At 63.2% G+C, this 54,241-nt stretch carries 58 protein-coding genes (1 of these 58 cut by a window edge); 25 read left to right on the top strand and 33 right to left on the bottom strand.

Going from position 1 to position 54,241, the window contains the following annotated elements; all coding sequences use genetic code 11:
• The 4 genes in view from ureE to ureG are tightly spaced (at most 18 nt apart) and all read left to right on the top strand, a layout consistent with a single transcriptional unit that may run on beyond the window.
• Positions 1–427: the 3' portion of an urease accessory protein UreE gene (gene ureE / locus A0O30_RS20210; RefSeq protein ID WP_016714153.1), read on the top strand. 71 nt of this gene lie to the left of the window's left edge; the window shows 427 of its 498 coding nt (coding positions 72–498); its start codon lies beyond the left edge, outside the window; it ends in the stop codon at positions 425–427.
• A gap of 18 nt (positions 428–445) precedes the next feature.
• A complete protein-coding gene (locus A0O30_RS20205; RefSeq protein ID WP_105947716.1) occupies positions 446–991 on the top strand; it encodes a HupE/UreJ family protein in 546 nt (181 codons plus the stop codon).
• The gene (locus A0O30_RS20200) at positions 991–1,665 is read left to right on the top strand and encodes an urease accessory protein UreF (RefSeq protein ID WP_105947715.1); all 675 of its coding nucleotides are present in this window, start codon (positions 991–993) and stop codon (positions 1,663–1,665) included. Before A0O30_RS20205 ends, A0O30_RS20200 begins: the two co-directional genes overlap by 1 nt.
• A gap of 11 nt (positions 1,666–1,676) precedes the next feature.
• Positions 1,677–2,321: an urease accessory protein UreG gene (ureG, locus tag A0O30_RS20195; protein WP_105947714.1), complete on the top strand. Its 645-nt coding sequence runs from the start codon at positions 1,677–1,679 to the stop codon at positions 2,319–2,321.
• A gap of 148 nt (positions 2,322–2,469) precedes the next feature.
• Here the strand turns inward: ureG and A0O30_RS20190 are convergent, their stop codons facing one another.
• From A0O30_RS20190 to mcpP, 11 genes are all read right to left on the bottom strand, one after another.
• On the bottom strand, positions 2,470–3,198 hold the full coding sequence (locus tag A0O30_RS20190) for a thioredoxin family protein (RefSeq protein ID WP_105947713.1): 729 nt from the start codon (positions 3,196–3,198) through the stop codon (positions 2,470–2,472).
• A 94-nt stretch (positions 3,199–3,292) separates the two neighbouring features.
• On the bottom strand, positions 3,293–5,494 hold the full coding sequence (locus A0O30_RS20185) for an LTA synthase family protein (RefSeq protein WP_105947712.1): 2,202 nt from the start codon (positions 5,492–5,494) through the stop codon (positions 3,293–3,295).
• A 136-nt stretch (positions 5,495–5,630) separates the two neighbouring features.
• The gene (locus A0O30_RS20180; protein WP_105947711.1) at positions 5,631–6,911 is read right to left on the bottom strand and encodes a transporter; all 1,281 of its coding nucleotides are present in this window, start codon (positions 6,909–6,911) and stop codon (positions 5,631–5,633) included.
• Positions 6,912–6,957: 46 nt separating this feature from the next.
• Positions 6,958–7,710 (bottom strand): hypothetical protein, encoded by a 753-nt coding sequence (locus A0O30_RS20175; protein WP_105947710.1) that lies wholly within the window; start codon positions 7,708–7,710, stop codon positions 6,958–6,960.
• A gap of 45 nt (positions 7,711–7,755) precedes the next feature.
• Positions 7,756–8,436: a C39 family peptidase gene (locus A0O30_RS20170; RefSeq protein ID WP_016714146.1), complete on the bottom strand. Its 681-nt coding sequence runs from the start codon at positions 8,434–8,436 to the stop codon at positions 7,756–7,758.
• Between the two features lie 63 nt (positions 8,437–8,499).
• Positions 8,500–9,807 carry a heme utilization protein gene (locus tag A0O30_RS20165; RefSeq protein ID WP_105947709.1) on the bottom strand — a complete coding sequence of 436 codons (1,308 nt, stop codon included), beginning with the start codon at positions 9,805–9,807 and terminating at the stop codon, positions 8,500–8,502.
• 51 nt (positions 9,808–9,858) lie between these two features.
• On the bottom strand, positions 9,859–10,437 hold the full coding sequence (locus A0O30_RS20160) for an adhesin (RefSeq protein ID WP_105947708.1): 579 nt from the start codon (positions 10,435–10,437) through the stop codon (positions 9,859–9,861).
• 1 nt (position 10,438) lies between these two features.
• Positions 10,439–10,879, bottom strand: coding sequence for a hypothetical protein (locus A0O30_RS20155; RefSeq protein ID WP_016714143.1), 441 nt, complete (start codon positions 10,877–10,879; stop codon positions 10,439–10,441).
• Between the two features lie 297 nt (positions 10,880–11,176).
• The gene (locus A0O30_RS20150) at positions 11,177–11,746 is read right to left on the bottom strand and encodes an AAA family ATPase (protein WP_105947707.1); all 570 of its coding nucleotides are present in this window, start codon (positions 11,744–11,746) and stop codon (positions 11,177–11,179) included.
• On the bottom strand, positions 11,743–12,309 hold the full coding sequence (pnuC, locus tag A0O30_RS20145) for a nicotinamide riboside transporter PnuC (RefSeq protein WP_105947706.1): 567 nt from the start codon (positions 12,307–12,309) through the stop codon (positions 11,743–11,745). Before pnuC ends, A0O30_RS20150 begins: the two co-directional genes overlap by 4 nt.
• A 111-nt stretch (positions 12,310–12,420) precedes the next feature.
• Positions 12,421–14,055, bottom strand: a complete 1,635-nt coding sequence (gene mcpP, locus A0O30_RS20140; protein ID WP_105947705.1) for a methyl-accepting chemotaxis protein McpP — start codon at positions 14,053–14,055, stop codon at positions 12,421–12,423.
• Positions 14,056–14,355: 300 nt separating this feature from the next.
• Between mcpP and A0O30_RS20135 the strand changes: the two genes are divergently transcribed.
• Positions 14,356–15,186 (top strand): undecaprenyl-diphosphate phosphatase, encoded by an 831-nt coding sequence (locus A0O30_RS20135; protein WP_105947876.1) that lies wholly within the window; start codon positions 14,356–14,358, stop codon positions 15,184–15,186.
• Complete coding sequence (locus A0O30_RS20130; RefSeq protein WP_105947704.1) at positions 15,179–15,592, top strand: DUF1294 domain-containing protein; 414 nt, start codon at positions 15,179–15,181, stop codon at positions 15,590–15,592. The genes A0O30_RS20135 and A0O30_RS20130 overlap by 8 nt, the downstream gene beginning before the upstream one ends.
• A gap of 58 nt (positions 15,593–15,650) precedes the next feature.
• Here A0O30_RS20130 and A0O30_RS20125 read toward each other — a convergent pair whose 3' ends face one another.
• Positions 15,651–16,010 carry an MmcQ/YjbR family DNA-binding protein gene (locus A0O30_RS20125; protein ID WP_105947703.1) on the bottom strand — a complete coding sequence of 120 codons (360 nt, stop codon included), beginning with the start codon at positions 16,008–16,010 and terminating at the stop codon, positions 15,651–15,653.
• Positions 16,003–16,905, bottom strand: a complete 903-nt coding sequence (locus tag A0O30_RS20120; protein WP_060498983.1) for a LysR substrate-binding domain-containing protein — start codon at positions 16,903–16,905, stop codon at positions 16,003–16,005. The genes A0O30_RS20125 and A0O30_RS20120 overlap by 8 nt, the downstream gene beginning before the upstream one ends.
• A 132-nt stretch (positions 16,906–17,037) precedes the next feature.
• Between A0O30_RS20120 and A0O30_RS20115 the strand changes: the two genes are divergently transcribed.
• A complete protein-coding gene (locus A0O30_RS20115) occupies positions 17,038–17,649 on the top strand; it encodes an FMN-dependent NADH-azoreductase (RefSeq protein WP_060498984.1) in 612 nt (203 codons plus the stop codon).
• Between the two features lie 46 nt (positions 17,650–17,695).
• Here the strand turns inward: A0O30_RS20115 and A0O30_RS20110 are convergent, their stop codons facing one another.
• The 3 genes from A0O30_RS20110 to A0O30_RS20100 all read right to left on the bottom strand — a co-directional run bounded on the left by A0O30_RS20110 (position 17,696) and on the right by A0O30_RS20100 (position 21,571).
• Positions 17,696–18,898: an NAD(P)/FAD-dependent oxidoreductase gene (locus A0O30_RS20110; RefSeq protein ID WP_105947702.1), complete on the bottom strand. Its 1,203-nt coding sequence runs from the start codon at positions 18,896–18,898 to the stop codon at positions 17,696–17,698.
• Between the two features lie 81 nt (positions 18,899–18,979).
• Positions 18,980–19,579, bottom strand: coding sequence for a helix-turn-helix domain-containing protein (locus A0O30_RS20105; RefSeq protein ID WP_105947701.1), 600 nt, complete (start codon positions 19,577–19,579; stop codon positions 18,980–18,982).
• A gap of 39 nt (positions 19,580–19,618) precedes the next feature.
• Entirely contained in the window at positions 19,619–21,571 is a 1,953-nt protein-coding gene (locus A0O30_RS20100; RefSeq protein WP_105947700.1) for an FAD-dependent oxidoreductase, read from the bottom strand.
• Positions 21,572–21,748: 177 nt separating this feature from the next.
• Here A0O30_RS20100 and A0O30_RS20095 point away from each other — a divergent pair, with 177 nt between their 5' ends.
• From A0O30_RS20095 to A0O30_RS20070, 6 genes are all read left to right on the top strand, one after another.
• Positions 21,749–22,792 carry an ABC transporter substrate-binding protein gene (locus tag A0O30_RS20095; protein WP_105947699.1) on the top strand — a complete coding sequence of 348 codons (1,044 nt, stop codon included), beginning with the start codon at positions 21,749–21,751 and terminating at the stop codon, positions 22,790–22,792.
• Positions 22,773–23,582 (top strand): class II aldolase/adducin family protein, encoded by an 810-nt coding sequence (locus tag A0O30_RS20090; protein WP_256589729.1) that lies wholly within the window; start codon positions 22,773–22,775, stop codon positions 23,580–23,582. The genes A0O30_RS20095 and A0O30_RS20090 overlap by 20 nt, the downstream gene beginning before the upstream one ends.
• Before the next feature lie 121 nt (positions 23,583–23,703).
• Positions 23,704–24,588: an O-acetylserine/cysteine exporter gene (locus A0O30_RS20085; protein ID WP_019099052.1), complete on the top strand. Its 885-nt coding sequence runs from the start codon at positions 23,704–23,706 to the stop codon at positions 24,586–24,588.
• A 69-nt stretch (positions 24,589–24,657) separates the two neighbouring features.
• Positions 24,658–24,978: a YbjQ family protein gene (locus A0O30_RS20080; RefSeq protein WP_060498989.1), complete on the top strand. Its 321-nt coding sequence runs from the start codon at positions 24,658–24,660 to the stop codon at positions 24,976–24,978.
• A gap of 138 nt (positions 24,979–25,116) precedes the next feature.
• The gene (locus A0O30_RS20075) at positions 25,117–25,305 is read left to right on the top strand and encodes a hypothetical protein (RefSeq protein WP_003253897.1); all 189 of its coding nucleotides are present in this window, start codon (positions 25,117–25,119) and stop codon (positions 25,303–25,305) included.
• 142 nt (positions 25,306–25,447) lie between these two features.
• Positions 25,448–25,759, top strand: coding sequence for a hypothetical protein (locus A0O30_RS20070; protein WP_060498990.1), 312 nt, complete (start codon positions 25,448–25,450; stop codon positions 25,757–25,759).
• A 46-nt stretch (positions 25,760–25,805) separates the two neighbouring features.
• Here the strand turns inward: A0O30_RS20070 and A0O30_RS20065 are convergent, their stop codons facing one another.
• Both A0O30_RS20065 and ampC read right to left on the bottom strand, forming a co-directional pair.
• On the bottom strand, positions 25,806–26,138 hold the full coding sequence (locus A0O30_RS20065; RefSeq protein ID WP_003253895.1) for a hypothetical protein: 333 nt from the start codon (positions 26,136–26,138) through the stop codon (positions 25,806–25,808).
• Between the two features lie 301 nt (positions 26,139–26,439).
• Positions 26,440–27,582 carry a class C beta-lactamase gene (gene ampC, locus A0O30_RS20060; RefSeq protein WP_105947697.1) on the bottom strand — a complete coding sequence of 381 codons (1,143 nt, stop codon included), beginning with the start codon at positions 27,580–27,582 and terminating at the stop codon, positions 26,440–26,442.
• A gap of 119 nt (positions 27,583–27,701) precedes the next feature.
• Here ampC and A0O30_RS20055 point away from each other — a divergent pair, with 119 nt between their 5' ends.
• Positions 27,702–28,694, top strand: a complete 993-nt coding sequence (locus A0O30_RS20055) for a bile acid:sodium symporter family protein (RefSeq protein WP_371920911.1) — start codon at positions 27,702–27,704, stop codon at positions 28,692–28,694.
• 47 nt (positions 28,695–28,741) lie between these two features.
• Here the strand turns inward: A0O30_RS20055 and A0O30_RS20050 are convergent, their stop codons facing one another.
• Entirely contained in the window at positions 28,742–29,335 is a 594-nt protein-coding gene (locus A0O30_RS20050; protein WP_105947695.1) for a DUF4157 domain-containing protein, read from the bottom strand.
• The gene (locus A0O30_RS20045) at positions 29,322–29,885 is read right to left on the bottom strand and encodes a TetR/AcrR family transcriptional regulator (protein WP_105947694.1); all 564 of its coding nucleotides are present in this window, start codon (positions 29,883–29,885) and stop codon (positions 29,322–29,324) included. The genes A0O30_RS20050 and A0O30_RS20045 overlap by 14 nt, the downstream gene beginning before the upstream one ends.
• 89 nt (positions 29,886–29,974) lie before the next feature.
• On the opposite strand from A0O30_RS20045, the gene A0O30_RS20040 reads away from it, so the two are divergent.
• The gene (locus tag A0O30_RS20040; protein WP_105947693.1) at positions 29,975–30,706 is read left to right on the top strand and encodes an SDR family oxidoreductase; all 732 of its coding nucleotides are present in this window, start codon (positions 29,975–29,977) and stop codon (positions 30,704–30,706) included.
• A gap of 30 nt (positions 30,707–30,736) precedes the next feature.
• The gene (locus A0O30_RS20035; RefSeq protein WP_105947692.1) at positions 30,737–31,351 is read left to right on the top strand and encodes a 2-hydroxychromene-2-carboxylate isomerase; all 615 of its coding nucleotides are present in this window, start codon (positions 30,737–30,739) and stop codon (positions 31,349–31,351) included.
• Here A0O30_RS20035 and A0O30_RS20030 read toward each other — a convergent pair.
• The 5 genes from A0O30_RS20030 to A0O30_RS20010 all read right to left on the bottom strand — a co-directional run bounded on the left by A0O30_RS20030 (position 31,324) and on the right by A0O30_RS20010 (position 35,123).
• On the bottom strand, positions 31,324–31,623 hold the full coding sequence (locus A0O30_RS20030; RefSeq protein WP_177410299.1) for a hypothetical protein: 300 nt from the start codon (positions 31,621–31,623) through the stop codon (positions 31,324–31,326). The two genes, A0O30_RS20035 and A0O30_RS20030, sit on opposite strands and share 28 nt — an antisense overlap.
• A gap of 2 nt (positions 31,624–31,625) precedes the next feature.
• Positions 31,626–32,171, bottom strand: coding sequence for a cupin domain-containing protein (locus A0O30_RS20025; protein WP_003248033.1), 546 nt, complete (start codon positions 32,169–32,171; stop codon positions 31,626–31,628).
• Positions 32,172–32,252: 81 nt separating this feature from the next.
• Positions 32,253–33,458, bottom strand: a complete 1,206-nt coding sequence (locus A0O30_RS20020; protein WP_105947691.1) for an MFS transporter — start codon at positions 33,456–33,458, stop codon at positions 32,253–32,255.
• An 82-nt stretch (positions 33,459–33,540) separates the two neighbouring features.
• Positions 33,541–34,074 carry a cytochrome b gene (locus tag A0O30_RS20015; RefSeq protein WP_105947690.1) on the bottom strand — a complete coding sequence of 178 codons (534 nt, stop codon included), beginning with the start codon at positions 34,072–34,074 and terminating at the stop codon, positions 33,541–33,543.
• The gene (locus A0O30_RS20010; RefSeq protein ID WP_105947689.1) at positions 34,071–35,123 is read right to left on the bottom strand and encodes a catalase family peroxidase; all 1,053 of its coding nucleotides are present in this window, start codon (positions 35,121–35,123) and stop codon (positions 34,071–34,073) included. Before A0O30_RS20010 ends, A0O30_RS20015 begins: the two co-directional genes overlap by 4 nt.
• Before the next feature lie 124 nt (positions 35,124–35,247).
• Between A0O30_RS20010 and A0O30_RS20005 the strand changes: the two genes are divergently transcribed.
• A complete protein-coding gene (locus tag A0O30_RS20005) occupies positions 35,248–35,769 on the top strand; it encodes a sigma-70 family RNA polymerase sigma factor (RefSeq protein WP_105947688.1) in 522 nt (173 codons plus the stop codon).
• Entirely contained in the window at positions 35,766–36,518 is a 753-nt protein-coding gene (locus A0O30_RS20000) for an anti-sigma factor (protein WP_105947687.1), read from the top strand. The genes A0O30_RS20005 and A0O30_RS20000 overlap by 4 nt, the downstream gene beginning before the upstream one ends.
• 160 nt (positions 36,519–36,678) lie before the next feature.
• On the opposite strand, the gene xthA is transcribed toward A0O30_RS20000, so the two are convergent.
• A complete protein-coding gene (gene xthA / locus A0O30_RS19995) occupies positions 36,679–37,491 on the bottom strand; it encodes an exodeoxyribonuclease III (protein WP_105947686.1) in 813 nt (270 codons plus the stop codon).
• Between the two features lie 162 nt (positions 37,492–37,653).
• Between xthA and A0O30_RS19990 the strand changes: the two genes are divergently transcribed.
• From A0O30_RS19990 to A0O30_RS19980, 3 genes are read left to right on the top strand one after another with little or no spacing between them, the layout of a single operon-like run.
• The gene (locus A0O30_RS19990; RefSeq protein WP_019097051.1) at positions 37,654–38,304 is read left to right on the top strand and encodes an N-acetyltransferase; all 651 of its coding nucleotides are present in this window, start codon (positions 37,654–37,656) and stop codon (positions 38,302–38,304) included.
• A gap of 52 nt (positions 38,305–38,356) precedes the next feature.
• Positions 38,357–40,099 (top strand): autotransporter assembly complex family protein, encoded by a 1,743-nt coding sequence (locus tag A0O30_RS19985; protein ID WP_105947685.1) that lies wholly within the window; start codon positions 38,357–38,359, stop codon positions 40,097–40,099.
• A complete protein-coding gene (locus A0O30_RS19980; protein ID WP_105947684.1) occupies positions 40,096–43,770 on the top strand; it encodes a translocation/assembly module TamB domain-containing protein in 3,675 nt (1,224 codons plus the stop codon). Before A0O30_RS19985 ends, A0O30_RS19980 begins: the two co-directional genes overlap by 4 nt.
• Positions 43,771–43,788: 18 nt before the next feature.
• Here the strand turns inward: A0O30_RS19980 and A0O30_RS19975 are convergent, their stop codons facing one another.
• The 4 genes from A0O30_RS19975 to A0O30_RS19960 all read right to left on the bottom strand — a co-directional run bounded on the left by A0O30_RS19975 (position 43,789) and on the right by A0O30_RS19960 (position 46,213).
• Positions 43,789–44,343, bottom strand: a complete 555-nt coding sequence (locus A0O30_RS19975) for a DUF2589 domain-containing protein (protein ID WP_105947683.1) — start codon at positions 44,341–44,343, stop codon at positions 43,789–43,791.
• Positions 44,344–44,417: 74 nt separating this feature from the next.
• Positions 44,418–45,062, bottom strand: a complete 645-nt coding sequence (locus tag A0O30_RS19970) for a DUF2589 domain-containing protein (RefSeq protein ID WP_105947682.1) — start codon at positions 45,060–45,062, stop codon at positions 44,418–44,420.
• Between the two features lie 61 nt (positions 45,063–45,123).
• Entirely contained in the window at positions 45,124–45,504 is a 381-nt protein-coding gene (locus A0O30_RS19965; RefSeq protein WP_019097046.1) for a Mor transcription activator family protein, read from the bottom strand.
• Positions 45,505–45,754: 250 nt separating this feature from the next.
• Positions 45,755–46,213 (bottom strand): hypothetical protein, encoded by a 459-nt coding sequence (locus A0O30_RS19960; protein ID WP_105947681.1) that lies wholly within the window; start codon positions 46,211–46,213, stop codon positions 45,755–45,757.
• 151 nt (positions 46,214–46,364) lie between these two features.
• Here A0O30_RS19960 and A0O30_RS19955 point away from each other — a divergent pair, with 151 nt between their 5' ends.
• Positions 46,365–46,553: a hypothetical protein gene (locus A0O30_RS19955; protein ID WP_003248064.1), complete on the top strand. Its 189-nt coding sequence runs from the start codon at positions 46,365–46,367 to the stop codon at positions 46,551–46,553.
• Between the two features lie 36 nt (positions 46,554–46,589).
• Here A0O30_RS19955 and A0O30_RS19950 read toward each other — a convergent pair whose 3' ends face one another.
• Positions 46,590–46,964: a fe2+ zn2+ uptake regulation protein gene (locus A0O30_RS19950; RefSeq protein WP_016714110.1), complete on the bottom strand. Its 375-nt coding sequence runs from the start codon at positions 46,962–46,964 to the stop codon at positions 46,590–46,592.
• A 196-nt stretch (positions 46,965–47,160) separates the two neighbouring features.
• Between A0O30_RS19950 and A0O30_RS19945 the strand changes: the two genes are divergently transcribed.
• Entirely contained in the window at positions 47,161–49,467 is a 2,307-nt protein-coding gene (locus tag A0O30_RS19945; protein WP_105947680.1) for an acylase, read from the top strand.
• Positions 49,468–49,590: 123 nt separating this feature from the next.
• Here A0O30_RS19945 and A0O30_RS19940 read toward each other — a convergent pair whose 3' ends face one another.
• Both A0O30_RS19940 and A0O30_RS19935 read right to left on the bottom strand, forming a co-directional pair.
• A complete protein-coding gene (locus A0O30_RS19940) occupies positions 49,591–50,313 on the bottom strand; it encodes a UDP-2,3-diacylglucosamine diphosphatase (RefSeq protein ID WP_105947679.1) in 723 nt (240 codons plus the stop codon).
• A complete protein-coding gene (locus A0O30_RS19935) occupies positions 50,310–50,810 on the bottom strand; it encodes a peptidylprolyl isomerase (RefSeq protein WP_060499011.1) in 501 nt (166 codons plus the stop codon). Before A0O30_RS19935 ends, A0O30_RS19940 begins: the two co-directional genes overlap by 4 nt.
• Positions 50,811–51,058: 248 nt before the next feature.
• Here A0O30_RS19935 and A0O30_RS19930 point away from each other — a divergent pair, with 248 nt between their 5' ends.
• The gene (locus tag A0O30_RS19930) at positions 51,059–52,762 is read left to right on the top strand and encodes a glutamine--tRNA ligase/YqeY domain fusion protein (RefSeq protein WP_105947678.1); all 1,704 of its coding nucleotides are present in this window, start codon (positions 51,059–51,061) and stop codon (positions 52,760–52,762) included.
• A 9-nt stretch (positions 52,763–52,771) separates the two neighbouring features.
• Complete coding sequence (cysS, locus tag A0O30_RS19925; protein WP_060499013.1) at positions 52,772–54,154, top strand: cysteine--tRNA ligase; 1,383 nt, start codon at positions 52,772–52,774, stop codon at positions 54,152–54,154.
• The last annotated feature ends 87 nt before the right edge of the window (positions 54,155–54,241 follow it).

Here is a 54,241-nt window from a genome sequence, read left to right as displayed (position 1 = left end):
GGACAGCCGTATCAAGAGCCGCCTGCGCGTGACCCTGGACGATGGCCGCGAGGCCGGCCTGATGCTCGAACGCGGCCACCTGCTACGCGGGGGAGAGTTGCTTGCCGATGCCGATGGCAGCCAGCTGATTCGCGTGCTGGCGGCACCCGAAACGGTGTCGACGGTGCGCTGTGCCGACCCGCACCTGTTGGCCCGTGCGGCCTATCACCTGGGGAACCGCCACGTGCCCCTGCAGATCGAGCCTGGCCTGCTGCGTTTCCAGCACGACCATGTGCTGGACGACATGCTGCGTGGTCTGGGCCTGACGGTGGAGGCCGAACAGGCTCCGTTCGAGCCCGAAGCGGGCGCCTACCAGAGCGCGCCGCATGGCCACAGCCATGCCCACGGCAACGATCACCCGTTCGTTCGCCTGCCTGCCCATTCCTGAACTGCCCTGGAGCAACCCATGAAAAAGACGTTCGCCCTGTTTCTACTGATGCTGGCGCTGCCGGCTTTCGCTCACCCTGGGCATGACAGCAATCCGTTGCACGATGGCCTGCTGCACCCGCTGACGGGCCTTGACCACCTGCTGATGCTGTTGGGCACTGGCGTACTCGCTGCACTGACCCGGCGTAGCCTGACGCTGCCCTTGGCAACCCTGGCGGCGATGTTTGCTGGGGCCGTATGTGGCCACTTGTTCGGTGACGTGCTGGGCATGGAAACCCTGATTGCCGTGTCGCTGCTGGTGGCCGCCGGGGCGGTGCTGCTGCCGAGCCGGCAGTTGCTGCTGGCCATGGCCATGCCGGTGTTTGCCCTGTTCCACGGCTGGGCCCATGGCGTGGAAGCCACGCCAAGCGCGTTCTGGCAGTTCAGCGCCGGCTTTGTCACGGTCAGCGGCTTGCTGTTGGCGGCGGGCTTTGCCGTCGGGTGCCTGCTGCGCCGGCACAGTGGCCTGCAGAAAGCCTTCGGTGGTGGCCTGTTGGCCGGTGCCGCGCTGGTGCTGGCCGGTTGATGGACAGCGACCTGGCGTTGCTGCGCCTGTTGCAGCTGGCCAGCCCCGGCCTGCCGGTGGGCGGCTTCACGTATTCGCAAGGCCTGGAGTGGGCGGTCGAGGCGGGCTGGGTGAAGGGCGTGGACGGCTTCGCTGCCTGGCAGCGCGAGCAGGTCGAAGACACCTTGGCGCGCCTGGACTGGCCGGTGCTGGCGCGCCTGTATCACGCGTGTCAGGCCGAGGACGCCGAGGCCTTCGGCCATTGGAGCCGCTTCTTGCTGGCCAACCGCGAAACCGCCGAGCTGCGCCTGGAAGAGCAGCAGCGTGGTGCGGCGTTGGCGCGTCTGCTCGACGGCTGGCAACTGGGCCAGGCGCCGGTGTGGCGCGCCAGCCTTGAATTGACCCAGTTGGGCGGTATGGCCTGGTTGGCTGCGCACTGGGGCATTCCACTGCGTCAGCTGGCCCTGGGCCATGGCTTTGCCTGGCTCGAAGGCGCGGTCATGGCCGGGGTCAAGCTGGTGCCGTTCGGCCAGCAGGCGGCCCAGACCTTGCTGCGCGACCTGGGCACCGAATTGCCCGCTGCACTTGACCAGGCCCTGGCGCTGGCTGATGACCAGCTCGGTGGCGGCCTGCCATTGCTGGCCATTGCCTCATCGCGTCACGAAACCCAATACACCCGTTTGTTCCGTTCCTGAGGACTGCCTTCATGCAAAGCTATCAACAACCCCTGCGCGTCGGTGTCGGCGGCCCGGTCGGCTCTGGCAAGACCGCACTGCTGGAAGCGCTGTGCAAGGCCATGCGCGATCACTACCAGATCGCTGTGGTTACCAATGACATCTACACCAAGGAAGACCAGCGCATCCTCACCGAAGCCGGCGCCCTGGAGCCGGAGCGCATCGTGGGCGTGGAAACCGGCGGTTGCCCGCACACGGCCATTCGCGAAGACGCCTCGATGAACCTGGCCGCCGTTGAGGCGCTGGCGCGCAAGTTCGGTAACCTTGAGGTCATTTTCGTGGAAAGCGGCGGTGACAACCTCAGCGCCACGTTCAGCCCGGAGCTGGCCGACCTGACGATCTATGTGATCGACGTGGCTGAGGGCGAGAAGATTCCGCGCAAGGGCGGCCCGGGTATTACCAAGTCGGACTTTCTGGTGATCAACAAGACTGATCTGGCGCCCTATGTGGGGGCTTCGCTGGAAGTGATGGAGCGCGACACCCAGCGCATGCGCCCGCAGCGGCCGTGGACGTTCAGCAACCTGAAGAAGGGCGAGGGGTTGCAGGCGGTGATCGACTTTATCGTCGAGCGCGGGATGCTAGGCGTACGCGGGCCTGCCCTAACGCCAGTCAGTTAAGCAGTTGGGGCCGCTTTGCGGCCCATCGCCGGCAAGCCAGCTCCCACAGCTACTGCGCAGATCTTCAAAATTACGCGGTCCCTGTGGGAGCTGGCTTGCCGGCGATGGGCTGCGCAGCAGCCCCAAAGTTCCGTGCGTGGTGCCTGGGTCATTTGTGGCAGCAGTGAGGTTTATCTGGCTGCCCTTCATACCGATCATGATGCCGCACCCAGTCCATGGTCCCGCCTTCGTTGCGCCCCAGTGGCGCAATGTCCAGGAAGTTGTAGGTGTTGACCAGAATGTCCAGCCCACGGGCATAGGTCGAGTAGGTGTGGTAAACGCTGCCGTCCGCTTCACGGTAGAACGCACTCAGGCCAGGCAACTCGCTTTCACTGCCGTCATACGGCTCATAGTTGTACTGCCGTTCTCCCTCGGTGCCCACACTGACGCCAAAGTCCTCGTTGAAACCACTGCCCTGTGACGAGTACCACGGGAACTGCCAGCCCATGCGGCGGCGAAACGCCTGAAATTCGGCATAGGGGGCTCGCGACACCGCCACCAGCGACACGTCGTGGTGCGCCAGGTGCAGGTTGGCGCCGTCAAAGTGGTCGGCCAGGAACGAACAGCCGGGGCAGCCTTCGCTCCAGCCTTCGGCGAACATGAAGTGATAAAGCAGTAGCTGGCTGCGGCCTGCGAACAGGTCAGCCAGGCTCAGTTCGCCGTCCGGTCCCTGGAAGCGATAGCTTTGCTCGACCTTGACCCAGGGTAGGGCGCGGCGCGCTGCGGACAGCGCGTCGCGGTGGTGGGTAAAGGCCTTTTCGTGGAGCCACAGTTGCCGGCGTGCTGCCAGCCACTGGCTACGGGAAACCACCGGGTGCCTGCTTTCGCTTGTGCTCATGGTGCTGTCTCCACACTGGGGATTCACACACTAGTCGAGCACGCGTTTGCCGATTCGACAGGCACCGGTAGCCGGGCGATGAGTGGTTATCCGCTTAGCCCGAATGGGCAATGTGGCCCTCGGTCAGTTCATCTGCGGCGTCATCCTCTCCGGGCAGCGCGGTGATCACGCTGAAGTCGCTGACTTCCACCTTACCGCCGCCATACCCCAGCAAATGGAAGGAAAACGCTTTGCGTTCGGTCGGGTTGTCGAAGCTGAACTCCATCTCCAGCGGTTCGTCGGCGGTGACCTTCACCTCGGCAGGCAGGCCCAGTGGCACATCCTGCTCCAGTTGCTTGGCCTTGAGCTGGATGTAGGCGACACGTTTGGGGTCCAGCGAGCGCACCTTCACCCGCACGCGGGTGTGCGAGCCTTCCGGCATTTCAAGGTACTGGGCGCCGATCAGGTTATCGGCCCAGTCATCGTGAATGCGCTTGCGCAGCTTGATCGGCGAAGGACCGCCGAACTGGTAACGCAGGTTAAGCGGGGTTTGCAGCAGGGACTGGTCGAGCACCCCGGCCAAAGCGCCGATCTGCTGGCCGAGCAGGCTGTCGCCCGGGCCCAGATAGCGGGCCTGGTCGGCAATGAAGCCCTCGCTGGCGTAACGCCGGCAGCGCTGCTGGAAGTCACATTCGGTGAAGACGCCCTGGCCGTTGTGATAGCGCAGCATGCCATTGGTGTAGGAAATCATTTCGCGGCCGGTATCGTAGTCGCGGTACAGCGAGCGACCACCAAGCGCTATTGGAATGGGCAGTGCAAAGTAGTCGAGCACGGAGGTGGCCAGGTCGATATGGCCGTACGTGCCGCGCTTGATGTGGGGCAGTTGCGCCTGCTCCGGCGCCAGGGTGAGGTTGAAGCCCCAGGATGAGGCCAGGCGCACACCGTCGATGCCGTGGGACTCGTCGGAGGTCACCACCACCAACGTGTCCTTCAGCACGCCCTGGCGTTCCAGGTTATCGAGAAACGCCCCCAGCGCATCGTCCAGGTAAGCCACGGCAGCCTGTTTGGGCGTGTCATAGCGTTCCAGGTACTCGGCGGGTGCCGAATATGGCTGGTGCGTGCCCACGGTAAGCAGGGTCAGCATCCAGGGTTTGTCCTGCTTTTGCAGCTGGCCGACGTAGTCCAGGGCACCTTCGAAGAAGGCCCGGTCATCCTTGCCCCAAGGGAAGTCCAGGTAGTTCTTGTTGCGGAACCACTCCAGGCCGTGCACCGAGTCGAAGCCGATGTGCGGCATGATGCGGTCCTTGGCCATGAAGCGCAGGCCGGCCCCTTGCAGGTAATGGGTGGTAAAGCCGGCCTGACGCAGTTGCGCCGGCAGGCAGGCCTGGTTGCGTTCGTTCTGGGTTAGCAGCTCTACGCCCTTGGGGGTGCCATTGGCCAGTTTGTCGTAGTCACCACACAGCATCGCGTACAGGCCGCGGATGGTCTGGTGGGTGTGCAGCACGTAGTCCGGGGTGTTCATGCCGCGCTCGGCCCACTGGCTGACCTTGGGCATCAGGTCTTCGTCGAAGCGGCTGTGCAGGGCCTGGCGATTGGGCCGCAGGTAGGCCCCGGGGATACCTTCCACCGTGATGACCAGCAGGTTGCGAGCACTGCCTGGCCCGGCCAGCAGGCGCTGGCCATGCAGGTCGGATTGCGTCAGGCCGCTGCTGGCCAGCGGCGTGAACGTTTGCGTGCGGCCCATCCAGCCCTCGACCTTGCGCTCCAGGGTGCCGACCCCGGCAGACATCAGTTGGTGGGTGAGGTTGTATTGCCGCCATTGGTCGGCGTCGCTGGGGACCAGCTGCTGGCTGCCCCAGTGGGTAGCGAACAACAGCGCGGGAATGGCCCAGGCCTTGCGCGGCAGCGGCTGGCTGCGCCGGGTGCGGCTACGCCACGCGGTGGCCAGCCAGGCCAGCAGGCCTGCGCCCATTACCCAGGGCAGCCAGGCATGGGCCAGGCCGCCGCCGGTAGAGTTCTCCATGAATTGCGGGTCGACGAGGTACGTCAGGTCGGCGCTGGTAGGCAACCGGCCCACCGCGCTCACGAGTTCGGCCGAGGCCACCCACAGGGCAGCCCAGGCCAGCAGCACGGGTAGGGCCAGCCACCATGGCCGACGGTGCAGCAGCAAGACCAGCAGGCTGCCGAGGGCGAGGTCGGACAGGTAACCGAGTGGGTTGGACCAACCCAGCATGGCGCGCGTACCCAGTGGGATCACCAGCACCAGGGCTGCCAAGGCGGCAAGCCGGGTACGTGGGTGGTCGGACAGGTTCTTCACAAAAACTTCCCTTTTGCCATTAAATCGTCATGCATCTGTGCTGGATGATAACAGGCCGGGAAGGGGAAAGCGGTTGGCTACAAGGCTGGTAACCAAAAGCCAGGCCCGCTTGCACGGGCCTGGCTGAGGGCAAGTATCAGAAGTAGTAGGGGAATTTCAGGCTGAAGGAGAAGTCAGGGGCATCTTCGGTCAGACCAATGGACAGGTTGGGGACGATGGTCAGGTTGTTGGTGGCGGCGAAGGTCATGCCGATGTTGAAGTTGGCGGCGTTGTAATCGCTATTGGTGATTGATTGCCAGTCCCCACCATCCTGTTTGATCTTGCTCTTGCCGGCGAACTGGTCGGACACTGAGAACGACATGCTCATCTTCTCGTTCAGGGCGAAGGCGATCCCGCCGCCGATTTGCCACGAGTCACCGAGCTTCACATCACCCGGTACTTTTTGGTTAATCGCAGGGCTGACATCGCTGAAGGAGTCCTTCATGTTGTAGGTGTACGACAGGCTGGCGAACAGCACGGCTGGATCGTACGTCTTCACCAGCGAGATGCCCGGCGTGATCGACCACACACCATTGCCGGTTGGTAGGCTTTCTGGTACCGCGAGGTTGTCGTTACCTTCGTCTATGCGCAGCTTGATGCCATATGGGTCCTTGCCGGTAGGTGCCTTGATCCGCAGAGTGGCGACGGCGTCGGGCCAGGTCTCGTCCTCGTCGAGGAACTTATAGGCTACCCCAACGTTGATATCACCGATTTCCGGGTCTCGGGTTACCGTTGCGTCAGAGGGGGCATTTCCTGCGTTGTTTACCCCGCCGGACGAGTAGGTAGACTCGCGGTACACCACGGGCACGTTGATGTCGAATTGCCAACGCTGCGCCAGGTTGTAGCGCGCGGTCATGTCCAGGGTCCAGTTGTCGGCCTTGATGCGGTCCAGGTTGATGCTGCCGAGGAAAATCGAGTCCAGTGCTAGGAAACCGTTGAGCGTGAGCGCACGGGTATCGTAATGGGTGTAGGTCAGGCCGGTTTCGAAGCTGAACTTGCCGCCACCGAAAAAGCCGCTGGCTTCGTCATACAGGTTGGACACACTTTGCGCCGGCTCCGAGTCGGCGGTGAGCGCCTGGCCGTAGGAGCTGCCGGTGGTGCCCGGCGCGCCGGATGCGACAGTCTGTGCCCCCTTGACCCCTTCGGCAGGGGATTTGACCAGGCGTTTGGGTTGCGCTGCCGCCGGGGCCTCCTCGACCTGCCGCACGCGCTGCTCCAGTACCATCAGCGCTTGCTGCTGGGCTTCGTAACGGCGTTTAAGCTCGATCAGTTCCTGCTTGAGGGCCTCGACCTGTGGGTCGGCAGCTGCGTAGAGCATTGTGGCCGGGGCCAGGGTAGTCAAACACACAAAAGCTTTGAGCGTTAAAGATCGGTGCATGGATTTGCCGTCCCTTCCGACTACTTTTGATGAGACTGAGCGTAGATCAGTATCCGAAGGTGCGAAGACCTTTGAGCTGGTCGAGGCTACCGTTCAGCGAGGCGGCCGTTGGCACGCTTTCACGCATGACCACATTCAGGGAAGTGACGTTGTTGACCAGGTTGCCGTTGCCGAGCAGCGTCGAATTCTGCATCAGGCCGCCCTGGGCCAGGCGCTGCACGCTGCTGCCCTGGTTATTGCTGGCATTGATGTTGAGCTGCACGCCCACGCCGGTCGAGGACACGCTGAGCGAGCCGGCGCCGTTTTCACCGACCAGGGTCTGGCCAGCGGCCAGTACCTGGCCTTGTTGCTGCACGGCGGGGGCCTGGTTGGCTTTGGTGACGTTGATATCAACGTTGTTGTAGGCCGTATTATTGTCGCCGGCTGCACGCACCACCTGGGTGACACCCTCGGTGGTGGTCAGGCCGTTGCCACCTGTGACCACGCCCGTGCCCGCAGAAGAGGCACCGCTCGACGCGGCACCGGTGCCTTTTTCGTCGATCATCGAGACATAGAACTGGGGCTTGATGGTCGACTGCTGGACTTGCAGCGTGGATGTCGCCCCGATCACGTCCCCTTTGGCATTTTGCCAGGTGCTGGACATGACAATCCCGAAACTCACGATGCGCCCCGGCATCACATAGCGGCCACGCAGGTTGGCCAGCTCCTGGTCCTTGAGTTCGATGGGTTTCAACGCCTCGGCGTGGCTTGGCAGGCTGGCGGCCAGGCAGGCCATGGCCAGCCACAATGAAGTCTTCATGAAATGCTCCCTGGAGCCTCATGCTCCTTGTCATTAGAACAGTCGTTAGAAGAAGTCGCTTTTGATGAAGCCGAAGTCCAGCAGCTCGGTGTCCTTCACTGGGGTGAAGTTGTTCACCCGGCCCTTGGCAGTCAGTGGCAGGGGCGGGTCGAGCAGGACATTGTTCTTGTCGTACCCTTGGCCGATCACAGCGAAGATGATGCCGTTCCAGCCCTTCAGGAAATCGTCGATCTTGTAACGCTTGTGGCCCAGCACCGGGTCACCGATGTACACCCAGCCTTTGTCGACCTTTTGCATGACCACGAAGTGCTTGTAGCCACGCACGTCCATCAGCACCACGACCGGGATGCGCACACTGTGCAGGGTGTCGGGTGCTACCCGGTAGCCGCGGGCACGCATCCCCAGGCTTTCGACGTAGCGTTTCATGTCGAGCATGGAGAAGCCTTGCGTGCGCACCAGGTTCTGGTCGGCGTGGGCCAGCATGCCTTCGATGATCTGATGTTCGTCCACATCCAGCCAGTAGGCCTGGCGCAGGATGGTCGCCAGTGCGGCGGCGCCGCAACTGAAGTCGGTTTTTTGTTGCACCAGGTCGGCGAACTTGCGTTCACGCACGCTCTGGATGGGCTTGAATACCACGGCACCGCCCGGCAGGACGGACAGCGGCATTTGTGCAGCTTCGCTCACGCTGGCCAGGCACAGCAAAAACGCCAAGGCGATAATGCGCATGATCGGATGCCTTCCGGTGGGTGTTGAAGAAAGGCCCCCCGAAGGGGGCCTCAAGCGCAGCGTTTAGAACGAGGTGTTGGAAATGGCCAGCGAGTTGCTCTGCTGGTTGCCCACACCGGCTGCCACGTTCACGCCCAGGTTGCCACTGCCACCGTTCACCGAACCGCTCAGGGTTGCAGTGTTGGTCACAGGGTTGGCCCAGCCGGTCGGGGTCAGTACCTGGAAGGACACAGTGTTGCTCAGGTCGTACGAGCTGCTTTCGCTGTAGCTCTTCACGATGTCCTTGGACGATTCCTTCGACTTGCTGCCCGATTTTTCGAACGAGGAGTTGTAGGCTTCTTCGAACGAAGAGTCATACGACTTCTGGAACGAAGAGCTGGACGACTTGTCTTTCGACTTGTCGATGGTCACGTCGAGCGATGCATTGAGCGAGGCGTCGGCCGATTCGCTGCGCGTGCGGTCATGGCGGCCATGATCGACGGTGACACTGTGCGAGGCTTCTGCCGCTGCATCCAGGGTTGCGTGAAGCTGAGCGTTGTAGCTGGAGCTGGACTCTTTGCTACGCGACCCGCTGACATCCTTCGACTTCGAACCGCTGGCATCCCAGCTGTTGGAGCCGCTGGCGTTCCAGCTCGAAGACGAGCTCTTGTCCACGCTGAGGTTGAAGTCGCCGTCGCGCGACGAGCTGCCGCTGGCCGAGGTGGTGATGGTGATCGTGTCGACGCGGTAAGTGCGGTCAGCACTGTTGTTCACGACCAGGCCTGGCCCGTCCTGTTCGGCAGAAGCCGTGGCAGTGGCATTACCCAGAGGCGCACCGGTGTTGGCGATGGCCATGGTGTTTTTCTGTTGGTTGAGGTCGCCACCGGCGATGTTGATGCCAATGTTGCCCTCAGCCCCGCTGGCCGAGCCGCTCATCACAGCAGACGACTGGGTCGAATAGTTGTCGACCCGGTTGTTGTCGCTGGATTGCACGACATCGGCAGTGGCACTGGCCATGCCGAACACGAAGCTGTTGTCCAGGCTCGACTCGGAGCCGGCGTTGGCAATGGCTGCGGCGTTATCCTGCTGGTTGCCGTTACCGGCCGCCACGTTGATACCGACGTTGCCACTGGAGCCTTCGCCCGACTGGTTCATCTCGGCTTCGTTGATGGTGCCTTCATTGCTGATACGGTTATCGGTGCTGGTTTGGGTATCCCAGGCATTGGCCGTTGCATACACAGGGATTTTGGTTGGAGGAGGCGTGTGATGACCATTGTTATGGTGGCCGTTGTGGTGGTCATTGCGCCGATCGTTTTGCCCAGCTTGTACAGCAACAGCCATGACCGCAGCAATTGCGAACACCAGAGGCTTGATTGCCATCGAGGGTTTCATGGTGATTCTCCGTACTCTATGTTGGTTAAGTGTCGTTCTTAACTGAAAGGGTCAATCCGCGACCCGGATGCTCAAGGTGTTGGCCATTCGGTTTCCCACCCCGGCACTCTGGTTCAACTGGATCACCCCGCGGCTACCGGTGAAGGCCTGGTCACTGGTGGTGACCTGGCGATGGCCTGTTGGGGTGTCAGTTGGACCGGAGTTGTTGAGCAGCGCCACGTTCTGTTGCATGAGGACGCTGTCGTCGATGCTTTGCGGTTGAGCACTGAGGGTTATGCTCAGGGCATTGGCTTGCTGGGTATTGGCGCCGGCGCTCTGGTTGACGCCCAGCGCACCACTGCCGTTGCTGAACGCGCTACCTTGAATGGTCGAGCGGGCATCCATCGTCGGGTCGGCGGGGGTGTTCAGCCGTTGCCGGATCTGCGTGCTGGCATTCGCTTCGGGCCCGACGGCGATGGCCCGCGCATTGGCCTGTTGCTGTTTGTCGCCGGCAGCCTGGTTGACGGAGAGGTTGCCCTGATAGCGGCTGCCGGAGCTGTCGATGTTGGCATTATTGATGACGGGAACCAGGGAATCGGCGAGGCCTGGCGTACTGCACAGGGTGGCCAGAATCAGCAGCATGTGCTTCATGTCACTTGCCCCCGCCGGTCAGAATCTGCAATGGCGCGAGGCCGCGTTGCACACTTGAGTTGACCATGTTGGAGATGCCGTTACCCGCGCCCCCCGTGCCACGGCCGCCTGACAGGTTGGGCAATTGGTTCTGGTTGCCGAGGTTACCCCCCAGGTTGTTGGTCTGCTGGGTAATCATGTTGCTGATGCCGGCGCCACTGCTGATGCTGGCGAAATCGCCATCGCTCAGCTCGTTGGTTTGCTTGAGCACGTGGGCAGAAGGGTTGGCGTTGACCGTGGTCGGGCTCGGGTCAGGGATCAAGGGTGGGATCGTCGCGTTGCGCACCTGCACGTCGCGCTTGATGATGATGATGCCTTTGTCTGCGTGGGCCGTGAGGCTCAATGCCCCCAGTACACAACCCGCCAACAACAAGTGATAGAGGCGTTTGTCACTCTTCCTCACGACGGCAACTCCTTCTTTGAGCGCTGGCCTTGTTCAGCGATGCAAAGGACAGAGCAGATGGTGTGCCGCTTTTGAGAATCGTTTTCAGATCAGACAGTTAGGGCAAGAGGCTGACAAACTGCGGCGCATTTTGTCTCAGCGGTGAAACAGCCAGCCGTGGGCGTTGCTGGCCAAGCCAGCTGTGGCCTTGATTGGAAGGGTTTTTGCAGGGGTGTTTCACGGGTTTGACACTGCCCCCGAAAAGGGGGGAAGCCCCGCAATTTCGGGGGCCTTGCCCCACTGGAGTGTGTCAGTAGGTTAACACTCGGTCGGGCAGGATGGCGCATCGCTATCAAGCAGCGTAGCAACGGCTTGCAAGGCCAGCAACTGGCGCTGCGGCCAATTGCCCTCAAGTATCTGGTGCGCCTGATTATGCTGTTGCAGCCAGGCAAGGCTGTCGTCGAAAAAGCGCTGGCGGTCGTTGATGTCGGGTTGGCTGCGCTGGCCATCGGCAACCCAGTCCACCCCCTGCGGGCTCAGCAGCAGGTGCAGGTCGTAGTGCCGTTCAAGCAAGGCTTGTTCCAGCCAGGCCGGGCAGTCATCGAACAAGGCGCGGCTCCAGAGCATGTTGCTGAGCAGGTGGGTGTCGAGGATCAGCAGCGGTGGCGCCTGTTCGCGCGCCCGGTCCTCCCAGGCCAGCTGGCCGTGGGCGATGGCAGGGATATCGGCATAGCAGGTATCGCGGCACTCCTGGTCGATGAAGTGGCGCACGTACTCGGCCACCACCACACCGCCGAAATGCGCCTGGATCACACCGCTGAGCCAGCTCTTGCCGCTGGATTCGGGGCCGCACAGCACCAGGACCTTCATGGCGTGTTGCGTGCTCATGGTTGCGCCAACGCCGGGTCGCGGCGCCATTCCAGCCAGCCGCGCACGGCAATCAGGGTGAGCACGGCAAAGAAGCCCGCCGTGAAGTACAGCTGCTGGTGCAGGTATAAGCCTACATAGACGATGTCTACTGCCACCCACAGCGGCCAGCATTGCAGGCGCTTCTGGGCCATCCACAGTTGCGCCACCAGGCTGAAACCGGTCAGGGTGGCGTCGAGCCAGGGCAGGGCGGCATCGGTCCAGTTGGCCATGGCCGAGCCCAGTGCTGCGCTCAGGAGTACCCCGGCAGCCAGGCCGGCACATAACGCAGGGCCTTGCAGGCGCGATACCTGGCGGGCGTCTTCGGTGCGGCCGGGGCGTTTCCATTGCCACCAGCCGTACAGTTGCAGGATCGCGTAGGCCAGTTGCAGCAGCATGCCCGAGTACAGCTTTACCTCGTAGAACAGCCAGCCATAGATCAGCACCATGACCAGGCCGATCGGCCAGCACCAGGCGTTTTGTTTGACCGTGAGCCAGACAGCGGTGACGCCGAGGACGGCGGCGATGAGTTCAAGGCCGGACATCGGCGATCCTTGGAGACTTTAGTGAGGGCCGCGATTGTAGCGGGTCGGCCAGGGAAGGTGTAGGGCGTGAGGGCGTCTGGGGCTGCATTGCAGCCCCCTGCATTTTGGCAGTTATACCCGGAACTGGCGCAGCAACTGTTCTAACTCCTCACTCAACTGCCCCAGTGCCACCCCGGCATCGCTGGACTGGCGCGCCGCATCGGCCGTCTGCTGCGACAGCCCGGCGGTATCCAGCACATTGCGGTTGATTTCCTCGACCACATGCGACTGCTGCAAGGTGGCGCTGGCGATGGAGGCATTCAGCGCGGTCAGGTTGGTCAGTGCCTGGTTGATGGCGTCCAGGCTGGCGCCGGCTTCGCGGGCCTGCTCGACGGTTTGGCGCGAGGCTTCGCTGCTGGTGTCGATGGCTTTGACCGCTGCGTCCGACTGGCTTTGCAGGTGCTCGATCATGGTATGGATCTCTGCCGTCGACTGCGCGGTGCGCTGGGCCAGCAGGCGAACCTCGTCAGCGACCACGGCAAAGCCACGGCCCTGTTCCCCGGCCCGCGCCGCTTCGATGGCCGCATTCAACGCCAGCAGGTTGGTCTGCTCGGCGATGGAGCGGATGACATCGAGCACACCGCCGATGCGTGTGCTGTGGCCTGCCAGGTCGCGAATCACCTGCACGGCCTGGTCGATGGTCAGCGACAACCGGTCGATCTGCGCCAGGCTGCCATGAATCGCTTGCTGGCCATGGGTTACCTGCTGCTGCGCGGTGCGCATTTCCCCGGCGGCCTGTTCGGCAGTCTTGGCCACGTCCTGCACGGCATAGGTCACCTCGTTCACGGCGGTGGCTACCTGGTCCATCTGTAGCGATTGTTGGGCGCTGTGCTGCTGTGCGGCGCCTGCATTGTCGCCGACGTGCCCGGCGGACTGGGCCAGCGCGTGGGCCGCCCCTTGCAGTTGGCCGACCACACCCTGCAGCTTGCCGTTGAAACGGTTGAAGTGCTCGCCCAGGTGGGTGATTTCGTCACGGCCGTGGGTGTCCAGGCGCCGGGTCAGGTCGCTTTCGCCGCTGGCGATGTTGCCCATGGCCTGCACGGCCTCCTGCAAGGGGCGGGCAATGCTGCGCGCAATCAGCAGGACCACCAGTGCCATCAGCAGGGCAATGCCCACGCCCACCAGCGAGGCATCGCGCAACTGGCGGGCGAATTCGGCCTGCACGTCATCGACGTACACGCCTGAACCGATAATCCAGCCCCAGGGTTTGAACAGCTGTATATAGGAAGTCTTGGCGACCGGCTCGCTGGCACCGGGTTTGGGCCAGCGGTAGTTGACCGGCCCTGCATCCTGCTGGCGGGCCAGGGCGACCATTTCGTTGAACACGGCAAAGCCGTCGGGGTCGCGAATGGCAGAAAGGTCCTGGCCATCGAGCTTGGGGTTGGCCGGATGCATGATCATCTTTGGCCCCAGGTCGTTGATCCAGAAGTAGTCATCGTGGTCGTAGCGCAACGCACGTACCACCTGCAGTGCCTGTTGCTGGGCGGCTTCGCGGCTGAGCGTACCGGCCGCTTCCAGCCCTTGGTAATAGGCCAGCACGCCAGCGGCGGTCTGCACCACATGGCGGGTTTTTTCCGCTTTGGCCTGGTAAAGGTCACCGTGGATCTGGCGCAGCATGAGCAGGCCAAGCACCACAAGCATGGCCACCGCCACCACAAGGATCAGCCACAGGCGCCGGCTGATCGACATCGATCTCAACGTGTTCATCCAGGAGCTCCCGCATTGTTCTTTTTATTGAGGTGCATCCAAGCATGCTTTGCGACAGGTCCCCACCCTACTAATGGCTAAGTGCTATCTTTGAAATAGTCTGCAGCAGGTCGCGTAAAGCGATTGCAAAGGCGCTCTGCTAGGATTTCGGCCGCGCAAGATGAAACCTTTAGCGGGTGTGAACTTTTCTACTGGCGTTGCGCCCAACAGTCGCTGTAAAACAGCCGGGCCGCGTGCGGCAAATTCAAGCAAATCAAGAACAAGGGGCCCGCAGCAAGCGGCGCTCCATCCGGGGGAATGATGGATTTTTGGACTGCCTTTCAGGCAATCATCTTAGGCGTGGTCGAAGGGCTGACGGAGTTTCTGCCGATCTCCAGTACCGGGCACCAGATCATCGTCGCCGACCTGATAGGTTTTGGCGGTGAGCGGGCCATGGCATTCAACATCATCATTCAGCTGGCAGCGATCCTGGCGGTGGTGTGGGAGTTTCGTGGCAAAATTTTCGAAGTGGTGTTTGGCCTGGCCAGCCAGCCCAAGGCGCGGCGTTTCACCGGCAACCTGCTGTTGGCGTTCATGCCGGCGGTGGTGCTGGGCGTGCTGTTCGCCGACCTGATTCACGAGTACCTGTTCAACCCGATCACCGTGGCGGCGGCATTGGTGGTGGGTGGCGTCATCATGCTCTGGGCCGAGCGCCGCGAACACCGCGTGCAGGTGGACCATGTGGACGACATGCGCTGGAGCCATGCGCTGAAGATCGGCCTCATCCAGTGCCTGGCAATGATTCCGGGCACTTCCCGCTCGGGCTCGACCATCATTGGCGGCCTGCTGTTCGGCTTGTCGCGCAAGGCCGCGACCGAATTTTCGTTCTTTCTGGCAATGCCGACCATGGTCGGCGCGGCGGTGTATTCGGGTTACAAGTACCGTGACCTGTTCCAGCCCGGTGACTTGCCGGTATTTGCCGTTGGTTTCGTGACGTCGTTCATCTTCGCCATGATCGCCGTGCGCGCGTTGCTCAAGTTCATTGCCAACCACAGCTACGCGGCGTTTGCCTGGTATCGCATTGTGTTCGGCCTGCTGATTCTGGCGACCTGGCAGTTCGGCTGGGTTGACTGGTCGACAGCGCATGGCTGAGGTGCTGCGCGGGCAACGGGCGGAGGGCGTGCGCAATGTGCGCCTGAAACTGCTGCTGTTGGGGGTGTTGTGCCTGTTGCCCGGGCTGGGCGCTGCGCGCATGGCCTGGAACGACCAGGCCTGGTGGCCGCTGGCGCTGTACCCGGCCATGAGCCTGATCAGCCTGTTGCTGTATTGGCAGGATAAGCAGCAGGCGCGTACCCAGGCCTGGCGTACGCCCGAGAAAGTGCTGCATGCCAGTGAGCTGTTGGGTGGCTGGCCGGGGGCACTGGTGGCGCAGCAGGTGTTTCGGCACAAGACTCGCAAGCTGTCTTACCAGCTGGTGTTCTGGGGGATTGTGCTGGTGCACCAGGTGTTCTGGGCGGACTGGCTGTTTTTTGAGGGGCGTTATCTGCCCTTCAATTGATTATTGCCTGTACCGGCCTCTTCGCGGGTAAACCCGCGAAGAGGCCGGTACAGGTAGTTCACATCATCAGCCCTACCTGCAAGCGCTTCGGCAGCCGGCGCACCACCAGTTGGTGCGAGCGCTGCAACACATCACACAGCTCATCACGCCCCATGGGGTAGGGCTGCGCCATGCTGATCCATTTTGCCCGCGCCAGATACGGCGCAGGCCGCACCCCTGGGCGGTCGCAGTAGCCGAGAAACAGTTCATCGGCCACTTTGAATGACAAACCCGCACCGGCCAGGTCGAGCACGGCGAACATCTTGTTGCCTGCCACTGAAAACACCCGAATGCCACCCCATTTGTAGTCTTCCCGCGCACCCGGCAGGCTCAGGCAAAACGCTGCCACTTCGGCTTCGCTCATTTTCCTTTCAGACATACCGTTCTCCACAGGCCTCGAATGATGCCGCCAGGTGATCGATCCATACCCGCACTGCAGGCAGTACACCCCGCCGGTGGGGGTATACCGCTTGCAGGTAGCCACCCGGTAGCGACCAGTCTGGCAGCAGGCGCACCAGTTCGCCGCGCTCCAGTTCTTCCTCGCAAAACATGCTGGGCAGGGCAGTGAAGCCGAGGCCGGCCCGTACAGCAGCATTACGTACTACGAAATCATCAATGGCCAGGCGCGGTTCCAGGGCGATTTCCTGCTGCTTGCCATGAGGGCCGAACAAGCGGAAGTGTACCAACCGGTCTGCTTCAGCGGCGCCCAGCACGGGCAGTGACGCCAGCTCTGCAGGTTCACGAATGTGATCGGCGAACCCGGGCGCAGCCACCAGTTGCATTTGCGCCTGGCGAAGGCGGCGGGTGACCAGCGCCGGGTCTTCATCGCCCAGGTCACGCACGCGCAGTGCCACGTCGATGCCTTCGGAAATCAGGTCGACCCGGCGGTTGAGCAGCACCATGTCCAGTTGCACCAGCGGGTACTGCTCAAGAAAACGGCTGATCACATCTGGCAGGAATGCATGTGCCAGCGCCACCGGGCAAGACACCCGCAAGCGCCCGCGCGGTTCACTGCTCATGCTGGCTACGGCTTCATCGGCCGCTTCGGCTTCCAGCAGCATGGCCTGGCAATGATGCAGGTAGCGTTCACCTACTGCGGTGAGCTTGAGCTGCCGCGTGGTGCGTTGCAGCAGGCGCGTGCCAAGGCGCTCTTCCAGCTCGGCGATACGCCGCGACAGGCGCGACTTGGGGATACCCAGCTGGCGCCCGGCTGCGGCGAATCCACCGGCTTCGACGACGCGCGCGAAGTAAAAGAGGTCGTTAAGATCTTGCATGGGCATGTCTCACTGTTCTATCTGTGGGACAAACTAACGCATTTTTGCCTCCTTATCAGCCATTGCGCACCCCGGTAGGATTCTCCACAAGTGATCGCCCACTGGCGCGGTCTTCAATCACTGGAGAGTCCCATGAAACTGTTGCACATCGATTCGAGCATCCTGGGCGACAATTCCGCCTCCCGCCAGCTAAGCCGTGAAGTGGTCGAAGCCTGGAAAGCCGCCGATCCAAGCGTGGAAGTGGTTTACCGTGACCTGGCCGCTGACGCCATCGCCCACTTTTCTGCCGCCACCCTGGTAGCTGCTGGCACCCCTGAAGACATGCGTGATGCTGCCCAGGCTTTTGAAGCCAGGCTCAGTGCTGAAACCCTGGAAGAATTCCTGGCTGCTGATGCTGTAGTCATTGGCGCGCCGATGTACAACTTCACGGTACCGACCCAACTCAAGGCCTGGATCGACCGCGTGGCCGTTGCCGGCAAAACGTTCCGCTACACTGAAGCTGGCCCGGAAGGCCTGTGCGGCAACAAGAAAGTGGTGCTGGTTTCCACCGCCGGTGGCCTGCACGCTGGCCAGCCGACCGGTGCCGGGCATGAGGACTTCCTGAAAGTGTTCCTGGGCTTCATCGGTGTCACCGACCTGGAAATCGTCCGCGCCCATGGCCTGGCCTATGGCCCGGAACACCGTAGCCAGGCGATTGACGCTGCCCAGGCTCAGATTGCCAACGAGCTGTTTGCAGCTGCCTGATTGGCAGGCATGGGGCCCGTCACGGCCCCATTGCCGGCAAGCCGTGTCAGGCCACCGGAATACTCGGATCAGCCGCCGCCAAAGCGGCTGTACGGTCTGCCGCTGGCGGGTAGATCCACACGGTGTTGATCTGCGATTTCAACACCTTGGCCTTGGCCTTGTCCTCCGGCGGCGCCACCGCGCGCGCCCACCCTTCGGTATACACCGCGCCCCAGGCGCCCAGGTCCAGGCAGGTTACGTACTTGGGTTGGCTGTACGTCATCGGCGCCACGCCAATCAGCTCGGCCGCCGCATTGTTGCCCGCATAGCGCCCCAGTGGAATCGCGTGCTGGCAGGACATCACCGCGTAGTTGCCACGCTCGTCGCAGGCGGCATACGCCACATCGCCGGCTGCATACACCGCATCATTGCCCTTGACCTTGAGGTTGCCATCCACATGCAAGCGGCCCTGGCGGTCGCGCTCGCCGGTGATCTGTTCGGTGAGCGGGTTGGCCTTGAAACCTACTGTCCAGACCACCGTACTGGCATCGATGCGCTGGCCGTTGTCCAGCAGCACGCCGGCAGGGTCTACCGAGGCCACCGTGGCACCGCAGATCCATTCCACGCCCAACGCCTCACAGGCCTGTTCAATGGCCGGGCGAATGCCGTCGCCCAAGGCGGCACCGATTTTTGCGCCGCGGTCGACCACTACCACGCGTAACGCGGCGTCTTCACCCAGGATTTTGCGCAGCCGTGCTGGCAGTTCGGTTGCCGTCTCGATGCCGGTAAAGCCGCCACCGGCCACTACCACGGTGTTGCGTGCCGGTGTGTCGGGCAAGCTGGCCAGGGACTTGAGGTGGGCTTCCAGGCGTGCGGCGCTGTCGATCTTGTCGACATCGAAGACGTGCTCGATGCCGGCCATGTCAGGCCGGTTGAGCACACTGCCGCAGGCCATGATCAGGCGGTCGTAGGGCAGGGCACACTGGGTGCCACTGCGGGTGCGGTAGCTGACCCGGCGGGCCTGTTCATCAATATGAAAGGCCGTACCTTGCACGAAGCGGACGTTGACGGCATCGAACAGCGCCTGCAGTGGCGCGGCCATGGTGTGCACATCGGGCTCGTAGAAGCGCGGGCGTATATGCAGTTCGGCCTGGGGCGCGAGCAAGGTGACTTCGACGCCTTTGTTGCCGTTGAGGGCAAGCTGGCGGACAGCGCTGAGGGCACTCCACAGGCCGGCAAAGCCGGCGCCGATGATCAGGATCTGCTTCATGTTGTTGGCTCCTCGTGAGTTCGGTTGACAAGGTAGACCCTATCGAGGGTCAGCAGCGTTACCAAGGCCTGCGGGAGTGCTTCAAAATGTTGGCGGCGTGATCACCCAGATCACCACGGCATCCACTTCGCCGGGGTTGCCATAGCGATGGGGTTCCTGGCTGGAAAAGCTGAAACTGTCGCCTTCACCCAGCTGGAAATGCCGCTCGCCCACCCAAAGCTCGAAGCTGCCGCTGAGGAGGTAGCCGGCTTCTTCGCCCTCATGGCTGTAGCTTTGCTGGCTGTAGGTGCCCGGGGGGAAGCGTGAGTGCAGGATTTCCAGCTGGCGGTTGGGTTGGGGGGTGAGCAACTGATCGACAATCCCATCTTCGTAATGCACGCTCAGGCGGCTGTTGCGTCGCACCACGTAACCTTGGTCTTCGGGGGCGGTGTTGGCTTCGCTGGCAAAGAACCACTGGATGGTCACGCCCAGGCTGCGGGCGATGTTGAACAACGCGGGGATCGACGGATAGGAAAGGTTGCGCTCCAGCTGGCTGATGTAACCGGCAGTCAGTTCACTGTGTGCAGCCAACTCCGCCAGGGTCATGCCACGGCGCTTGCGCAGGCCGCGGATGCGGGTGCCCAGGAACTGCGGCGCGGCGCCCCCGGCTTCACTGGCGGGGGGCTGGGGAAGTTGGCTCATGCACGTCGGTCCATCGTAAAAGCCGCAGTATGTACAGCCTCAGAGCGACCAGGCAACCGTCAGGCCGTCGTGAATCGCTTCTTCGGCGGTGCGCGGCGCCAGGCAGTCGCCAACACGCCGCACTTCCACCAGGCCGGCCAGCTCGCTGGCCAGCCTGTCTTCAGGCTGATGACCCAGGCACAGCACCAGGGTGTCGATACCCTCGAAGATCATCGGCTCGCCACTGGCGGTGTGCTGCAAGTACACCGTGTTGTCGTCGCTGCCATACAGGCGCGCGTACGGGGTGATGGGGATGCCCAGGCGATGCAACTCGCCGGCCAGTTGATCGCGCACGTACAGCGGCAGGCTTTCGCCGCAATGGGTACCGTTAACCGCCAGCTGTACGTGATGCCCCTCGCGCACCAGGCGTTCGGCGATGCCCGGGCCGATCCAGTCGCAGCGCCAGTCGATGACCAGCACCGAGCGCCCCGGCTTCACTTCATTGCGCAGCACCTGCCAGGCGTCCACCACCTGCAAGTCGCCGGTGCGTTCGAACGCTGGCCAGTAAGGAGTGGCACCGGTGGCGGCAATGACCAGGTCGGGGCGCTCGCGCTCGACCAAGGCGCGGTCGACCCGGGTGTTGCGCACAACTTCCACGCCGGCCAGGGCCATTTCCCGCTGCAGGTTGGTGCTGGCCCCGCCGAACTCGGCGCGGCGCGGTAGCAACTGGGCCAGCAGCACCTGGCCGCCGAGCTGGGGGCCAGCCTCGTACAGTGTCACCTGATGCCCTCGGGCAGCGGCCACGGCGGCGGCCTTCATGCCAGCTGGCCCGCCGCCGGCCACAAGGATGCGCTTGGGTGTGGCCGTGGCCGTCAGTTGCCCGTACTGCAGTTCTCGACCGGTTTCGGGGCGCTGGATGCAGGAGATGGCCAGGCCACGGTGGAAGTGGCCGATGCACGCCTGGTTGCAGGCGATGCAGGCGCGTACATCTTCGATCTGGCCGCGTTCGGTCTTGTTCGGCATCAACGGGTCGCAGATCAAGGCTCGGGTCATGCCGCAGACATCGGCCTGGCCGCGGGCCAGAATCAGTTCGGCTTCCTGGGGCTGGTTGATGCGCCCGGTCACGAACAGCGGGATAGCCAGCTGTTGCTTGAAGGCGGCGGCCTCGCGGGCCAGGTAGGCGGGCTCGATGGCCATGGGCGGCACGATATGCACGGCGCCACCCAGTGACGCTGAGGTGCCGGCGACGATGTGCAGGTAGTCGAGTTGGCCCTGCAAGGCAACTGCGGCGGCCAGTGACTCATCCTCGCTCAGGCCCTGGCTGTCACGTTCGTCGGCGCTGATGCGCAGGCCGATGATGAACTGCTCATCGGTGGCGGCGCGCACGGCGGCCAGCACTTCACGCAGGAACCTCAGGCGTTGTTCCAGTTCGCCGTTGTAGCCGTCGCTGCGCAGGTTCACCCGCGGGTTGAGGAACTGCGCGGGCAGATAGCCATGGCTGGCCACCACCTCGACACCATCCAGCCCGGCCTGGTGCAGGCGGCGGGCGGCGCTGGCGTAGCCCTTGACGATTTCATCGATCATCGCCTGGTCCAGCGCGCGCGGCATGACGCGGAAGCGTTCGTTGGGCACCGAAGACGCCGAGTACGCCACCGCCAACAGGCCGTCTGCCGACTCCATGATCTCCCGCCCGGGGTGAAACAGCTGCGAGAGCACCACGGTACCGTGCGCATGGCAGGCCTCGGCAAGCTGGCGGTAGCCGTCGATGCAGGCATCGTCGGTGGCCATCAGCACATGCGAGGTGTAGCGGGCGCTGTCATGCACCCCGGCAACTTGCAGCACGATCAGGCCGACGCCCCCGGCGGCGCGGTCGCGCTGGTAGGCGATCAGTTTGTCATTCACCAGATTGTCGGTAGGCAGGCAGGTGTCGTGGCCGGTGGACATGATGCGGTTCTTCAGGCGTTTGCCGCGGATCTGCAAGGGTTCGAACAGGTGAGGGAAGGCGGTCTGCATACAGGCGGCTCCGGTGCGGTGTTGTTCTTGTTTTGTTTATGAAAGTGTAGCGCTAGTAAAAAATCAACTTGTTTTTTTACTGATGCGCGACTAGGTTTTGTTCACCCTCACGGCGAGGGCGTGACCTCACAACAACAAGAAAACGGGCCCTTTGGGCACCGGAAGGAGGAAACTACGATGCAGGTATTCCCACGTGTGAGCGGCCTTTGTGCGGCGCTGCTGGCCCTTGGCCTGGGCAGTGCGCAGGCCGCGCCAGAGATGGTTGTGGTCGCTTATGGCGGTGCTGGCCAGAAGGCCCAGGACGAGGCGATCTTCAAGCCGTTCAGCGCGCAGGACGGCAGCAAGTTGATCCAGAGCGAATACAACGGCGAGATGGCGCGGATCCAGGTGATGGCCGACACCGGTAACGTCGACTGGGACGTGGTGCAGATCGAAGGGCCGGACTTGATGCGCGGCTGTGACGAGGGCGTGTACGAGCACCTTGACTGGAAACGCCTGGGCCATGCCGCCGAACTGATCCCCGATGCAGCGCAGGACTGCGGCTCGGCTGCGCTGGTGTGGAGCGTGGCGATCGCTTACGACCGCAACAAGCTGGCCCAGGCACCGACATCGTGGGCCGACTTCTGGGACGTGAACAAGTACCCGGGCAAGCGCGGCCTGCGCAAGCGTGCGGTGTACAACCTGGAGTTCGCCCTGCTGGCCGATGGGGTCAAGGTTGAAGATGTCTACCAGGTACTGTCGACGCCGGCCGGGGTTGAACGTGCCTTCGCCAAACTGAGTGAACTCAAGCCCTACATCCAGTGGTGGGACGCGGGCGCCCAGCCAGCGCAGTGGTTGACTGCAGGCGATGTGGTGATGACCTCCACCTACAGCGGGCGCATCGCCGTGGCAGCACAACAGGGCAGCCCGCTGGCCGTCGTGTGGCCCGGTAGCCTGTATGGCATGGATTACTGGGCGATCATAAAAGGCTCGCGGCATGTGGACCAGGCCAATCGGCTGATTGCCTATGCCAATCAACCGGATACCCAGGTGCGTTATGTGCAGCAGATTCCGTATGGGCCTACCAATACCCAGGCTGCTGCCAGGCTTGACCCGGCCTTGGCCGACTGGGTGCCCACTTCGCCACAGAACCTGCAAGGGGCGCTGGCGATGAATGTGGAATTCTGGGTTGACCATGGCGAAGAGCTGGAACAGCGCTTCAATGCCTGGGCGACCAAGTAGTTTCGTGCCACCTCATCAATCAAGGGCAATGACCATGACCGCAACGGAACAGCACTTGCGCCAGGAGTTGGCGGCTTGTTATCGGCTGATCGCGCACTTTCGCATGAGTGACTTGATCTTCACCCATATTTCCCTGCGCCTGCCGGGGCCGGAGCATCACTTTCTCATCAACCCGTACGGCCTGCTGTTCGATGAAATCACGGCCTCCAGCCTGGTGAAGATCGACTTGCAGGGCAGGCCGGTGGAACCCACGCCGCACCCGGTCAACCCGGCCGGCTTCGTCATTCATAGCGCCATTCATGCCGCCCGCGAGGATGCCCAGTGCGTGCTGCACACTCATACCCGGGCCGGGTGTGCAGTGGCGGCGCTGGAATGTGGGCTGCTGCCGGTGAACCAGATGTCCATGGAGTTTTACGGCAAGGTGGCTTACCACGCTTACGAGGGTATTGCGCTGGACATGGATGAGCAGCAACGGCTGGTGGCCGATCTGGGTGACAAGCCTGTGATGATCCTGCGCAACCATGGCCTGCTGACAACCGGGCGCAGCGTGGCCGAAGCTTTTCTGCGCATGTATTACCTGGAGAAAGCCTGCGAGATCCAGTTGGCGGCGCAGAGTGCCGGGCAACTGGTTTTGCCGCCCCCGGCGGTGTGCGCGCATACCGAGCGGCAGTTCAATGACCCGGGCAGGGGGTTGAAGCAGGGGGAGCTGGCGGACCCGGATGCACTGCAATTGGCATGGGCGGCGCTGTTGCGGATGCTGGAAAAGACCGCGCCTGGCTTTCGGGATTGAACGGATGCAGTAACAGTCACTGTTGCGCAACCCTTGGCCACAACTGTGCTGGTCGCAGCCGAAGGAATAGCCTTATGCTGTAACGAAATATGTCTAGAAAAGCCTGAAGAAGGAACCCGCAATGCCGCTCAAGGACCTGCTCATCGCCCTGGTGGTGATTGTCGCCTGGGGAGTCAACTTCGTGGTCATCAAGGTTGGCCTCGATGGCTTGCCGCCGATGTTGCTGGGGGCATTGCGCTTCTTGTTGGTGGCGTTTCCGGCCATCTTGCTGGTCAGGCGGCCCAAACTGCCGTGGCGCTGGCTGATCGCCTACGGGGCCACCATTTCGCTGGGCCAGTTCGCCTTTCTGTTCCAGGCCATGTACAGCGGCATGCCGCCAGGGCTGGCCTCGTTGATTTTGCAGTCGCAAGCGTTCTTCACCCTCGGCTTCGCTGCGTTGTTCCTGGGTGAGCGGCTGCGCCTGGCCAGCGTGCTGGGGCTGCTGGTGGCGGCCAGCGGCCTGGCATTGATCGGCAGCGAAGACGGCGGCCATGTGCCCATGCTGGCGTTGGTGCTGACCCTGTGCGGCGGCGCCATGTGGGGCCTGGGTAACATCATCACCCGGCGGTTTGGTTCGGTTGACCTGGTGGCACTGGTGATCTGGGGCGGCCTGATCCCGCCGTTGCCGTTCCTGGCGTTGTCCTGGTGGCTGGAAGGGCCTGAGCGCATTGGCCATGCGTTGGCCAACATCAGCTGGAGCTCGGTGCTGGCGTTGGCGTACCTGGCCTTTGTCGCCACCATGCTTGGCTACAGCTTGTGGAGCAAGCTGTTGTCACGCCACCCGGCTGGCAAGGTGGCACCTTTTTCGTTGCTGGTGCCGGTGATTGGCCTGAGTTCGTCGGCATTGCTGCTGGGCGAACGGCTGACCGCAACCCAAGGTTGGGGGGCACTGCTGGTGATGGCCGGGTTGCTGGTGAACGTGTTTGGCGCGCGGCTTGGCCAACGCTTGCGCGCGGCCAACGCGTAAAGCGGTCCCATCTGCCGGACTGCGCTCTGTTAGAATCGGCCTCTTTTGCCAGGCCAGCGGAGCGCACCCATGATCATTTCCACCACCAGCCAGCTCGAAGGCCGCCCGATTGCCGAATACCTGGGCGTGGTCAGCTCCGAATCGGTGCAGGGCATCAACTTCGTGCGCGATTTCTTTGCACGCTTTCGCGATGTGTTCGGCGGCCGTTCGCAAACCCTGGAGAGCGCCCTGCGCGAGGCGCGCGAGCAGGCCACCGAAGAACTCAAGGCTCGGGCACGCCAGTTGCAAGCCGATGCGGTAGTGGGTGTGGATTTCGAGATCAGTATGCCGTCGGTACAGGGCGGTATGGTCGTGGTATTTGCCACCGGTACGGCAGTGCGCTTGAAGTAGAGCGGGTTGCCACTGGTCGGCTGCCGGAATCTTGTCCGGGCGGTCCGCAAATGACCAGCTAGTCTCATTTTCACAGGCCGCGTTTCCTGGGCAGCTCTTCTGGTTGCCGACGCGACCGCCACTGGAGGGAGACAGGGCATGAGCGAATCCTTTTTCGAAGACCTGAATGACGCGTTCCCGATCAACAGCCAGGTGCGTTGCGGTCAGGCGGCCTTTCGCCTGGGCTTCGCCCACATGACGCTGGATGATTCCGAACAGCTCCAGCCTGCACACCTGCAGCGCAGCAAAAAAGGCCGCTTCATGCCGCGGGTTCCGCTGAAGAAGTGATCCCGCCCCCGAACATGACCCCGCTGAATGGCGGGGTTTTTATTGCGCTTTGTTGATCCGCCTCATGGCATTGCCGGGTAGCACTCGCCGGCTGGCCGAGGTTGTGGTTTTCTGGCGGGGCATTCCAGTAACGGAGGATTGAATGCTCATGCGAGTCAGGGAACAGACCTATTGGCAGTGGGCCGACGCCCAACTGCACAGCCGCAGCCACGATGAAGCCCTCAGTGACGGCACCACGCTGGATGTGCAGGTGCGCCTGTCACGCCTGGGGGCCACTCAGCTGTTTTTGGGGTTGTACGCTGGAGATGGGCGCGCACTGCTGGAGGAGTACTACCCGACACGGCCGGGCGAGACCATGACCCGCGCCCTGGTTTGGGGTGTCGACCGCGCCCGGGCGATGGCAACCGGTGCCTTGCCCTTGCCAGAAACCTGCAGCCAGCGGCGCCAGGCATGAAAAAGCCCGGCCAAAGTGGGCCGGGCTCAGGTAAAGGCGGGAACCCTCAATTGAGCGGTTCGATCACCTTGACTGCCTGCTGCTCACGGGCAGCGGGCCATTCTTGTTGCAGGGTCTGCAGCACGCGGCCAACGAACTCGGTGTCGGCGGCGGCCTTCTTGCCAACGTAGCCCTGGCCGCGGCGGTAGACCTTGAAGCGTGCACGCATGCTGGGCAGGTGCTCTTCAAATTCATCTTCGACGGTGTTCGGTGGCAGGCGGTCGAGGCGCACTTCACCGGTTTGGCTGACCCACAGCAGGTGGTCGTCAAGGCTGTCTTTGCGTACGGCGAACAGCTGGGCCAATTGGTCGATAGTCGGATTGTTGTTCAAGTTCATCATAAAGCCCCCATTACCCATTCGTAGGTGATTTTCACAGTTGGCGCTACCACGGTGTAGCGCACTACCAAGGCTGCTACAGCAGCATCGCAACAGGGGCTTTCTCACGCTGCCTTTTGGACAGTTTCCCTCTCCACGGACGGCCTGCGTTACCGCGCAGGCCGTCTGGAACACCCTTGCCACCGCTCCCGATCGGGGAGACGGCTTCATCATGCACAAGGGCGATGAACGGCGTCAACCATTTTGTAGTGAATATTTTCTGGCACTACATTTCTGTCGTTTTGTTCGACAATCGCTGCTCGTACTACAGGCCGGACAGTATCTCGAAGGCGGCGCGCACCCGCGCTTCGTTCGGGTAGTTTCGGTTGGCCAGCAACACGATCGCCAGCTGTTCGGAAGGCACGAACGCGGCGTAGGCACCAAAACCGTTGGTTGAACCGGTCTTGTTGTACCAGGCAGCCGGCTGGGCGGGCAGGGCCGGTTGCAGCCGTGTGGTTGCCTGGGGTTCACGGATCAGCCGCGGGCTGTTGCCATCGACCAGCGTGGCCAGGGTTGCCGGGTAGGGGTAGCGTTCCCAGCCCAGGCCCTGCGTCATGGCGCCGACCTGGAAGTAGCCTTGCTGGGTGATGTCGATGGCTTTCACCAGTGCTGGCGGCAAGCCTTCAGGCTGCATCTGCAGGCGCACGTAACGCAGCAAGTCGCTGGCGCTGGTCTTGATGCCATAGGCTTCGTCGGCGTACGGGCCGGGGCCGACGCGCACCGGTTTTTCGGCGGCATCGTACCCTTGGGCATAAAGGCCCTGGGCGCTGGCCGGGATGTGCAGGTAGGTGTTCTCCAGGCCCATTTTCGGCAGCAGGCCTTCGGTCATCAGTGTGGCAAACGGCTGGTGCTGCGCGCGGGCGGCAAGGTCACCAAACAAGCCAAGGCTAGGATTGGAATAGCAGCGTTGCGTACCGGGCTTGGCGTGGGGCTGCCAGTGTCGGAAGAAATCGACGACCTGCTGCGGCGTCTGCACCGCATCCGGGAACTGCAAGGGCAGGCAGTCGGCACTGTAGGCGCCCAGTTCCAGCACCGTGGCGTCGCCGATGGGCGTGCCGGCCAGCGCCGGGTGGTAGCGTTTGGCCGGCGCGGTGAGGTCCAGCTGGCCCTCGGCACTGGCCAGTGCGGCCAGGGTGGCGGTGTAGGTCTTGCTCAGCGAACCGATCTCGAACAGCGTGTCACGGCTCACCGGCACGTTGTCGGCCTTGCTGGCCACGCCGTAGCTGAAGTAGTGCGCGTGGTCGCGGGCGTAGATGGCCACGGCCATGCCGCTGATGCCTTGCGCCTGCATCAGTGGGCGGACGATACGGTCTACCTTGGCTTGCAGCTGGTCATCGGCCTGGGCGCCGGCATGGCCCAAGGTGAGGGTAATGGCGGCTGCAAGCGCGGCCAGGCGGGAGAGGGGCATGGTGGGGTCCTTTTGTGGAGCGTGTCCGTTGAGCGATACCGGTGGGGGTTCCGGCGTTAGCGGCGAAAAGCCGCAGACCTTATCGTTTGCCCTTGCACAATGACAAGATGGACACAGTGATGAAGTATTTGCGCATGTTATTCGACAATTTCACCCTGGCCTTGCTCGGGGTGGTGCTGATTGCCACCGTGCTGCCTTGCTCAGGGGATGGCGCAGTGTATTTCGGCTGGCTGACCAACCTGGCCATCGGCCTGCTGTTCTTCCTGCACGGCGCCAAGCTGTCGCGTGAGGCGATCATTGCCGGTGCCGGGCACTGGCGCCTGCACCTGCTGGTGTTCTCCTGCACGTTCGTGCTGTTCCCGTTGCTGGGCCTGGCCTTCAAGCCGCTGTTCGTGCCGCTGGTGGGCAATGAACTGTACCTGGGCGTGCTCTACCTGTGTGCCTTGCCGGCTACCGTGCAGTCGGCCATTGCGTTCACTTCGCTGGCCCGTGGCAATGTGCCGGCGGCCATTTGCAGTGCTGCAGCGTCCAGCCTGCTGGGCATCTTCCTTACCCCGTTGCTGGTGATGATGCTGCTGGGCGCCAGTGGCGACACCGGCTCTGGCCTGGATGCCGTGCTGAAGATCACCTTGCAACTGCTGGTGCCGTTCGTGGCGGGGCAGATTGCGCGACGCTGGATCGGCGCCTGGGTCAAGCGCAATGCCCGTTGGCTCAAGGTGGTGGATCAGGGCTCGATCCTGCTGGTGGTGTACACCGCCTTCAGCGAGGCAGTCGTCACCGGGCTGTGGCACACGGTATCGCCGCAGCACCTGGCCGGGTTGTTCGCCGTGTGCGGGATTCTGCTGGCGGTGGTGCTGTTTGGCACTCGTCTGCTTGGCAAGGTGCTGGGCTTTGACCTGGAAGACCGTATCACCATCCTGTTCGCCGGCTCCAAGAAGAGCCTGGCGACCGGCGTACCGATGGCCCAGGTGTTGTTCGTGGGCAGCGGCATTGGTGCGATGATCTTGCCGCTGATGCTGTTCCATCAGATCCAGCTGATGGTCTGCGCGGTGTTGGCGCAGCGTTATGCCAGCCGAGAGCAAGTGACAGAAGAGGCATCGGCGGCGTCCTGAAAAACCAAGCGCAGCGGGCGCGCCCACAGCGGCGCGCACCGCTGCTGCTATCTGGCCTGGCCCGAGCCGCGTTCGCGCAGAGCCTTGCCCACCTCTGCCTCGATCTTGTAGGCAGGTCCCTCCAGGTCGTCGTAGTTGCGTGTATAGCGCCGGGCGAATTCCTCTACCCCCAGTTCCTGATATTGCTGCACATGCTTGAGCTCATGTGCCCACAGGGCCACGTTGTTCTCGGCATCGTCGGCCCGGCGGAAGATGATCGTGTCGATCAGCGTCACAGCGTTCACATCAGGGTTTTGCAACAATGCATTGGCCGCGCTCATCTGCTGTTCGTCACCCACCCGGAAGCGCGCTGCGTCAAGCACGGCAAAGTCGTACCAGGGTTCGAGTTGCGCCCGGATATGCAGCGGGATCGGCTCGACGCCGTTGGCGGTGGCCTCATCCCTGGCCTGGCGCAAGGCGAACGTCAGGCTGGAAGACGCCATGACCTCCACATCCTTGAGAATCTGGCCGGCCTGACCTGGGTCTATCGGCGCACAGAAACACCCCATCAGGCACACCTGGTATTGCCCGGGTGGGCACGCTTGTTCGGCAAGCGCGGGCAGCGCCAGTGTGAGGCCCAGCAGCAGGCTAATCCGCTTCATGCAGGGCCTTTTCGACAAACTGGCGGCTTGCGTCCAGCACCTGCGACTGCACACCCTCAGTGGCCAGCATGCGCCCGACCATCAACGCACCGACGCATTGGCTGATGAGCACCCAGGCCAGTTGATCATCCTCCAGTGTTGCACACCAGGCATTGTGCAGGCTGACCAGCCAGTGCTCGGCCTCTTCGCGCACGGGCGCGGCGGCCCGGGCGATTTCCACACCCAGCGGCGGCAGCGGGCAGCCACCTTCGGCATTGTGCAGGTGGGCCAGGCTCAGGTACTGCTGCAGGCAACGGCCCAGCCGCTCGCGGCTTGCGCCCGAACTGGCCAGGCGTGCCAGTGGGCTGTTGCACAGCTCCTGGCGTACCACTTCGGTGAACAGGTCATCTTTGGAAGGGAAGTGGTTGTAGAAGGCGCCGCCGGTCAGGCCAATCGCTTTCATCAGCCCGGCCACGCCGGTGCTGGAAAAACCTCCCCGCTTGGCCAGCGCGCCGCTGCTGGCCAGCAGCCGCTCGCGGGTTTGCTGTTTGTGTTCATTGGAGTAGCGCATTCACATGCCTCTGCAGGCGGGCTTGACGATGACCGCGATCTTAACATAGCGTTCGTTTACTAAACGATCATTCACCAATGGAGGCAGGCATGGCAGAACAACAAAAAGTAGTGCTGGTGATTGGTGCAGGCGACGCCACCGGGGGTGAGATTGCCAAGCGCTTTGCCCGCGAGGGTTATGTCGCTTGCGTGACCCGGCGCCAGGCCGAAAAACTGCAACCGCTGCTGGAGGAAATACGCGCAGCCGGTGGCCAGGCCCATGGGTTTGGCTCTGATGCACGCAAGGAGGATGAAGTGGCCGCGCTGGTCGAGACTATCGAGCGTGATATTGGCCCTATCGAGGCGTTTGTCTTCAATATCGGTGCCAATGTTCCCTGCAGCATCCTTGAAGAAACCCCGCGCAAGTACTTCAAGATCTGGGAAATGGCCTGCTTTGCCGGTTTTCTCACGGCTCAAGCAGTTGCCCGGCGCATGGTTCAACGTGAACGTGGCACCCTTCTGTTTACTGGCGCCACCGCTGGCACGCGTGGTGCAGCCGGGTTCGCCGCTTTTGCCGGGGCCAAGCATGGCTTGCGTGCCCTGGCCCAGAGCATGGCGCGCGAGCTGGGGCCGCGGAACATTCATGTCGCGCATGTGGTGGTAGACGGGGCCATCGACACGGCCTTCATCCGTGACAGCTTCCCCGAGCGTTACGCCCTCAAGGATCAGGATGGCATTCTCGACCCCGCGCACATTGCCGACAGCTACTGGTTCTTGCACGCCCAGCCGCGAGACGCCTGGACATTCGAACTGGACCTGCGCCCCTGGATGGAACGTTGGTAAGCCCCTCTCACCCAGCAAGGACCGAAACCCATGCACAACACTGTCGATTTCTACTTTGACCTGGGCAGCCCGGCCAGCTACCTGGCCTGGACGCAACTGCCGAGCCTGTGCGCTCGCCGGGGTGCCACACTGCGCTACCGGCCAATGCTGCTGGGAGGGGTGTTTCAAGCGACTGGCAATGCTTCGCCGGCCATGATCCCGGCCAAGGGCCGCTACATGTTCACCGACCTGGCGCGCTTTGCCGCTCGTTATGGCGTGCCGTTCGGCATGCCGCCGGGGTTCCCGGTCAATACGCTGAGCTTGATGCGCGGCGTGATGGGCACCCAGTTGCATTCCCCGGAGCGGTTCGAGCCGTTGCTGTCGGCGCTGTTCAATGGGCTGTGGGCGCAGCGGCGTAACCTGGGCGACAGCGCCGTTCTGGATGAAGCACTGACAGCGGCAGGCTTCGATCCACAGGCTTTTCACGCACTGACGGCTGACGGTGAAGTGAAGGCGGCGCTCAAGCAGGCGACCGAGGCGGCTGTGGCGCGTGGGGTGTTTGGTGCGCCGACCTGTTTTGTGGGTGAGGCGATGTTCTTTGGGCAGGACCGCCTGGATTTTGTCGAGGAGGCATTGACTCAAGGGGCTAGCAGCTTTTCCAGCTGAGTGCGCTCCCACAGGCTGAGCAGGTCGACCGGGTTGGTGCCGTAGCGCTGCCAATCTTCGAGCCCGGCTTGCTGGCCGCCCGGGGTATGGCAGTGGACGCAATGGGCAAGGCCTTCGGCATCCAGGGCCAACGTCAATCGCCAACCTTGAATGCTCACATCGACCAGGCTATCAGCGTGGCGTGCACACACTTCAAGTGGGTGCACGCCCAAGGCTGCGTTGCGCAGGCATTGATAAATGTCGCGCGTGTTCAGCGAAGCCCGTTGCGTCAAGGTCAGAAATTCGCCGGGGTGTTGGCGCTGATGATCTCGGCCTCGTCCGGGCCAATGTTCTTGAAACTGTGCGGCAGGGTAGTGGGAATGTAGTAGCCATCGCCCGAGTTGAGGACGCTGACCTGGCCATCGACCCACAGCTCCACGGTGCCGCGAGTGACCAGGCCACATTCTTCGCCCTCGGCATGCACGATCGGCTCGCCCGAGTCGGCGCCGGGGGCATACAGTTCGCGCAGCATGCGCATCTGTCGGCCTTCGACACTTGCACCGACCAGCAACATGCGCAGGCCGTTGCGGCCCAGGTCGGGCTGTTCGCCACCCCGGAACACGTAGCGCTCTTCACGCACCGGCTCGTCGAAACTGAAAAACTCCGCCAGGCTCATGGGAATGCCTTCAAGCAGTTTTTTCAGGGAGCTGACCGAAGGGCTGACGCGATTCTGCTCGATCTGCGAGATCGTCGAATTGGTCAGCCCGCTGCGACGGGCCAGTTCCCGTTGGGAGAGGTTGTTGCGTTCACGCACCAGTTTGAGTCGCGTCCCCGTGTCCATAGCCGCCTTGTAATCAGAGGTGTCAATAATAATGAGCGATGCGCATTAAAACACACTCTGCGCGCTTGCGCGCTGTGCTTGTCAAAGCCGCTGTTCACGCGGCATCGGCCACAACCCGACCAGCAACAACAGCACGGCCACGGCCAGGAATGGCAAGCGCGGATCGAGCGCATACACCAAGGTACCGGCCAGTGGCCCGATCACGGCGCCCATGCCTTGTGCCGCGCCAATGGAGCCGGCTGTAGCGCCTTGTTCAGACGCCTGCATGGCATTGGCCGCCAGCGCTGAGAACGACGGGAAGACAAAGCCCATGCCGGCTGCCGCGACGAAGTAGCACGCCCATAGCCAAGGTGCGGTAGCCGCGAGCGAGCCGCAGGCAAAGCCGATGGCCGAAACCGTGGCGCCTACCCGGATCATCTTCAGCGGTGGCCATTCCAGCTTGCGCAGCAGTATCTGCGACAGCATCAGTGCCACGCCTACGGTAGTCAGCGCGATGCCGGCGGCCTGGGCCGCTTCTGCCGGGCCCAGGTGCAGGCGGTCGAGAGCGAAGAAACCGACGACGATCTGCGACACGGTGACACTGAGCATGGCGCTGAACGCCACCAGCAAGGGCCGACGCAGGCGCGGGTCGCCCAGCCGCACCGGGCTGGGGGCGTGGCTGTGGGGCAGGGCCTGCGGCTTGAGGGTGAACAGCAGCACAAGGAAGGCGCTGGCCGGCAGCAGCGACATGATATGGAATGGCAGGCTCAGGCTATGCCGCGCCAGTAGCGCAGCCAGCGCTGGCCCCACCACCAGACCGACGGCGTTGGCCGCCCCTAGCGAGGCCATGGCGCGCGCGCGTCGCTGCGGCTCGACATGGTCTGCAATCAGTGCGTTGCAGCCCACCGGGATGGCGGCATAGAAAGCGCCGATACAGCCGCGCGCGATCATCAGGCCAAAGAAGGCCAGGGTCGCCCCCGGCATGAAGCGCAGTGCGCCTTCGACGAACAGGCACAACAGCCAGTACGCCAGGGTGAATCCGGCAGTGCCCAGCAACAGAATGCGCCGGCGGCCCAGGCGGTCTGAAGCCCGGCCCCAGGGCCGGGCCAGCAGCACCCAGACCACGCCGGCCACCGTTACGGCGGCGCCGGCCTGCCAGGTGGCCATGCCGAGTTGGCGGGCGATCGGGCCGATCAGGGCGACGAAGGCCATCATCGACATGGTACAGGCCATGTTGGCCAGCAGCAGCGGGCGTAAGTCCAGCGTGCTGGCAGGTAGAAGGGTTGCAGAGTCCTTTGCGACGTTCATGGGCAGTCCAGGTAGTGCGGCAAGTGAAAGCCGATCTTATTAAGAATAATTATCGTTTGTCGAACCCCTGGGCTGCTGCCGGTCAGTCGTTGCGACGCAGGGGGCCAGGCCACATGCTACGCAACACGCCGTCGCGGCGCACCCACGCGTGCATCAAAGCCGCCGCCACATGCACCAGCACCGTGGCGAACAGCAGGTAGCCGGCCCAGCCATGGGCCTGACGCAGCACGGCATACAACTGGAGGTTGTGCGGGGCGATGGCGGGCAAGCCCAGCGGGCGAGGGTAGTCGCCGGCCGACAGCATGGCCCAGCCCAGCAACGGCATGGCCAGCATCAGGGCATAGAGCAACAGGTGCGAGGCCCCGGCGGCCCAGCGCTGCAGTGTCGGCAGCGCCGGCGGCAGCGGCGGGTGAGGCACGGCCAGGCGTACGGCGATGCGCAGCACGACCAGTACCAACAGGGCCAGGCCGGTGGCCTTGTGCAGGCTGATCAGCACGGGGTGGCGCGGCGACAGGTCGGCGACCATGCTTACGCCGATGAACAACATGGCCAGGATCAGCACGGCCATCAACCAGTGCAGCAAACGGGCGAACGGGTGGAAGGCTTCGGGTCTCATGGCTGGGCTCCGGTGCTGAGCGATTCACGGCTGCGGCGATTGAACGATTCCGAGTAGGCGGCGGAGCGGGCGGCGAGAATCGGGTCGCCTGACGCCTCGATGCCGTGCGGCAGAATCAGCGGGTCAAAGTTGAGGTCGCGGCAGGCCCCTTGCTCCGGGGCGTCGACGTGCTCCAGCACCAGGGTGCCGGCGTCTACGCTGCGCCGCTCGGTGGGCCAGGGGCGGGCAGGATCGTCCACTGCATCGCCCGGGTCGGCCAGCACCAGGCGCAGCGTCCAGCGCAGCGGGCTTTGGGCCAAGCGCTGCTGCAGGTCGTGCTGCAGGAACTGCTTGTCATCTACTTGGGCAGGCAACGCAGCAAATGCGGCTTGTGGTTCAAGTTGCCAGCGTACCGGGTGGGCCACCCCGGCTGCGTCGATCAGGCGGAAGGCATTGATGCTGTGGTATTGCGTGCTGGCGAAGCTGTCGCTGGGCTTGTAGCTGGCCGCCCATTGGCGAAACGCCGCGCTTTCCGGGTGGGCAGCGAAGAACGCCTGTAGCCTGGCGGGGTCCGGCTTGTGGGTGGTTGGGTCTGGTGCGCCCGCCAGCACTTGCTCGTAGAACCCTTGTGGGGTGCTGACCGCCAGCACTGGCGGGTTGTTCATGCCGGTGCGCCAGACCTGGCCGTCGTCGGTGCTCAGCTGAATCGCCAGGCTGCGTACCGGAATGCCGGTGTCCGGGGCAAACGGGTTGGCACCGCCGATGGCGAAACGGCCGATCACCGGCACCCGCGACTGGCTGAATGCTCGCGCCGTGGACAGCTTGGCGGCCTGCCCGCTGGCCTGGAAGTAGCCGCTGACGCACAGGCCTTTGGCGTGGTTCTTGCGATAGCCCGGGTAATGCCCGGCCTGGGCTTCGAAGGTGTCGATGATGCGTTGCGGCGTCAGCCGGTTTTCGCCGAGCCAGCCGGCGGCATAGGCAAAGCCGGCGCCTGCGGCCAGCATCACGGCGCCGATGGCAGCCAGGCGCAACGCTTTGGCCGGGCCGTGCAAGGGTGAGTTCATGGTCATCGTCCGGTTGGGGGAATGTGCCGGTACGACGGTTCAGGGAAAAACTTATTCCCTCGGAGGGAATAGAATTTGCCGCCAGGCGTCTGCCTTTTACACTGACAACTTCAAAGGCCGGGACTTTGCCATGCACGATCTGGACGACCACCAGTGGCGCGAGCTGCTGGCCCGCCTGCGCCGCTTTGCCGTGTGGCTGACCCGCGAGCCGGGCAGCGCCGACGACCTGGTGCAGGCCACGGTCGAGCGGGCCCTGAGCCGGCGTGACCAGCAACGCGATGCTGATGCACTGCGCGCCTGGCTGTTCACCATTCTTTATCGGCAGTTTCTCGACGGTAAACGCCGCGAGCGCATGCATGCGCGCTGGTTGTCCTGGTTCGGCCGCGCCGAGCGCGACGACGAGCCGGTTGGCGACAACCTCGAAGCCATCGTCCTGGCCCAGGCCGACCTGCAGGCGTTTGCCCGGCTGTCGGCAGAGCAGCGCGCCCTGTTGCTGCTGGTCAGTATCGAAGGTTTGAGTTACAAGGAGGCCGCCCAGGCCTTGGGCATCCCCATCGGCACTGTGATGTCGCGCCTGTCGCGCGCGCGCAATGCCTTGCGCGAACTGACCGAGGGCAACCCGCAGCCCCCGGCCTTGCGGAGACTGAAATGACGCGCCTGATCCCCAGCGAAGACGAATTGCACGCTTACGTCGATGAGCGCCTTGGGCCTGTGCGCCGGGCCGAGGTGCAGGCCTGGCTGGCGGCCAACCCACAGGCTGCGGAGCGGGTGGAGGGCTGGCGTGCCGATGCCCGCCGGCTGCGTACCGCGTTGGCCGGGTTTGGCGAAATGCCCGGGGCCGCGCAGCTGGACCTTGGGCAGTTACGGCGGCAATTGCGCCAGCGTCGTCAGCGGCGCTGGGCGACGGCGGCGGTGGTGATGCTGGCATTGGGTATGGGAGGGCTGGGCGGCTGGCAAGTGCGCGATGCCACCCTGGCGCGGGTCGATTTGCCCATGGCCGATGCCGTCCAGGCGCACCGCTTGTTTGCCGACAGCCAGACGCTGGATATCCAGGCCAGCGACCCGGGGCAGTTGCGCGACTGGCTGGGGCGGCACTTCAATCGTGTGGGCCAGTTGCCCGACCTGGCGGGCTATGGTTTCAAACCGGTAGGGGCGCGGTTGCTCAGCAACGAGCAAGGGCCGGCGGCCCTGCTGGTGTTTGAAGATGGCAAAGGCCAGCGCATCAGCCTGTTCCTGCGCTCACCGGGCGAGCTTTATCGGCGCATGCCGGACGGGCAGCGGGTCGATGGTCAGCTGGAGGCAAGGTATTGGTCGCATGGGGCTTACAACTTTGCCCTGGTCAGCGCGGCGGATGATTTGCGTGGAGCAGGTGTAGGGGAGGCGTTACGGCTGGGTTTGTGAAGATCAGCTTCGCCGTCAAAATTGCCGGGGCCGCTGTGCGGCCCATCGCCGGCAAGCCAGCTCCCACAGGGACCGCGTAGCTCTTGAGATTAACGCATTACCTGTGGGAGCTGGCTTGCCGGCGATGGGCTGCAAAGCAGCCCCAGTGCTGCCTTTTAGGTCAGTTCAACTCCAACCATATCGGTGCATGGTCCGACGGCTTTTCCATCCCGCGCAGTTCATAGTCCACGCCCGCTGCCTTGATCCGTGGCACCAGCTGCTGCGAGGCCATGATCAGGTCGATGCGCAGCCCACGCTTGGGATCGTCCTCGAAACCACGGCTGCGGTAGTCGAACCAGCTGAAGCGGTCGGTGACATCCGGGTAAAGGTGGCGGAAACTGTCGACCAGCCCCCAGCCTTTCAACCGCTCCATCCACTCACGCTCTTCCGGCAGGAAGCTGCACTTGCCGGTCTTCAGCCAGCGCTTGGCGTTGTCCGGGCCGATGCCGATATCGCAGTCCTGCGGCGAAATGTTCATGTCGCCCATCACCAGCAGTGGCTGGTCGTTGCGGAACTGGCCCTCCAGCAATGCCTGCAGGTCGCTGTAGAAGCGCTGCTTGGCCGGGAACTTGGTGGGGTGGTCGCGGCTTTCGCCTTGGGGGAAATAGCCGTTCATGATGGTGATCGGGTTGCCATCGGCATCGGCGAAGGTGCCCCAGATAAAGCGGCGCTGGGCGTCTTCTTCATCGGTTGCAAAGCCTTTGTGCACGCTAAGCGGCGCCTGGCGCGACAGCAGGGCCACGCCGTAGTGGCCTTTCTGGCCGTGGTAGTGCACGTGGTAACCCAGTGCCTGCACGTCGGCCAGCGGGAACTGATCGTCGCTGACCTTGGTTTCCTGCAGGCCGATCACGTCCGGCTGGTGCTTTTCGATCAGCGCCGCCAGCTGGTGCGGGCGGGCCCGCAGGCCGTTGATGTTGAAACAGACGATCTTCATGGAAAGATAATCCCGGTAAAAGGCGCGATGCTAGCCGACATCGCCCGTCATCACCAGCGTGGCGGCCAGGCGAACCTGCTGCTAACGTGCTGTTGGGGGTGAACGAAGCGCGCTGGGGCACCTCCAAGGCACTGTACGCCCATTCCAGGAGGTCTGCCCGCAATGCCCGATACCAACGCCGCCCCGGCCCGTGTCTGCCTGCTCGATGATGGTTACAGCCGCGAGGCGCGTTCGCTGCTGTATAACGCCTACCGCCATGAACCCACCTTTGCCTATATTTTCGAGGCCCAGCGCCCAGGGTATGAGCGGCGCCTGCGGGTGATGGTGCGCGAATGGGTGCGCCAGCATTTCTACCTGCAGCTGCCTGCCATCGGCCTGCTGGTGGAGGACCGCCTGATCGCCCTGGCACTGATCGTGCCGCCGCTGCGCCGGCTGGGCGTGGCCGACAGCTGGGCCTGGCGCCTGCGCATGATCCTGGGTACGGGCCCGCGCTGCACGCGGCGCTACATGGACTACCAGGCCGCGCTGGCTACCTGCCTGCCCACCGACCAAGTGCATGTACTGCCGTTGCTGGGCGTACACCCGCAGTTTCAGGGCAAGCATTACGGTGAGCAATTGTTACAAGCGGTGCACGACTGGTGCGCGGACGACCCTGGTACCCAGGGTGTGGTGCTGGACACCGGAAACGAGCATTACCTGGCCTTTTACCAGCGTCAGGGTTATGAGGAAATTGGCGAGGTGGCTGTAGGACCCATCCGGGAAAGGGTGTTCTTCCATCCGAATCCGGTCTCTTCAAATTCCGCTTTTGCCTGAACAGGCTGCCAGGCGGCTCCCTTGAGCGCCTGGCTCTGGTAGCATTCGCCGCATGACGTATTCAGGAAGATTGACCTGGGGCCTGGTTTTCTGGGCCGCCAGTTTCGCAGCATGGGGCCAGAGCGAGTTGCTGGTGAAGGTAAAACCGGCCAACAAGGCGCTCAAGGCCAATGTCGAAGGCTATATAGGCACTTTGGGTGACCGCGATGAAGAAGCGCTTTTGCGCTTCAGTCGCGGGGCAGAGGAGCAGGCGCGCAAAGCGGCGCAGGCACTTGGCTACTATCAGGCGCAAATCGATACCGAGGTCAAGCCCGTCAGTGACGCTGACCATTCCCCGCAACTGATCATCCGCATTAACCCCGGCGAGCCGATTCGCCTGCGTAACGTGACCGTGCGCATCGACGGTCCGGCCAGCGAAATGAAGGCCTTCCGCGTTCCCGACAGCAAGGCGTTGCGTGCCGGGGAACAACTTAACCATGGCCATTACGAGGATACCAAGCGCCTGATCCAGAACCAGGCATCACGCTACGGCTTCTTCAGCGGCCGCTTTACCCGCCAGCGCCTGGCGGTCGACCCGCAGGCCGGCGTGGCCGATATCGAACTGGTCTACCAAAGTGGCCCGCGTTATCGCCTGGGTGCCGTCACCTTCGGTGGCGATACGCCACTGGACGACGACCTGCTGCACCGCATGGTGTCGTTCAAACCGGGGACTCCCTACGATTCTGAACTGATCGCCGAACTGAACAATGACTTGCAGTCGAGCGGCTATTTTGAAGGTGTGCGCGTGGATGCAGCACCCACCGCCGCGGCGGGCGAAGAAGTCCCTGTGGATGTGCGCCTGGAAACCCGCAAACCTCGCACCATGGGCCTGGGCTTGGGCTTCTCGACCGACGTCGGGCCACGTGGCAAGGCCAACTGGACTCGCCACTGGGTTAACCCACAGGGCCACAGCTACGGCTGGGAAACCGAATTGTCGGCGCCGCGGCAGAACGTCGGCCTGTGGTACGACATTCCCCTCGACCCGCCGCTGACCGACAAGCTGCGCTTCGCCGGTGGCTACCAGAACGAGGAACTTGCCGGTACCGACACCCTCAGCAAACTGTTGACGGTCGGCCCCGAGTGGCACAGCAAGCTGCCCAGTGGCTGGCAGCGGGTGATATCGCTCAAGTACCAGCGCGAGGAGTATCGCCTGGGTGACGACTCCGGGCTGAGCAACTTGCTCATGCCGGGCGTCAGCTATTCCTTCCTGCGCAGTGACAACCGTATCGACCCGCATAACGGCTACCGCCTGCAGTTCGATGTACAGGGGGCCAAGGAAGGGCTGGTTTCCGACACCAACCTGTTGCATGGCAACGTGCTGCTCAAGGGCCTGACCACGCTCGGCCACAACCACCGCTTGCTCGGCCGCGTACAGTTCGGCGGCAGTGCGACCAATGGCTTCAAGAACAACATCCCGCCGTCGTTGCGCTTCTTCGCCGGTGGTGACCAGAGCGTGCGTGGCTACGATTACCAGACCCTGTCGCCCAAGAACAGCGACGGTGACCGTATTGGCGGGCGCTACCTGGTGGCCGGCAGTGTCGAGTACCAGTATTCGCTGACCGAGAAGTGGCGGCTTGCAACGTTCGTCGACCAAGGCAACTCGTTCAACAACCTGGAGCTGCCCAGCCTCAAGACCGGGGTGGGCTTTGGTGTGCGCTGGGTGTCGCCGGTCGGGCCGCTGCGCCTGGACCTGGCCAAGGCGCTGGATGACGAAGGGGGCATTCGCCTGCACTTTTCCATGGGGCCTGAGCTTTGAAACGTGTGACCAAATACATTTTGCTGGGCCTGTTCGGGGTCGTCGTGAGCCTGGGCCTGGCGCTGGGCCTGCTGGTGGGCACCGAGGCTGGCAGCCGCTGGGCACTGGGCAAGGTGCCCGGGCTTGAAGTAACCGATTTTCAGGGGCGCCTGGCGGGCAGTTGGCAGGCCAGCATGCTGCGCTGGGCCGATGGTGGCAGCACAGTAGAGGTGCAGGCACCGCTTCTGGCCTGGTCGCCTGCATGCCTGATGCGTTCCACCCTGTGCATTGACCAGTTGCAGGCGCAGCGCATCGACATGGCCTTCGCGCCCAGTGCCGAGCCGGCCGACAGCGGCCCGCTGCAGCTGCCTGCGCTGCGCTTGCCGCTGGCCATCGAACTGGGTGAGGTCAAGGTCGGCCAACTGCGGCTGGACGGCAGTGACCTGCTGGGCGACTTGCAACTGGCGGCACACTGGACCAGCACCGGCATGCGCATCGACAGCCTGCACCTGCAGCGCGATGACCTGAAACTGGCCCTGCAGGGTGACCTGCAGCCCGAGGGTGACTGGCCGCTGCAACTGCAGGCACAGCTGCAATTACCGGCAGTGGAGGGCAAACCCTGGCAGCTGGCGCTGACCGCCACGGGTGATTTGCAAAAGACCCTGAAGCTGGCAGGCACCAGCAGCGGTTACCTCGACGCCACGTTGAACGGGCAGTTGCAGGCGTTGGCCGAGCACCTGCCCGCAACCTTGCAGATCCGTTCCGAGGCATTCAAACCGGCGGGCGCATTGCCTGACACTTTGCAGTTGAACCAGCTCAAGCTCGATGCCAAAGGCGACTTGCTCAAGGGTTATCAGCTGTCGGGTACGGCCAGCCTGCCGGCTGAACAGTCGCCGATCGCCTTGGCCTTGTCCGGCCTGGTCGACAGTAAAGGCGCCAGGCTCGATGCCCTGGACCTGACCGCCAGCGACACCCAACGGGTCAAGCTGCAAGCCACGGCCGACTGGCAAAAAGGCCTGAGCGCCGATGCGCAACTGGACTGGCAGGACTTCCCGTGGTTGCGCCTGTACCCATTGGAGACGCCGCCCCAGGTTACCCTCAAGGCCTTCAATACCCAGGTGCATTATCGCGATGGCAACTATCAGGGTACCTTCAAGGGCGACCTTGACGGCCCAGCGGGTGCATTCAGTTTGGCCAGCCCGTTCGAAGGCGACCTGAGCCAGGTGAAGCTGCCGCAGTTGGCGCTGACCGCCGGGCAGGGCAAGGCCGCCGGGAGCGTCGCTGTGCGCTTTGCCGACACGCTGGCCTGGGATGTCGACTTGCAGCTTTCGGCGCTCGACCCTGCTTATTGGCTGGCCGAACTGCCGGGCACGCTGGCAGGGCCGCTGCGCAGCAAAGGCGAGCTGAAAGGCGAGGCGCTCACCCTTGATGCGCAACTTGACCTGAAAGGCCGTCTGCGTGGCCAGCCGGCAGTGCTCAAGGCCGAGGCGCAGGGGGCAGGGCAGAGCTGGACGCTCGGTGCACTGGCTATCCAGCTAGGTGACAACCGCATCAACGGCAGTGGCAGCCTGCAGCAGCGCCTGGCCGGGCGAATCGACCTCGATTTGCCGCGCCTGGGCCAGTTGTGGCCGAGGCTGCAAGGCCAGGTCAAGGGCCGGCTGGACCTCGCCGGCACCTTGCAGGCCCCGCAAGGTACGCTGACCCTGCAGGGCCAACGGTTGGCCCAGGCCGAAAACCGCCTGCAGCAGCTGGGCCTGGAGGCCCGGCTGGACAACGCCCAGCGCGGTGTAATCGAACTCAAGGCCACAGGCATCCAGCTTGGCGACACCGCCTTGGGCACGCTGCAGGCCAACGGCAAAGGTGACATTCGCCAGCAAGCCTTGACCCTGGCGCTGGACGGCCCGCAACTCAAGCTCGACCTTGGGCTGGATGGCCAGTTGAGCAAGGGTGACTGGCGAGGGCGCCTGGCCAGTGGGCGTATTCAGGCCGGTGGCCAGGACTGGCAGTTGCAGGCGCCAGCACGGCTTCAGCGCCTGGCCAGTGGGCAGCTGGATTTCGGTGCCCATTGCTGGCGCTCCGGCCAGGCCAGCCTGTGTGGTGATGACCAGCGCCTGGCCCCCGAGCCGCGTCTGCGCTACCACCTCAAGCAGTTCCCGCTGGACAGCCTGGCCCAATGGCTGCCGAAGGACTTCGCCTGGCAAGGCCTGCTCAATGCTGATATCAACCTGGACATCCCGGCCAGTGGCCCCAAGGGTACGGTCGTGGTCGATGCCAGTGGCGGCACCCTGCGTGTGAAGGACAAGGGTCGCTGGATCGACTTCCCTTACCAGGCCCTGCGCCTGGACAGCACACTGGCACCGCGGCGCATCGATACGCGCCTGGCGTTTCGCGGCGAGCGCCTGGGTGAGTTGAACCTCACGGCCCGGCTCGACCCGCTGGGCAAAAACAAGCCGTTGTCGGGTGATTTCCGCCTGGCCGGGCTGGACCTGTCGGTAGCCCGTCCGTTCGTGCCGATGGTCGAGCGGCTGGCCGGGCAGCTCAATGGCAGTGGCCGGCTTTCCGGTACGTTGCTGGCGCCGCAGGTCAACGGCGACCTGATGCTCAGTGGTGGCGAAGTCAGCGGCGCCGAACTGCCGGCCAGCCTTCAGGACCTGTCATTGCAGGCGCTGATTTCCGGCGAGCACGTGCAGCTTGACGGCAACTGGCGCAGTGGCGAGGCCGGGCGTGGCCAGGTGAGCGGCAACCTCACCTGGGGCCAGGCACTGGGCATGGACGTGCGCTTGCAAGGCCAGCAACTGCCGGTCACGGTCGAGCCTTATGCCACGCTGGAAGTTGCCCCGGACCTGACCCTGCGCCTGATCGACGACAAGCTGGCGGTTACCGGCAAGGTACAGGTGCCCAAGGGCAAGATCACTGTTCGCGAGTTGCCCCCGTCCACCGTCAAAGTGTCGGATGACACGGTTATCGTCGGCCACCAGACAGAAGAGGGCAAACCGCCCATGGCGATGGCCATGGACATTGACGTCGAAGTGGGTCGCGACAAGCTGTCGTTCAGCGGCTTTGGCCTCACCGCCAACCTGCTTGGCCATGTACACATCGGCGATAACCTCGACACCCGTGGTGAACTGAGCCTGGCAGACGGACGCTACCGTGCCTACGGCCAGCGCTTGACCATCCGCCGGGCGCGGCTGTTGTTCGCCGGCCCGATTGACCAGCCGTATCTGGATATCGAAGCCATTCGCAAGGTTGACGATGTAATTGCCGGTATCCGCCTGAGCGGCAGTGCCGAGCAGCCGACCACCAAAGTGTTCTCGGAACCGGCCATGAGCCAGGAGCAAGCACTGTCGTACCTGGTGTTGGGGCGGCCGCTGGGCACGTCCGGTGAAGACAACAACATGCTCGCCGAAGCGGCCTTGGGCCTGGGCCTGGCCGGTAGCGCCGGGATTACCGGCAGCCTGGCTTCGAGCCTTGGGATTGACGACTTCCAGCTGGATACCGAGGGTTCTGGCAACACAACCAGCGTGGTCGCCAGCGGCAACCTGACCGAGAAGTTGAGCCTGCGTTACGGCGTAGGCGTGTTCGAGCCTGCCAACACCATTGCGTTGCGCTACAAACTGAGCAAAAAGGTGTACCTGGAAGCCGCCAGCGGGTTGGCCAGTTCTCTGGACATCTTCTACAAGCGCGACTTCTGAAGGAGGACGGGGCGGCCGTCAGCGGACGGTGGCTGCCTCGATGAACTCATTGGTGTCGGGCGAGGGCGGTGCTGCGGGAGCACGTACCGGGACAATCAGGCTGGTGTATTCCTCGATCAGCCGGTTCAGGGCCTCGGGTGGTTCGCTGGCCTGGAACTGCATGCGTATCTGCACTTCGTCAGGGTCACGGCTGTCACCCTGACGGCCCTGGCCGCCGATGGTGACCTTGAAGCTGGCGGCCTTGCTCTCGCTTGCCGTCAGCAGGGCCTGCTGCGCTTCAGTACCTTTGACCCGCACCGACAAGTCGACCTGCATGCGCTCCAGGGCCAGGCCTTTGGGCGACACCAAAGCAAACAGGGGAACGCGCATGATGTGCTGGCCGTCCATTGCCACTTCGACCATCTTGGCCTTCATGGGGGCGCCCAACGCCTCAGTGTCGCACTCGAAAAACTGGTCGAACAGGTTGATGTACTGCTGTGCAATCAAGCTGTTGGTGGCGCTGGCGGCTTCTTGCAGGCCACGGGTGATTTCGCGCAGGTCGATGGAGGTCATGGGGGCGGGGGGCTTTTGCAACGATTCGACTCCTCAAGCCAGGTGGTGCCCCTCCCGTTGCGGGCAGGAGGGGTTGATGGGGGCACTCAAACGTCTCACGGCGCCGGTGGGCCTTCCGGTTTTGGCCCTTTCAGGGTATCGGCCTGGGAAATCTCGTCCGGGCTTTCCAGTTCGGCGGTTCTGACAACGGTTGGCTTGGTCGCGGCGTCCGTCAGGAACTCGATCACCCTCATCATCGCTTCGGGCGGTTCCTGGCGCTTCAGGGTGGTGTTGAAGGCATAGCGGGCGCGTGTATCCGTCTTGCGGGTTTGCGTGGACTTGTGGCTGACGCTGCCTTTCACGTTCAGCTTGAACGGCCCCCAGCCCAGTGAGCCGGTCGCTTCTGCGTTCATGTCCTTGCTGGATGTATCCTCCGACATCTGGTTGATCACCAGTTCGAACTCTACATTGCCCTCTTCAATCGAGATGTTCGGGTGCGTAATGGCAGCCAGCAGCGGCACTTTCATGGTCTTGCTGACCACGCCTTTGTATTCGCCCTGTTCATCGACGATGGTTTCGTCGTAGTCGAACTGGATGGCGACCGCCTTGCCATCCTGGACGCATACCTGCATCAGGAAGTCGGCGTACGATTTGCTGGCGGTTACCTGCGCCTGGACCATGGCCTGCAGGGGGCCGGCGATCATGCGGTCCATCGGCAGGGCGTTGATGACCGAGCCAATAAGGCTGTTGTCTATCGACATATCGGGATGCTCTTTCTAGTGGGGTAAGGAAGCCGCCAATGGCGGCCACGGTGCAGTGGCGTCAGCGAGCGCAAGGCTCCTGGCGCCGAATGTTGCCGATCTGGCGCAGGCTCAGGCCGTATTTGTTGGCCAACAGGCTGCGGGACAGGCCGTTGGCGCTTTCCTTCTGGATCTGCTGGTTGCGCAGCTGGCGCAGGAAGTGGTCAGCCTTGGGGATCTCCAGGGCGACCCCGGCAAAGCGCTTGATCAGCGCATCGAGCGCATCGGCCGGCAGCACGTCGGCAAGCTTGGTACGCTCGCGGTGCTTGGGGATGTACTTGGGCCTGCCACCAAAGGCGCAGGTCAGCTGGTAGGCGTTTTCGATGCCGATGCAGTCGATCAGGGCCTGTAGCGAGTGGGGCAGTTGGCTGATATCGATCTGGCTCAAGTCTGGCGTTTGCATATGGCGCTCCTTCGGGATGGGTGGGATGTGCGACCCGATCACCCGCGGCGGTATGTCGAAGGTGTGAGCAAATTCTGTGCGACTGCCAAGGCGCGTCGCTAGGCGGCATATGGGTTGGGAGTTGTAGCTTCGGTGAACAGGTTTTGCAGGCAGCGATATCCGGTGCTGTAGGAAATGGCATCGACATTTGGCGGGGACTGGTGATTTCTCATCTGATCACGCCGATTGTTGCGGATGGGTCCGGTAACCTTCACTCGCACGGATAGCTGTTCAGCAAGCTGGCGCTGCTCAGATAGGCCTGAGGGGTGGCGCGCATGTCCTGGGGCAATGTGCGCCAGTCAACCAGCAGGCACAGCGCATGCAGGGGCTGGCCGTTGCGCTGGCCGATGACCTGGCCCGCAAAGTGGCGGCGGTACAGGGCCTGGGTCTGGCGCTGAGCATGCACCTGATCGGCCTGGGTCAGGGTTTGCCGGGCCAGGTCGGGTAGCCGGGCCGCAGGCACACTGAAATGGACCGGCGCCGCATTGGCCTGCAGGTACCCGGCCTGACGCACGCGTTGCCACAGTTGTTGCCATTGACTGCTGCCGGCATGGGCAGCCAGCTCGCGCCCCAGTTCGAGCAGGTGCTCGGGGGGTGTCTGCCAGGTGTCCAGTGCATGAAGGGAAAAAGGGGCCAGAAACAGCGAAGTGAACAGCAGGGGTTTGTACATGGTGACTCCGGCTTGGGTGCTTGGGAGTCTCATGGTTTCAGGCTGATCCCGCCCCACCCAGCAGGAAATGCAGCGCCGGGGGCGGTGGCCGTTGTATCATGGCCGCGGCTCGTTGCGAGCCTTTTGCCCCTGATGTTGCAAGGAACCTTCGATGACACACGTGCAGCGCCTGAAATATTCCCTTTTGATCATCCTGGTTGTACTGGGCCTGATGCTGGGCCTGTCCCACCTGCAGAAGCAGGGCACGATCAGTGAGCAGACCTTCCAGATGCTGGCCATTGCCATTGCGGTGGTGGTCGTGGTGATCAATGGCATCCTGCGGCGCAAGGTCAAGCCCTGACCTGTGCGGGCCGGCCAGGTCTGGCCGGCCATACGCTCAGCGCAGCGGTGTTTGCTCCAGCACGGCGCGGGCCTGAGGGTTCAGGCTGTAGCACTTGTCGCTTCCCAGCTGAATGACGCCTTCGGCGCACAGGCGCTTGAGCACTTCGCGCACACTGAGAAACGACAGCGGGATATCCAGCTGTTCCAGTTGGGCGTGCACACCGCGCACGCCAATGCTGCGGCCGTTGCGGTCGGCGGCGTGCAAGGCGTCGATCACCTTGAGGCGAATCAGGCTGGTACGCAGGCCAAAGGTGCGCAGCAGTTCGCGGATCTGTTCGTTGCCGGTGCGTTCCTCGGCAAAAATGCCCTGTCCCTTGGGCGCTTTGCCTGGGACGCGCCCAGCCTGGATCGAGGGTTGCGGGTTGTACATGTGAATGCTCCTTTTCGTGGACGAACCCGAAATGTGGTTGCCTCACTTACTAGGACGAATGAGAACGCAAAAACTGCAACCCACTCGTGAAAAAAATGCCTCTTTCTCATCAAGACGTTCCACCGCCTTGTAATACGTAAAATTTTCATCTGGCCATTCGTCTGATCGGGATGACCCCCGAACCCGAGGAGTGCCCGTGTTTCCACTTTCCCGTCCCATGACTTGCGCTGGCCTGGCCGCCGCGCTGGTGGCCTTCAGCGTTACCGTTCTGGCGCAGCCCGACCTTGATGCCAGTGCGCAGATCCGACGCACCAGTTACGGGGTGCCGCATATCGTGGCCAAGGATGAGCGTGGCCTGGGCTATGGTGTCGGCTACGCCTATGCGCAGGACAACTTGTGCCTACTGGCCAACGAGGTGCTGACTGTAAGCGGCGAGCGGTCACGCCATTTCGGTGCCAAAGGCAAGACCCTGGAACAGCGTGACAACCTGGCCAGTGACCTGTTCTTCACCTGGCTCAACAGCCCGGCGGCGGTCAGCGCGTACTTGCAGGCGCAGCCCGCGCCGGTGAAAGCGCTGCTGGAGGGCTATGCCACCGGCTACAACCGGGCGTTGGCTGAGCGTCGCAGGCAAGGCTTGCCTGCCGAGTGCGGCAATGGCGAGTGGGTGCGGCCCATCAGTAGCGAGGACCTGGTCAAGCTGACCCGCCGGCTGCTGGCCGAAGGCGGTGTCGGGCAGTTCGTCGAGGCGCTGGCGGGGGCGCAACCTCCTGCACAGACCAGCCAGCAGGCATCGGCTGGCTTCGGCGCCGCACTGGCAAGGCAAGAGCGCTTTGCCACGGAGCGCGGCAGCAACGCGGTGGCCGTAGGCGCGCAGCGTTCGGCCAATGGCCGTGGCTTGCTGTTGGCCAACCCGCACTTCCCGTGGATGGGCGGCATGCGCTTTTACCAGATGCAGCTGACCATCCCCGGCCAGCTTGATGTCATGGGCGCCGCATTGCCCGGCCTGCCGGTCGTCAACATCGGGTTCAACCGGCACCTGGCCTGGACGCACACCGTCGATACGTCGAATCACTTCACCTTGTACCGTTTGCAGCTCGATCCCAAAGACCCGACCCGTTACCTGCTCGATGGCAAGTCGCTGCCACTGGCGAGGCAAACCGTCAGTGTTGCGGTCAAGGCCGAGGATGGTAGCGTGAGCCAGGTGGAACGGCAGGTCTACAGCTCGCAATTCGGCCCGGTGGTGCAGTGGCCTGGGCGCCTGGATTGGGATGCGCAGGCGGCCTACAGCTTGCGTGATGCCAACCTGGACAACACCCGGGTGCTGCAGCAGTGGTACCAGATCAACCGTGCCGACAGCCTGGCCGCGTTGAAAGGCTCGGTCGAGCAACTGCAAGGCATCCCATGGGTCAATACCCTGGCGGTGGACCAAGGCGGGCGTGCGTTGTACCTGAACCAGTCGGTGGTGCCCTACGTGGACCAGCCACTGCTGGACGCCTGCAGTAACCCGAAAGGGCAGGGGCGCCTGGTGGTGCTGGATGGTTCGCGCAGCGCATGCCAGTGGAAGGTCGATGCGCAGGCCGCGCAAGCGGGTATTTTCCCGGCGCGACTGCTGCCGAGCCTTGAGCGCGAGGACTTCGTGCAGAACTCCAACGACCCGGCCTGGATGGCCAACCCGGCCCAGCCGCTGACCGGTTATTCACCGTTGGTCAGCCGCAATGACCAGCCGTTGGGCATGCGCGGGCGCTTTGCCCTGCAACGCCTGCAGGGCACGGCAAAACTGGGCGTGGATGACCTGCAGCGCATGGTGACCGACGACGAGGTTTACCTGGCCAGCCTGGTGCTGCCAGACCTGCTGCAGTGGTGCAAGGGCGCAGGCGTGGATGTGCAAGCCGTCTGCAGCAGCCTGGCGGCCTGGAATGGCAAGGCTGACCTGGACAGCGGCATTGGCCTGGTGCACTTCCAGAACCTGTTCAATGCCCTGGCCGAACACCCGGAAAGCTGGCGGGTGGCCTTCAACCCGGCCGATCCGCAGCACACCCCGCGAGGCTTGGCAGTAGAGCAAGCGGCCGTGAGCAAGCTGGTGCACGAGGCTGCGCTGGCTTCGCTCAAGCAGGTGAATGAAAGCGGCGTGGCGGGTGAGGCGCGTTGGGGGCAGGTACAGCAGGCGCTCGATGGCACGCCGGTGCCGGGTGGCCCACAGGCGCTGGGCGTGTATAACGCGATGTACAGTGTGCCGCACGGTCAGGGCAAGCGGCTGGTGGTGAGCGGTACCAGTTACCTGCAACTGGTCAGCTTTACCGACAAGGGGCCAGAGGCTCGTGGGTTGCTGGCGTTTTCCCAGTCAAGCGAAGCAGCTTCGGCGCATGCCAGCGACCAGACCAAGGCGTTCGCCGCCAAGCAGCTGGCGGTGATTCCGTTTACCGAGGCGCAGATCAAGGCTGACCCAGAGTATCGGGAAGTGGTGATCAGTGAGCGAGACAAAGGGGCAGTGGCTCAGCAGTAAGGCATTCTGGCCCTATCGCCGGCAAGCCAGCTCCCACAGGTCACCCACAAGATTTGAATCCTGTGGCCGACTTGTGGGAGCTGGCTTGCCGGCGATAGGGTCAGTGCTACAGACACAGGGCTGTCAGGAAAACTCGAAAGGCGCCAGCTGAAACCCTTGCTCATCCACCTGCAAGGCCCAGCCCCGGCGGTCCCAGTCCCCCAGCACGATACGCCGTGCCGGCTGCCCATCGACCACCAGCTTGTGTATCGCCGGCCGGTGGGTATGGCCATGCACCAGCGTGCGCACGCCATGTTCCGCCATCACCTTGGGTACTTCCTCCGGCGTGACGTCGACAATCTCGGTAGACTTCATCCGCGTTTGCGTGCGGCTTTCGCTGCGCAGCTTGCGCGCCAGCTTGTAGCGGGCCGACAGCGGCAGGTGACGCAAGATCCACAAACTCAGCGGGTTGCGCAGCAAGCGGCGCATCTTCATGTAGCCCAGGTCGCGGGTACACAGGGTGTCGCCATGCATCAGCAGCACCTGTTCGCCGCCCAGCTCGATCACGCTGGGGTCACTCAACAGCGTGCAGCCAGCAGCGTCGCAAAAGGCCTGGCCAATCAGGAAGTCGCGGTTGCCGTGCATCAGGTAGATGGCCGTGCCGCTGTCGCTCAGCCGGCGCATGGCCTGGCAGATCGACTGCTGGAAGGGCGTCATGGCATCGTCGCCAATCCACGCTTCGAAAAAATCACCAAGGATGTACAGCGCCTTGGCGTGGCGGGCGCGGCCATCGAGCAGATCAAGAAACGCCCGGGAAATATCCGGGCGTTCTTCTTGCAAATGCAGATCGGAGATCAGCAGGATCACTCAATGATCTCGGCTTTCTCGATGATCACGTCGTCTTTCGGAACGTCCTGGTGGCCAGCTTTGGAGCCGGTGGCGACCTTTTCGATGGCGTCGACGATTTCACGGCCTTCGATCACTTCGCCGAACACGGCGTAGCCCCAGCCCTGCACGTTCTTGCCGCTGTGGTTGAGGAAGTCGTTGTCGGACGAGTTGATGAAGAACTGCGCCGAGGCAGAGTGCGGCTCCATGGTACGGGCCATGGCGATGCTGTACTTCTTGTTCTTCAGGCCATTGTCGGCTTCGTTCTGGATGGTGGCGCGGGTTTTCTTCTGGCTCATGTTGGCATCGAAGCCGCCACCCTGGATCATGAAGCCCTTGATCACGCGGTGGAACACGGTGCCATTGTAGTGGCCGTCCTTGACGTACTGAACGAAGTTTTCGGTGGTCTGCGGCGCTTTCTCGGCGTCCAGTTGCAGGACGATGTCGCCGTGGTTGGTGCTCAGTTTGACTTTGGACATGCTGAAACTCGCTTTTTCAAGGCAATCAGAAATTAGGGTGCGCAGGGCGCGGGTTATTACCTGACGCAGGATCAGGTGATCGCGACACATGGCGCGCACTGGCCATTTTGCCAGGCTGCGGCAAAAAGCCGTGATAAATCACGCCAGTTTGTCCGGGCCCGACTGTCAGCAGCTTGACTGCTTCGGCTATGATAGGCCCTTTGATTCAATCGGCCTACCCAGGCCGGACACGTGCATTCAAGGATCCTATGAGCAAGCCCACTGCCGACAACGCGCCCAACGCCGCTGCCAAAGGCGCCCCCGCTGTCCCTGCGAACTTCCTGCGGCCGATCATCCAGGCCGACCTGGACTCGGGCAAGCACAGCAGCATCGTCACCCGTTTCCCGCCGGAGCCTAACGGCTACCTGCACATCGGCCACGCCAAGTCGATTTGCGTCAACTTCGGCCTGGCCAAGGAATTCGGCGGCGTCTGCCACCTGCGCTTCGACGACACCAACCCGGCCAAGGAAGACCAGGAGTACATCGACGCCATCCAGAGCGATGTGAAGTGGTTGGGCTTCGATTGGGCGGGCGACGTGCGCTACGCCTCCGACTACTTCGACCAGTTGCACGACTGGGCCGTCGAGCTGATCAAGCAGGGCAAGGCTTACGTTTGCGACCTTACCCCCGAGCAAGCCAAGGAATACCGCGGCAACCTCAAGGAACCGGGCAAGAACAGCCCGTTCCGCGAGCGTAGCGTGGAAGACAACCTCGACCTGTTCGCCCGCATGAAGGCTGGCGAGTTCAAGGACGGCGAGCGCGTGCTGCGGGCCAAGATCGACATGGCTTCGCCAAACATGAACCTGCGCGACCCGATCCTGTACCGCATTCGCCATGCCCACCACCACCAGACCGGTGACAAGTGGTGCATCTACCCCAACTACGACTTTACCCACGGCCAGTCGGATGCCATCGAGGGCATTACCCACTCGATCTGCACCCTGGAGTTCGAAGGGCATCGTCCGCTGTACGACTGGTTCCTCGACAACCTGCCGGTGCCGGCGCACCCGCGTCAGTACGAGTTCAGCCGCCTGAACCTGAACTACACCATCACGTCCAAGCGCAAGCTGAAGCAGCTGGTTGACGAGAAGCACGTCGAAGCCTGGGACGACCCGCGCATGTCGACCCTGTCCGGCTTCCGTCGCCGTGGCTACACCCCGGCTTCGATCCGCAACTTCTGCGAAATGATCGGCACCAACCGTTCCGACGGCGTGGTCGACATGTCGATGCTCGAATTCAGCATCCGTGACGACCTCGACCGCACCGCGCCGCGTGCCATGTGCGTGCTGCGCCCGCTGAAAGTGGTCATCACCAACTACCCGGAAGGCCAGGTCGAGCAGCTTGAACTGCCGCGCCACCCGAAAGAAGACATGGGCGTGCGCGTGCTGCCGTTCTCCCGTGAGCTGTACATCGACCGCGACGACTTCATGGAAGAGCCGCCAAAGGGCTACAAGCGCCTGGAACCGGCCGGTGAGGTGCGCCTGCGTGGCAGCTACGTGATCCGCGCCGACGAGGCCATCAAGGACGCCGACGGCAACATCGTCGAGCTGCGCTGCTCGTACGACCCGGACACCCTGGGCAAAAACCCTGAAGGCCGCAAGGTCAAGGGCGTGATCCACTGGGTACCGGCCGAAGGCAGCGTCGAGTGCGAAGTGCGCCTGTACGACCGTCTGTTCCGCTCGCCGAACCCGGAAAAGACCGAGGAGGGCGGCAGCTTCCTGGACAACATCAACCCGGATTCGCTGCAAGTGCTCAGCGGCTGCCGTGCCGAGCCGTCGCTGGCCCAGGCCCAGCCCGAGGACCGCTTCCAGTTCGAGCGCGAAGGCTACTTCTGCGCCGACCTGAAAGACAGCCAGCCGGGCCGCCCGGTGTTCAACCGCACTGTCACCCTGCGTGACTCCTGGGGCAGCTGAGGAAACGCCGTGCTTACCATCTACAACACCCTGAGCAAAGCGAAGGAAACCTTCAAGCCGCTGGATGGCAACAAGGTGCGCATGTACGTGTGCGGCATGACCGTGTACGACTACTGCCACCTGGGCCATGGCCGCAGCATGGTGGCGTTCGACCTGGTCACCCGCTGGCTGCGCAAGAGCGGCTACGACCTGACCTACGTGCGCAACATCACCGACATCGATGACAAGATCATCAACCGGGCCAACGAGAACGGCGAAACCTTCGACGCCTTGACCGCCCGCATGATCGATGCGATGCACGAAGACGAGCGCCGCCTGAACATCCTGCCGCCAGACCAGGAACCGCGTGCCACCGACCACATCGCCGGCATGCACGCGATGATCCAGACCCTGATCGACAAGGGTTACGCCTACGCCCCAGGCAATGGCGACGTGTACTACCGCGTCGGCAAGTTCGTCGGTTACGGCAAACTGTCGCGCAAGAAGATCGAAGACCTGCGCATCGGCGCGCGCATCGAGGTTGACGAAGCCAAGCAAGACCCGCTGGACTTCGTGCTGTGGAAGGGCGTGAAGCCGGGCGAGCCGAGCTGGGAGTCGCCATGGGGCCCGGGCCGTCCGGGCTGGCACATCGAGTGCTCGGTGATGTCCACGTGCTGCCTGGGCGAGAGCTTCGACATTCACGGCGGTGGCAGCGACCTGGAGTTCCCGCACCATGAGAACGAGATTGCCCAGAGCGAAGCGGCCACTGGCAAGCAGTACGCCAACGCCTGGATGCACTGCGGCATGATCCGTATCAATGGCGAGAAGATGTCCAAGTCGTTGAACAACTTCTTCACCATCCGTGACGTGCTGGAAAAGTACCACCCGGAAGTGGTGCGTTACCTGCTGGTGGCCAGCCACTACCGCAGCGCGATCAACTACTCCGAAGACAGCCTGCGTGACGCCAAGGGCGCGCTGGAGCGCTTCTACCACGCCCTGCGCGGCTTGCCACGCGTGGCAGCCAAGGGTGGCGAGGCGTTCGTCGAGCGCTTCAGCGTGGCGATGAACGACGACTTCGGTACTCCCGAAGCCTGCGCCGTGCTGTTCGACCTGGTGCGTGAGATCAACCGCCTGCGCGACAGCGACCCGGAGGCCGCTGCCGGCCTGGCGGGTCGCCTGCGTGAGCTGGGTGATGTGCTGGGTGTGCTGCAGCTGGAAGCCGATGACTTCCTGCGAGCGGGCGCCGAAGGCAAGGTCGATGCGGCCGAGGTTGAAAGCCTGATTCAGGCGCGCCTGCAGGCGCGTGCGGACAAGAACTGGGCCGAGTCGGACCGGATTCGCGACCAGTTGACCGCCATGGGTGTGGTGCTGGAAGACAGCAAGGGTACTACTACTTGGCGTCTGGCTGACTGATCGGTGTAAATGGGGCTGCTTTGCAGCCCATCGCCGGCAAGCCAGCTCCCACAAGAACCGCGCAGTATTGAAGACCTGTGCAGTCAC

It is taken from the genome of Pseudomonas sp. LLC-1 (genome assembly GCF_002992185.1).
GTDB classification, from domain to species: Bacteria; Pseudomonadota; Gammaproteobacteria; order Pseudomonadales; family Pseudomonadaceae; genus Aquipseudomonas; species Aquipseudomonas monteilii.
Note: the sequence above shows the minus strand (reverse complement) of the source record. Positions and strands in the feature narration are given on the sequence as shown.

Coding starts and splice junctions, on each gene's coding strand:
- A0O30_RS20205 (WP_105947716.1), top strand. CDS start 446: ATGAAAAAGACGTTCGCCCTGTTTCTACTGATGCTGGCGCTGCCGGCT.
- A0O30_RS20200 (WP_105947715.1), top strand. CDS start 991: ATGGACAGCGACCTGGCGTTGCTGCGCCTGTTGCAGCTGGCCAGCCCC.
- ureG (WP_105947714.1), top strand. CDS start 1,677: ATGCAAAGCTATCAACAACCCCTGCGCGTCGGTGTCGGCGGCCCGGTC.
- A0O30_RS20190 (WP_105947713.1), bottom strand. CDS start 3,198: ATGAGCACAAGCGAAAGCAGGCACCCGGTGGTTTCCCGTAGCCAGTGG.
- A0O30_RS20180 (WP_105947711.1), bottom strand. CDS start 6,911: ATGCACCGATCTTTAACGCTCAAAGCTTTTGTGTGTTTGACTACCCTG.
- A0O30_RS20175 (WP_105947710.1), bottom strand. CDS start 7,710: ATGAAGACTTCATTGTGGCTGGCCATGGCCTGCCTGGCCGCCAGCCTG.
- A0O30_RS20170 (WP_016714146.1), bottom strand. CDS start 8,436: ATGCGCATTATCGCCTTGGCGTTTTTGCTGTGCCTGGCCAGCGTGAGC.
- A0O30_RS20165 (WP_105947709.1), bottom strand. CDS start 9,807: ATGAAACCCTCGATGGCAATCAAGCCTCTGGTGTTCGCAATTGCTGCG.
- A0O30_RS20160 (WP_105947708.1), bottom strand. CDS start 10,437: ATGAAGCACATGCTGCTGATTCTGGCCACCCTGTGCAGTACGCCAGGC.
- A0O30_RS20150 (WP_105947707.1), bottom strand. CDS start 11,746: ATGAGCACGCAACACGCCATGAAGGTCCTGGTGCTGTGCGGCCCCGAA.
- pnuC (WP_105947706.1), bottom strand. CDS start 12,309: ATGTCCGGCCTTGAACTCATCGCCGCCGTCCTCGGCGTCACCGCTGTC.
- mcpP (WP_105947705.1), bottom strand. CDS start 14,055: ATGAACACGTTGAGATCGATGTCGATCAGCCGGCGCCTGTGGCTGATC.
- A0O30_RS20135 (WP_105947876.1), top strand. CDS start 14,356: ATGGATTTTTGGACTGCCTTTCAGGCAATCATCTTAGGCGTGGTCGAA.
- A0O30_RS20130 (WP_105947704.1), top strand. CDS start 15,179: ATGGCTGAGGTGCTGCGCGGGCAACGGGCGGAGGGCGTGCGCAATGTG.
- A0O30_RS20125 (WP_105947703.1), bottom strand. CDS start 16,010: ATGTCTGAAAGGAAAATGAGCGAAGCCGAAGTGGCAGCGTTTTGCCTG.
- A0O30_RS20120 (WP_060498983.1), bottom strand. CDS start 16,905: ATGCAAGATCTTAACGACCTCTTTTACTTCGCGCGCGTCGTCGAAGCC.
- A0O30_RS20115 (WP_060498984.1), top strand. CDS start 17,038: ATGAAACTGTTGCACATCGATTCGAGCATCCTGGGCGACAATTCCGCC.
- A0O30_RS20110 (WP_105947702.1), bottom strand. CDS start 18,898: ATGAAGCAGATCCTGATCATCGGCGCCGGCTTTGCCGGCCTGTGGAGT.
- A0O30_RS20105 (WP_105947701.1), bottom strand. CDS start 19,579: ATGAGCCAACTTCCCCAGCCCCCCGCCAGTGAAGCCGGGGGCGCCGCG.
- A0O30_RS20100 (WP_105947700.1), bottom strand. CDS start 21,571: ATGCAGACCGCCTTCCCTCACCTGTTCGAACCCTTGCAGATCCGCGGC.
- A0O30_RS20095 (WP_105947699.1), top strand. CDS start 21,749: ATGCAGGTATTCCCACGTGTGAGCGGCCTTTGTGCGGCGCTGCTGGCC.
- A0O30_RS20090 (WP_256589729.1), top strand. CDS start 22,773: ATGCCTGGGCGACCAAGTAGTTTCGTGCCACCTCATCAATCAAGGGCA.
- A0O30_RS20085 (WP_019099052.1), top strand. CDS start 23,704: ATGCCGCTCAAGGACCTGCTCATCGCCCTGGTGGTGATTGTCGCCTGG.
- A0O30_RS20080 (WP_060498989.1), top strand. CDS start 24,658: ATGATCATTTCCACCACCAGCCAGCTCGAAGGCCGCCCGATTGCCGAA.
- A0O30_RS20075 (WP_003253897.1), top strand. CDS start 25,117: ATGAGCGAATCCTTTTTCGAAGACCTGAATGACGCGTTCCCGATCAAC.
- A0O30_RS20070 (WP_060498990.1), top strand. CDS start 25,448: ATGCTCATGCGAGTCAGGGAACAGACCTATTGGCAGTGGGCCGACGCC.
- A0O30_RS20065 (WP_003253895.1), bottom strand. CDS start 26,138: ATGATGAACTTGAACAACAATCCGACTATCGACCAATTGGCCCAGCTG.
- ampC (WP_105947697.1), bottom strand. CDS start 27,582: ATGCCCCTCTCCCGCCTGGCCGCGCTTGCAGCCGCCATTACCCTCACC.
- A0O30_RS20055 (WP_371920911.1), top strand. CDS start 27,702: ATGAAGTATTTGCGCATGTTATTCGACAATTTCACCCTGGCCTTGCTC.
- A0O30_RS20050 (WP_105947695.1), bottom strand. CDS start 29,335: ATGAAGCGGATTAGCCTGCTGCTGGGCCTCACACTGGCGCTGCCCGCG.
- A0O30_RS20045 (WP_105947694.1), bottom strand. CDS start 29,885: ATGCGCTACTCCAATGAACACAAACAGCAAACCCGCGAGCGGCTGCTG.
- A0O30_RS20040 (WP_105947693.1), top strand. CDS start 29,975: ATGGCAGAACAACAAAAAGTAGTGCTGGTGATTGGTGCAGGCGACGCC.
- A0O30_RS20035 (WP_105947692.1), top strand. CDS start 30,737: ATGCACAACACTGTCGATTTCTACTTTGACCTGGGCAGCCCGGCCAGC.
- A0O30_RS20025 (WP_003248033.1), bottom strand. CDS start 32,171: ATGGACACGGGGACGCGACTCAAACTGGTGCGTGAACGCAACAACCTC.
- A0O30_RS20020 (WP_105947691.1), bottom strand. CDS start 33,458: ATGAACGTCGCAAAGGACTCTGCAACCCTTCTACCTGCCAGCACGCTG.
- A0O30_RS20015 (WP_105947690.1), bottom strand. CDS start 34,074: ATGAGACCCGAAGCCTTCCACCCGTTCGCCCGTTTGCTGCACTGGTTG.
- A0O30_RS20010 (WP_105947689.1), bottom strand. CDS start 35,123: ATGACCATGAACTCACCCTTGCACGGCCCGGCCAAAGCGTTGCGCCTG.
- A0O30_RS20005 (WP_105947688.1), top strand. CDS start 35,248: ATGCACGATCTGGACGACCACCAGTGGCGCGAGCTGCTGGCCCGCCTG.
- A0O30_RS20000 (WP_105947687.1), top strand. CDS start 35,766: ATGACGCGCCTGATCCCCAGCGAAGACGAATTGCACGCTTACGTCGAT.
- xthA (WP_105947686.1), bottom strand. CDS start 37,491: ATGAAGATCGTCTGTTTCAACATCAACGGCCTGCGGGCCCGCCCGCAC.
- A0O30_RS19990 (WP_019097051.1), top strand. CDS start 37,654: ATGCCCGATACCAACGCCGCCCCGGCCCGTGTCTGCCTGCTCGATGAT.
- A0O30_RS19985 (WP_105947685.1), top strand. CDS start 38,357: ATGACGTATTCAGGAAGATTGACCTGGGGCCTGGTTTTCTGGGCCGCC.
- A0O30_RS19970 (WP_105947682.1), bottom strand. CDS start 45,062: ATGTCGATAGACAACAGCCTTATTGGCTCGGTCATCAACGCCCTGCCG.
- A0O30_RS19965 (WP_019097046.1), bottom strand. CDS start 45,504: ATGCAAACGCCAGACTTGAGCCAGATCGATATCAGCCAACTGCCCCAC.
- A0O30_RS19960 (WP_105947681.1), bottom strand. CDS start 46,213: ATGTACAAACCCCTGCTGTTCACTTCGCTGTTTCTGGCCCCTTTTTCC.
- A0O30_RS19955 (WP_003248064.1), top strand. CDS start 46,365: ATGACACACGTGCAGCGCCTGAAATATTCCCTTTTGATCATCCTGGTT.
- A0O30_RS19950 (WP_016714110.1), bottom strand. CDS start 46,964: ATGTACAACCCGCAACCCTCGATCCAGGCTGGGCGCGTCCCAGGCAAA.
- A0O30_RS19935 (WP_060499011.1), bottom strand. CDS start 50,810: ATGTCCAAAGTCAAACTGAGCACCAACCACGGCGACATCGTCCTGCAA.
- A0O30_RS19930 (WP_105947678.1), top strand. CDS start 51,059: ATGAGCAAGCCCACTGCCGACAACGCGCCCAACGCCGCTGCCAAAGGC.